At 71.2% G+C, this 47,885-nt stretch carries 55 protein-coding genes, 3 tRNA genes and 1 pseudogene; 39 read left to right on the forward strand and 20 right to left on the reverse strand.

Going from position 1 to position 47,885, the window contains the following annotated elements; all coding sequences use genetic code 11:
* The first annotated feature begins 191 nt into the window (after window positions 1-191).
* On the forward strand, window positions 192-488 hold the full coding sequence (locus ACZ46W_RS15585) for a type II toxin-antitoxin system VapB family antitoxin (protein ID WP_003999914.1): 297 nt from the start codon (window positions 192-194) through the stop codon (window positions 486-488).
* Window positions 489-638: 150 nt separating this feature from the next.
* Complete coding sequence (locus ACZ46W_RS15590) at window positions 639-1,268, forward strand: LytR C-terminal domain-containing protein (protein ID WP_468337222.1); 630 nt, start codon at window positions 639-641, stop codon at window positions 1,266-1,268.
* Between the two features lie 42 nt (window positions 1,269-1,310).
* Here the strand turns inward: ACZ46W_RS15590 and upp are convergent, their stop codons facing one another.
* Window positions 1,311-1,946, reverse strand: a complete 636-nt coding sequence (upp, locus tag ACZ46W_RS15595) for a uracil phosphoribosyltransferase (protein ID WP_351824145.1) — start codon at window positions 1,944-1,946, stop codon at window positions 1,311-1,313.
* 84 nt (window positions 1,947-2,030) lie between these two features.
* On the opposite strand from upp, the gene ACZ46W_RS15600 reads away from it, so the two are divergent.
* The 9 genes from ACZ46W_RS15600 to ACZ46W_RS15640 all read left to right on the forward strand — a co-directional run bounded on the left by ACZ46W_RS15600 (window position 2,031) and on the right by ACZ46W_RS15640 (window position 7,382).
* Window positions 2,031-2,234, forward strand: coding sequence for a hypothetical protein (locus tag ACZ46W_RS15600; protein WP_468338745.1), 204 nt, complete (start codon window positions 2,031-2,033; stop codon window positions 2,232-2,234).
* A gap of 148 nt (window positions 2,235-2,382) precedes the next feature.
* On the forward strand, window positions 2,383-2,913 hold the full coding sequence (locus ACZ46W_RS15605) for a tRNA adenosine deaminase-associated protein (RefSeq protein WP_468337226.1): 531 nt from the start codon (window positions 2,383-2,385) through the stop codon (window positions 2,911-2,913).
* An 80-nt stretch (window positions 2,914-2,993) separates the two neighbouring features.
* Window positions 2,994-3,422: a tRNA adenosine(34) deaminase TadA gene (gene tadA, locus ACZ46W_RS15610; RefSeq protein ID WP_468337229.1), complete on the forward strand. Its 429-nt coding sequence runs from the start codon at window positions 2,994-2,996 to the stop codon at window positions 3,420-3,422.
* Window positions 3,423-3,488: 66 nt separating this feature from the next.
* Window positions 3,489-3,573: transfer RNA gene (locus ACZ46W_RS15615), tRNA-Ser, on the forward strand.
* A gap of 373 nt (window positions 3,574-3,946) precedes the next feature.
* Entirely contained in the window at window positions 3,947-4,111 is a 165-nt protein-coding gene (locus ACZ46W_RS15620; RefSeq protein ID WP_198944136.1) for a hypothetical protein, read from the forward strand.
* Window positions 4,112-4,119: 8 nt separating this feature from the next.
* A complete protein-coding gene (locus ACZ46W_RS15625; RefSeq protein ID WP_468337232.1) occupies window positions 4,120-4,413 on the forward strand; it encodes a Dabb family protein in 294 nt (97 codons plus the stop codon).
* A gap of 236 nt (window positions 4,414-4,649) precedes the next feature.
* On the forward strand, window positions 4,650-5,456 hold the full coding sequence (locus ACZ46W_RS15630; protein WP_468338747.1) for an RNA polymerase sigma factor SigF: 807 nt from the start codon (window positions 4,650-4,652) through the stop codon (window positions 5,454-5,456).
* A gap of 234 nt (window positions 5,457-5,690) precedes the next feature.
* Entirely contained in the window at window positions 5,691-6,572 is an 882-nt protein-coding gene (locus ACZ46W_RS15635; RefSeq protein WP_366127899.1) for an RNA polymerase sigma factor SigF, read from the forward strand.
* 54 nt (window positions 6,573-6,626) lie between these two features.
* Window positions 6,627-7,382, forward strand: a complete 756-nt coding sequence (locus ACZ46W_RS15640) for a hypothetical protein (RefSeq protein WP_468337236.1) — start codon at window positions 6,627-6,629, stop codon at window positions 7,380-7,382.
* A 49-nt stretch (window positions 7,383-7,431) separates the two neighbouring features.
* Here the strand turns inward: ACZ46W_RS15640 and ACZ46W_RS15645 are convergent, their stop codons facing one another.
* Window positions 7,432-7,632, reverse strand: coding sequence for a hypothetical protein (locus tag ACZ46W_RS15645; RefSeq protein ID WP_468337239.1), 201 nt, complete (start codon window positions 7,630-7,632; stop codon window positions 7,432-7,434).
* Between the two features lie 147 nt (window positions 7,633-7,779).
* Here ACZ46W_RS15645 and ACZ46W_RS15650 point away from each other — a divergent pair, with 147 nt between their 5' ends.
* The 4 genes from ACZ46W_RS15650 (at window position 7,780) to ACZ46W_RS15665 (ending at window position 12,214) form a co-directional block, all read left to right on the forward strand.
* Window positions 7,780-8,232, forward strand: a complete 453-nt coding sequence (locus ACZ46W_RS15650) for a MarR family winged helix-turn-helix transcriptional regulator (RefSeq protein ID WP_366127902.1) — start codon at window positions 7,780-7,782, stop codon at window positions 8,230-8,232.
* A 74-nt stretch (window positions 8,233-8,306) separates the two neighbouring features.
* A complete protein-coding gene (locus tag ACZ46W_RS15655; RefSeq protein ID WP_468338749.1) occupies window positions 8,307-10,760 on the forward strand; it encodes an MFS transporter in 2,454 nt (817 codons plus the stop codon).
* A gap of 114 nt (window positions 10,761-10,874) precedes the next feature.
* On the forward strand, window positions 10,875-11,687 hold the full coding sequence (locus tag ACZ46W_RS15660) for a YceI family protein (RefSeq protein ID WP_468337242.1): 813 nt from the start codon (window positions 10,875-10,877) through the stop codon (window positions 11,685-11,687).
* A 50-nt stretch (window positions 11,688-11,737) separates the two neighbouring features.
* A complete protein-coding gene (locus tag ACZ46W_RS15665; RefSeq protein WP_468337245.1) occupies window positions 11,738-12,214 on the forward strand; it encodes a hypothetical protein in 477 nt (158 codons plus the stop codon).
* A 104-nt stretch (window positions 12,215-12,318) separates the two neighbouring features.
* Here ACZ46W_RS15665 and ACZ46W_RS15670 read toward each other — a convergent pair whose 3' ends face one another.
* The 3 genes from ACZ46W_RS15670 to ACZ46W_RS15680 form a co-directional block, all read right to left on the reverse strand.
* Window positions 12,319-13,065, reverse strand: a complete 747-nt coding sequence (locus ACZ46W_RS15670) for a TetR/AcrR family transcriptional regulator (RefSeq protein WP_468337248.1) — start codon at window positions 13,063-13,065, stop codon at window positions 12,319-12,321.
* Window positions 13,066-13,094: 29 nt separating this feature from the next.
* On the reverse strand, window positions 13,095-14,591 hold the full coding sequence (locus tag ACZ46W_RS15675; RefSeq protein WP_468337250.1) for an MFS transporter: 1,497 nt from the start codon (window positions 14,589-14,591) through the stop codon (window positions 13,095-13,097).
* A gap of 79 nt (window positions 14,592-14,670) precedes the next feature.
* Window positions 14,671-15,510, reverse strand: a complete 840-nt coding sequence (locus ACZ46W_RS15680; RefSeq protein ID WP_468337254.1) for a response regulator transcription factor — start codon at window positions 15,508-15,510, stop codon at window positions 14,671-14,673.
* Window positions 15,511-15,743: 233 nt separating this feature from the next.
* On the opposite strand from ACZ46W_RS15680, the gene ACZ46W_RS15685 reads away from it, so the two are divergent.
* Window positions 15,744-17,726 (forward strand): Ig-like domain repeat protein, encoded by a 1,983-nt coding sequence (locus tag ACZ46W_RS15685; protein ID WP_468337257.1) that lies wholly within the window; start codon window positions 15,744-15,746, stop codon window positions 17,724-17,726.
* 9 nt (window positions 17,727-17,735) lie between these two features.
* On the opposite strand, the gene ACZ46W_RS15690 is transcribed toward ACZ46W_RS15685, so the two are convergent.
* Window positions 17,736-18,599, reverse strand: coding sequence for a DUF2797 domain-containing protein (locus tag ACZ46W_RS15690; protein ID WP_468337260.1), 864 nt, complete (start codon window positions 18,597-18,599; stop codon window positions 17,736-17,738).
* A gap of 118 nt (window positions 18,600-18,717) precedes the next feature.
* Between ACZ46W_RS15690 and ACZ46W_RS15695 the strand changes: the two genes are divergently transcribed.
* Together ACZ46W_RS15695 and ACZ46W_RS15700 are read left to right on the forward strand one after the other, a co-directional pair.
* Window positions 18,718-19,386: an HNH endonuclease family protein gene (locus tag ACZ46W_RS15695; RefSeq protein WP_468337263.1), complete on the forward strand. Its 669-nt coding sequence runs from the start codon at window positions 18,718-18,720 to the stop codon at window positions 19,384-19,386.
* A gap of 205 nt (window positions 19,387-19,591) precedes the next feature.
* Window positions 19,592-20,125: an NUDIX hydrolase gene (locus tag ACZ46W_RS15700; RefSeq protein WP_468337266.1), complete on the forward strand. Its 534-nt coding sequence runs from the start codon at window positions 19,592-19,594 to the stop codon at window positions 20,123-20,125.
* Here the strand turns inward: ACZ46W_RS15700 and ACZ46W_RS15705 are convergent.
* Window positions 20,103-21,449 carry a hypothetical protein gene (locus tag ACZ46W_RS15705; RefSeq protein ID WP_468337270.1) on the reverse strand — a complete coding sequence of 449 codons (1,347 nt, stop codon included), beginning with the start codon at window positions 21,447-21,449 and terminating at the stop codon, window positions 20,103-20,105. The two genes, ACZ46W_RS15700 and ACZ46W_RS15705, sit on opposite strands and share 23 nt — an antisense overlap.
* A gap of 642 nt (window positions 21,450-22,091) precedes the next feature.
* Here ACZ46W_RS15705 and ACZ46W_RS15710 point away from each other — a divergent pair.
* The 5 genes and pseudogenes from ACZ46W_RS15710 to ACZ46W_RS15730 form a co-directional block, all read left to right on the forward strand.
* Window positions 22,092-22,313 (forward strand): hypothetical protein, encoded by a 222-nt coding sequence (locus ACZ46W_RS15710; protein ID WP_468337273.1) that lies wholly within the window; start codon window positions 22,092-22,094, stop codon window positions 22,311-22,313.
* Window positions 22,298-23,422 (forward strand): radical SAM protein, encoded by a 1,125-nt coding sequence (locus ACZ46W_RS15715; protein ID WP_468337277.1) that lies wholly within the window; start codon window positions 22,298-22,300, stop codon window positions 23,420-23,422. Before ACZ46W_RS15710 ends, ACZ46W_RS15715 begins: the two co-directional genes overlap by 16 nt.
* Window positions 23,419-23,583 (forward strand): hypothetical protein, encoded by a 165-nt coding sequence (locus tag ACZ46W_RS15720; RefSeq protein ID WP_187748669.1) that lies wholly within the window; start codon window positions 23,419-23,421, stop codon window positions 23,581-23,583. Before ACZ46W_RS15715 ends, ACZ46W_RS15720 begins: the two co-directional genes overlap by 4 nt.
* Window positions 23,584-23,671: 88 nt before the next feature.
* Window positions 23,672-24,538, forward strand: a complete 867-nt coding sequence (locus ACZ46W_RS15725; RefSeq protein ID WP_468337280.1) for a GNAT family N-acetyltransferase — start codon at window positions 23,672-23,674, stop codon at window positions 24,536-24,538.
* A gap of 285 nt (window positions 24,539-24,823) precedes the next feature.
* Window positions 24,824-25,255: pseudogene (locus ACZ46W_RS15730) on the forward strand (tyrosine-type recombinase/integrase); the annotation flags it as partial.
* Between the two features lie 79 nt (window positions 25,256-25,334).
* Here ACZ46W_RS15730 and ACZ46W_RS15735 read toward each other — a convergent pair.
* Together ACZ46W_RS15735 and ACZ46W_RS15740 are read right to left on the reverse strand one after the other, a co-directional pair.
* A tRNA-Arg gene (locus tag ACZ46W_RS15735) sits at window positions 25,335-25,407 on the reverse strand.
* Between the two features lie 182 nt (window positions 25,408-25,589).
* Window positions 25,590-25,680: transfer RNA gene (locus tag ACZ46W_RS15740), tRNA-Ser, on the reverse strand.
* Window positions 25,681-25,901: 221 nt separating this feature from the next.
* Here ACZ46W_RS15740 and ACZ46W_RS15745 point away from each other — a divergent pair.
* On the forward strand, window positions 25,902-26,351 hold the full coding sequence (locus ACZ46W_RS15745) for an SSI family serine proteinase inhibitor (RefSeq protein ID WP_468337283.1): 450 nt from the start codon (window positions 25,902-25,904) through the stop codon (window positions 26,349-26,351).
* Window positions 26,352-26,438: 87 nt separating this feature from the next.
* Window positions 26,439-30,143: a PAS domain-containing protein gene (locus tag ACZ46W_RS15750; protein WP_468337287.1), complete on the forward strand. Its 3,705-nt coding sequence runs from the start codon at window positions 26,439-26,441 to the stop codon at window positions 30,141-30,143.
* A 42-nt stretch (window positions 30,144-30,185) separates the two neighbouring features.
* Here ACZ46W_RS15750 and ACZ46W_RS15755 read toward each other — a convergent pair whose 3' ends face one another.
* The 6 genes from ACZ46W_RS15755 to ACZ46W_RS15780 all read right to left on the reverse strand — a co-directional run bounded on the left by ACZ46W_RS15755 (window position 30,186) and on the right by ACZ46W_RS15780 (window position 35,675).
* Window positions 30,186-31,835 carry a long-chain fatty acid--CoA ligase gene (locus ACZ46W_RS15755; protein WP_468337289.1) on the reverse strand — a complete coding sequence of 550 codons (1,650 nt, stop codon included), beginning with the start codon at window positions 31,833-31,835 and terminating at the stop codon, window positions 30,186-30,188.
* A gap of 130 nt (window positions 31,836-31,965) precedes the next feature.
* Entirely contained in the window at window positions 31,966-32,520 is a 555-nt protein-coding gene (locus ACZ46W_RS15760) for a SigE family RNA polymerase sigma factor (protein WP_468337292.1), read from the reverse strand.
* A 219-nt stretch (window positions 32,521-32,739) separates the two neighbouring features.
* The gene (locus ACZ46W_RS15765) at window positions 32,740-33,915 is read right to left on the reverse strand and encodes a lipid-transfer protein (RefSeq protein WP_468337296.1); all 1,176 of its coding nucleotides are present in this window, start codon (window positions 33,913-33,915) and stop codon (window positions 32,740-32,742) included.
* Window positions 33,912-34,307, reverse strand: coding sequence for a MaoC family dehydratase (locus ACZ46W_RS15770; protein ID WP_468337299.1), 396 nt, complete (start codon window positions 34,305-34,307; stop codon window positions 33,912-33,914). The genes ACZ46W_RS15765 and ACZ46W_RS15770 overlap by 4 nt, the downstream gene beginning before the upstream one ends.
* Window positions 34,304-35,239 carry a bifunctional MaoC family dehydratase N-terminal/OB-fold nucleic acid binding domain-containing protein gene (locus tag ACZ46W_RS15775; protein ID WP_468337302.1) on the reverse strand — a complete coding sequence of 312 codons (936 nt, stop codon included), beginning with the start codon at window positions 35,237-35,239 and terminating at the stop codon, window positions 34,304-34,306. The genes ACZ46W_RS15770 and ACZ46W_RS15775 overlap by 4 nt, the downstream gene beginning before the upstream one ends.
* Before the next feature lie 133 nt (window positions 35,240-35,372).
* Complete coding sequence (locus tag ACZ46W_RS15780; protein ID WP_468337305.1) at window positions 35,373-35,675, reverse strand: hypothetical protein; 303 nt, start codon at window positions 35,673-35,675, stop codon at window positions 35,373-35,375.
* A 355-nt stretch (window positions 35,676-36,030) separates the two neighbouring features.
* On the opposite strand from ACZ46W_RS15780, the gene ACZ46W_RS15785 reads away from it, so the two are divergent.
* The gene (locus ACZ46W_RS15785; protein WP_468337309.1) at window positions 36,031-36,900 is read left to right on the forward strand and encodes a bifunctional DNA primase/polymerase; all 870 of its coding nucleotides are present in this window, start codon (window positions 36,031-36,033) and stop codon (window positions 36,898-36,900) included.
* Here ACZ46W_RS15785 and ACZ46W_RS15790 read toward each other — a convergent pair.
* Window positions 36,860-37,492: a LysE family transporter gene (locus tag ACZ46W_RS15790; RefSeq protein ID WP_468337312.1), complete on the reverse strand. Its 633-nt coding sequence runs from the start codon at window positions 37,490-37,492 to the stop codon at window positions 36,860-36,862. The two genes, ACZ46W_RS15785 and ACZ46W_RS15790, sit on opposite strands and share 41 nt — an antisense overlap.
* A gap of 399 nt (window positions 37,493-37,891) precedes the next feature.
* Between ACZ46W_RS15790 and ACZ46W_RS15795 the strand changes: the two genes are divergently transcribed.
* Together ACZ46W_RS15795 and ACZ46W_RS15800 are read left to right on the forward strand one after the other, a co-directional pair.
* Complete coding sequence (locus ACZ46W_RS15795) at window positions 37,892-38,389, forward strand: hypothetical protein (RefSeq protein ID WP_468337315.1); 498 nt, start codon at window positions 37,892-37,894, stop codon at window positions 38,387-38,389.
* Window positions 38,386-38,691: a transcriptional regulator gene (locus ACZ46W_RS15800; protein ID WP_468337318.1), complete on the forward strand. Its 306-nt coding sequence runs from the start codon at window positions 38,386-38,388 to the stop codon at window positions 38,689-38,691. The genes ACZ46W_RS15795 and ACZ46W_RS15800 overlap by 4 nt, the downstream gene beginning before the upstream one ends.
* Before the next feature lie 22 nt (window positions 38,692-38,713).
* On the opposite strand, the gene ACZ46W_RS15805 is transcribed toward ACZ46W_RS15800, so the two are convergent.
* From ACZ46W_RS15805 to ACZ46W_RS15820, 4 genes are all read right to left on the reverse strand, one after another.
* Entirely contained in the window at window positions 38,714-39,172 is a 459-nt protein-coding gene (locus ACZ46W_RS15805; protein WP_468337321.1) for a hypothetical protein, read from the reverse strand.
* 345 nt (window positions 39,173-39,517) lie between these two features.
* Complete coding sequence (locus ACZ46W_RS15810) at window positions 39,518-39,787, reverse strand: hypothetical protein (RefSeq protein WP_468337324.1); 270 nt, start codon at window positions 39,785-39,787, stop codon at window positions 39,518-39,520.
* Window positions 39,788-40,267: 480 nt separating this feature from the next.
* Entirely contained in the window at window positions 40,268-40,867 is a 600-nt protein-coding gene (locus ACZ46W_RS15815) for a GNAT family N-acetyltransferase (RefSeq protein ID WP_468337327.1), read from the reverse strand.
* Window positions 40,860-41,627, reverse strand: coding sequence for a GntR family transcriptional regulator (locus ACZ46W_RS15820; protein ID WP_468337330.1), 768 nt, complete (start codon window positions 41,625-41,627; stop codon window positions 40,860-40,862). The genes ACZ46W_RS15815 and ACZ46W_RS15820 overlap by 8 nt, the downstream gene beginning before the upstream one ends.
* 457 nt (window positions 41,628-42,084) lie before the next feature.
* Here ACZ46W_RS15820 and ACZ46W_RS15825 point away from each other — a divergent pair, with 457 nt between their 5' ends.
* The 11 genes from ACZ46W_RS15825 to ACZ46W_RS15875 all read left to right on the forward strand — a co-directional run.
* Entirely contained in the window at window positions 42,085-42,354 is a 270-nt protein-coding gene (locus tag ACZ46W_RS15825; protein WP_468337333.1) for a DUF6284 family protein, read from the forward strand.
* Entirely contained in the window at window positions 42,351-42,800 is a 450-nt protein-coding gene (locus ACZ46W_RS15830) for a Pycsar system effector family protein (RefSeq protein WP_468337336.1), read from the forward strand. The genes ACZ46W_RS15825 and ACZ46W_RS15830 overlap by 4 nt, the downstream gene beginning before the upstream one ends.
* Window positions 42,797-43,651: a DUF2637 domain-containing protein gene (locus tag ACZ46W_RS15835; protein WP_468337338.1), complete on the forward strand. Its 855-nt coding sequence runs from the start codon at window positions 42,797-42,799 to the stop codon at window positions 43,649-43,651. Before ACZ46W_RS15830 ends, ACZ46W_RS15835 begins: the two co-directional genes overlap by 4 nt.
* Window positions 43,648-44,019: an RRQRL motif-containing zinc-binding protein gene (locus tag ACZ46W_RS15840; RefSeq protein ID WP_468337340.1), complete on the forward strand. Its 372-nt coding sequence runs from the start codon at window positions 43,648-43,650 to the stop codon at window positions 44,017-44,019. Before ACZ46W_RS15835 ends, ACZ46W_RS15840 begins: the two co-directional genes overlap by 4 nt.
* 15 nt (window positions 44,020-44,034) lie before the next feature.
* Window positions 44,035-44,403 carry a DUF6251 family protein gene (locus ACZ46W_RS15845; protein ID WP_468337342.1) on the forward strand — a complete coding sequence of 123 codons (369 nt, stop codon included), beginning with the start codon at window positions 44,035-44,037 and terminating at the stop codon, window positions 44,401-44,403.
* Window positions 44,404-44,405: 2 nt separating this feature from the next.
* Window positions 44,406-44,555: a hypothetical protein gene (locus ACZ46W_RS15850; protein WP_468337345.1), complete on the forward strand. Its 150-nt coding sequence runs from the start codon at window positions 44,406-44,408 to the stop codon at window positions 44,553-44,555.
* A 10-nt stretch (window positions 44,556-44,565) separates the two neighbouring features.
* A complete protein-coding gene (locus ACZ46W_RS15855) occupies window positions 44,566-44,757 on the forward strand; it encodes a hypothetical protein (RefSeq protein ID WP_468337348.1) in 192 nt (63 codons plus the stop codon).
* A 74-nt stretch (window positions 44,758-44,831) separates the two neighbouring features.
* Window positions 44,832-45,017, forward strand: coding sequence for a DUF6257 family protein (locus ACZ46W_RS15860; RefSeq protein ID WP_468337351.1), 186 nt, complete (start codon window positions 44,832-44,834; stop codon window positions 45,015-45,017).
* 23 nt (window positions 45,018-45,040) lie between these two features.
* On the forward strand, window positions 45,041-45,202 hold the full coding sequence (locus tag ACZ46W_RS15865; RefSeq protein ID WP_468337354.1) for a hypothetical protein: 162 nt from the start codon (window positions 45,041-45,043) through the stop codon (window positions 45,200-45,202).
* 93 nt (window positions 45,203-45,295) lie between these two features.
* Window positions 45,296-47,407: an ATP-binding protein gene (locus tag ACZ46W_RS15870; RefSeq protein ID WP_468337357.1), complete on the forward strand. Its 2,112-nt coding sequence runs from the start codon at window positions 45,296-45,298 to the stop codon at window positions 47,405-47,407.
* Window positions 47,408-47,720: 313 nt separating this feature from the next.
* A partial coding sequence (locus tag ACZ46W_RS15875) for a bifunctional DNA primase/polymerase (protein ID WP_468338751.1) occupies window positions 47,721-47,885 on the forward strand: 165 nt, incomplete at its 3' end.

Consider the following 47,885-nt stretch of genomic DNA (forward strand, 5'->3'; position numbering starts at 1 on the left):
GAAAAAAAAAGAAGGAAACGAGAAAAAAAAAAAAAAAACAACCACCCACCCCGGAACCCCCCCCCCCCCCCCCCCCCCCCCCCCGCGCCCGTCCCGGTTTGCTCGGATTCCGCCTCCCACTCGAATTTCGTCCCCCTCGGACTGGCGTCGCGTGGCTGCGCCGGGAGCCGCTCGCCCGGTAGGCTTTCCGTGTGATCTTCAAGCGCATCGGTAACGGGCGGCCGTATCCCGACCACGGCCGGGAAAGCACCCGGCAGTGGGCGGATGTCGCGCCGCGCCCGGTCCGCCTCGATCAGCTCGTGACCACCAAGGGGCAGCTCGACCTGGAGACGCTCCTCGCCGAGGACTCGACCTTCTACGGCGATCTCTTCGCGCACGTCGTGAAGTGGCAGGGCGATCTCTACCTCGAGGACGGACTGCACCGCGCCGTACGCGCGGCTCTGCAACAGCGGCAGGTCCTGCACGCCCGCGTGCTCGAACTGGACTGACTCGAACCGGACGGACGACAACCTGACTGAGCGGTCGGCGACCGTCGGCGGCACCGCCATGTCAGCCTTTCGGGCCCTTTCCCACCCGTCCGGCCCCCATGGGCTGATCGTTTAGTAGGCATAGTCACCGGGCGGCATTACGCTGCGCCCATGAGCATGCTCACTCCCCCCGGTATGGGCGGAAAGTACCGCATTACGGGTGATGCCTACCCGCGCATGCGCCGCCCCCGACGCCGGCGCCGGATCATGGTCGCGGCGCTCGCCGCAGTGGTCGCCCTCGGCCTGGGCGGCTGGGGAACGCTACAGCTCATCGATGTCTTCGGCGGGGGCGGCACCGACACCCGCGCCCGCACCGCGGCCGGGCCCGGGTGCAAGCCCCGCAAGAACCCCGTGACACCGGTCCACGTGCCCCTCAAGCCCGCCCAGATCACGGTGAACGTCTACAACGCGACCCCGCGCGCGGGCCTCGCCAAGTCGACCGCCGACGAGCTGAAGAAGCGCGGCTTCGTCATCGGCAAGGTGGGCAACGCCCCGGCCGCGTACGACAAGAAGGTCCCCGGCCCCGGGATACTGCTCGGCGCCACCGGGGCCCGCGACAACGCCTTCCCCGTCCTCCGTACGCAGCTCAAGGGTGCCGCGCTCAAGATGGACACGCGCGCCACGGCGGACGTGGACCTGATCATCGGTACGGCGTTCAAGAGCCTGACACCGCCGAAGGACGCGACCGCCGCCCTGGCCGCCCTGGCCAAGCCCGCGCCCGCGCCCTCCGGAAAGTGCTGAGCGGCCGTCCCGCGAACCGCTGATCGGCCGTCCCGCGAACCGTCAGTCGGCCGTCCCGTACATCCGGTCGCCCGCGTCGCCGAGGCCCGGGACGATGTAGCCGTGCTCGTTGAGGCGCTCGTCGACCGAGGCCGTCACGACCGTCACCGGCGTGCCCGCCAGCTCGCGCTCCATGACCTCGACGCCCTCGGGCGCCGCCAGCAGCACGACCGCCGTCACGTCGTCCGCGCCGCGCTTGATCAGCTCCTGGATCGCGGCGACCAGCGTGCCGCCGGTGGCCAGCATCGGGTCCAGGACGTACACCTGGCGCCCGGAGAGGTCCTCCGGCATCCGGGTGGCGTACGTGGACGCCTCCAGCGTCTCCTCGTTGCGGATCATGCCGAGGAAGCCCACCTCGGCGGTCGGCAGCAGCCGCACCATGCCGTCGAGCATGCCCAGGCCCGCCCGCAGGATCGGCACCACCAGCGGCTTCGGGCTCGACAGCTTCACGCCGGTCGTCCGGGTCACCGGGGTCTCGATGTCGACCTGCTCGGTGCGCACGTCCCGGGTGGCCTCGTACGCGAGCAGGGTGACCAGCTCGTCGGCGAGCCGCCGGAAGGTCGGGGAGTCGGTGCGCCTGTCGCGCAGCGTGGTGAGTTTGTGCGCCACCAGCGGGTGGTCGACGACGTGGATCCGCATGCCCTCAACAGTAGCCCGCACTGGCATCAACCCCCGCCGCGGAGGGAAGGTGGGGTGGACGGACCCAGCCTGGGGGTGGTCGCGATGCCGGAGCCGGAAGAGCCGGAGCGGGAGCGGGACGGCCGGGCGCCGGACCGCCAGGAGAGCGACGCCGAGCGCAGGCGCCGCCGCGCCCAGTTCCTGCGCGAGCTGAACGAGGCGAAAGCACTGCGCGACCGCGTCCAGCCACGCCGGGCGAGAGCCGCCAGGATGCGCCAGGCAATGCGGATGCGCACGTTCCGCTGGTGACACGGACCGGCATCGGACTCAGACTGGTGCACGACGCAAGAGCGGAACACCTCTCCTGAGGGCCTCGCATCTGCCACGATGCCGATGGGCGGGGCATTCAGGAGCGTGCCGCCCGATCGTCACACCTCTGATCAGTGGGAGAGTCACGGTGTACTTCGCCGCACTGCTCGCGCGCACCGAAGACGGGTGGGAAGCGAGCGACACAGAGCTCGACGATGTGGAGACCTTGTCGGATCTGACCGAGCTTGCCCGCGAGGCCTCGGTGGACGACGACACAGTGATCGTCTTCATCGAGCAGGAGGACGCATGGTTCGGCATCGTCCGCGTGGAGGGTGAGGACGACCCTCGGATCTACGTATCCGACGGAGCGGCCGCCGCCCGCTCCTCGTACGGGGAGATCCTCACCAAGGAACTGCTGGGCGACGACCAGGAGGACGACGGCCCCGACCTGGACGCGCTGGACCTCGACGGCACCGAGGACGGGGAGCCGGCCGAGGACGACGACGAGGAGGAATCGGCGGTGACGGCCGAGGCCGTGCCCGCGGAGCCGGTCGGCGACCGGCTGGTCCTGGCCGACCTGGGCATGTCCGAGGAGGACCTGCTGGCGCTCGACACCGACGCGCTGTCGGAGATCGCGGACGCGCTCGGCGCCGCGGAGGTGCTGGAGGCCGTCCGCTAGTGCGTCCCGCACCGACAGCACCCACACCCTCCGCCCCGGACCCCGCTCGGGACCCCGTCCGGGAGCCGTGGCGGGCGCCGATGCGCCACGCGCTGGAGGAGGCCGAGCGAGCCGCGCGGGCCGGCGACGTACCGGTCGGCGCGGTCGTCCTGTCCCCGGACGGCACGGTGCTCGCCACCGGTCACAACGAACGCGAGGCGACCGGCGATCCGACCGCGCACGCCGAGGTCCTGGCGCTGCGCCGGGCCGCCGAGGCGTACGGGGAGTGGCGGCTGACGGGGTGCACGCTGGTCGTCACCCTGGAGCCGTGCGTGATGTGCGCGGGCGCGCTCGTGCAGTCCCGGGTGGACCGGCTGGTGTTCGGGGCCGTGGACGAGAAGGCGGGCGCGGTCGGATCGCTGTGGGACCTCGTACGGGACCGGCGGCTCAACCACCGGCCCGAGGTGATCCAGGGCGTGCTGGCCGAGGAGTGCGCGGCGCTCCTCACCCGCTTCTTCCGCGACCGCTGACGCGACGTGGAGCCCCGCCGACAACGGATTTCTTCGTAGCGGCACCTTTGGGCTAAGCTCTCTCTCGGTAGCGTGTCCGAGCGGCCGAAGGAGCTCGCCTCGAAAGCGAGTGTGGCGCAAGTCACCGAGGGTTCAAATCCCTCCGCTACCGCTCTTGTGTGAAGGGCCCCGACGCATCGGCGTCGGGGCCCTTCCGCGTGTCCGTGGGAAAAGGTGGACGGAAAAAGGTGGACGGGGGGAGCGGCATCGGGGGGACAAGCCGCTCCCCCCGATGAGAACCGGACCCGCACGTCCGAGCCGCTCCGGGGGAAGCGCGCGGCACGGACCCGCCGCAGTGGGACCGGTTCGCTCACCCCGCGGGTTCCTGCCGGGCCCGCCGGGCTCACCGTCCATGCTCCGCCCCGCGCCTTCCCGGCGGGACCGGCAAAAGCCCCCGATGGGGAGGGCCTTGGTCCTTAAAGGCTCGGTTAGACTCACCCGACCGCCCACGGGATCGCAGGGGAGAGACGGGGAGCCAGGGTCAGATGGTGCAGGCCAAGAAGATCACGCTGTACGTCCTCGTCGTCTTCGTGCTCTACACGATCATCAACTCCCCACAGCGCGCCGCCGACCTCGTAGGGGTAGGGTTCGAGGGCATTTCGAGCGCCGCGCAGGGCGTCGGCGACTTCATGACCGAGCTCGTCAACTAGGAGTTCCTGTGATCCGCCACCTGGTCCTGTTCAAGCTCAACGACGGGGTGCGGCGCGACGAGCCGCGCGTCGCCGAGGGCGTGAAGGCGTTCGAGGAGCTCGGTGGGCTCATCCCGGAGCTGGAGTTCTGGGAGTGCGCCTGGAACATCACGGACCGGGACATCGCGTACGACTTCGCCATCAACTCGGCGGTCGCGGACAAGGACGCGCTGAAGCGCTACATCGAGCACCCGGCCCACCAGGCCGCCGCCGGCCAGTGGCGCGAGTTCGCCACATGGGTGATCGCCGACTACGAGTTCTGAGCCCCCGCGCCACCTCCGGCGCCTCCGGGACACGAGCCCCGCACCCCACTGGTGCGGGGCTTTTCGTGTGCGTACGTCGACAACACGACGTTATCAGGTGCTTGCACACAGTGGACATGTCTTGTGATGCTATGACCGCTTTTGACGGATGAGTTGACCGTAATTGACCGCGAGACTCGCGAGACCGACCGCGAAGGGGTGGCGTGAACGTGCCGGCCAGTACGACGCCTCAACAGGTGCCGCCCCAGAACGAATCGGAGGCCCGCACCAAGGCACAGGGGCGGGCCGCCGACACCCGAGCGCTCACCCAGGTGCTGTTCGGCCAGCTCAAGACGCTGGAGCCGGGGACCCCGGAGCACACCCGGGTGCGCGGGGCCCTCATCGAGGCGAACCTGCCGCTGGTGCGGTACGCCGCCGCCCGCTTCCGCTCCCGCAACGAGCCCATGGAGGACGTGGTCCAGGTCGGCACCATCGGGCTGATCAACGCGATCGACCGGTTCGACCCGGACCGGGGCGTGCAGTTCCCGACGTTCGCCATGCCCACCGTCGTCGGCGAGATCAAGCGGTATTTCCGCGACAACGTCCGCACCGTCCACGTACCGCGCCGGCTGCACGAGCTGTGGGTGCAGGTCAACGGCGCGACCGAGGACCTGACGACGGCTCACGGCCGATCCCCCACGACCGCCGAGATCGCCGACCGGCTGAAGATCTCCGAGGACGAGGTGCTGTCCTGCATCGAGGCGGGCCGCTCGTACCACGCGACGTCCCTGGAGGCCGCCCAGGAGGGCGACGGCATGCCGGGGCTGCTGGACCGGCTCGGCTACGAGGACCCGGCGCTGGCGGGGGTCGAACACCGCGACCTGGTGCGGCACCTGCTGGTGCAACTGCCCGAGCGGGAGCAGCGAATCCTGATGCTCCGCTATTACAGCAACCTGACCCAGTCTCAGATCAGCCAGGAACTGGGCGTCTCGCAGATGCATGTGTCAAGGCTTCTGGCGCGGAGCTTCGCCCGCCTCAGGTCCGCAAATCGAATCGATGCGTAACCTGATCGGGTAGACCCGTTCAGCCCTGGATCGAGTGGCCAAAAGGCCCCACACCCCCAGTTTCCTGCGCATACTTGCCGCATTCTTGTCGACAAGTCACTACAGCGTGTTGCCGACATGTGACATTCTGCTGGAACCGCGTTTGCCGCAGTCTCGGCGCCGGTATTCAGGTGGAGGCTGCGTTCCTCCGATGGTCGCGGCCCACGCGACCGTCCGCGACCTCAAGGGGGTGGCATGTCCGCAGAACAGGGCAGCTCGAAGGTGCTCACGCTCACGCCCGTGCCGGCGTCCGTGCCCGCGCAGAGCCAGAGCGAACCCGCACCGCTTCCCGACACGGCGCCGGAAGCCATCGACACCCGCACCCTGTCCCGCTCCCTGTTCCTGCGGCTCGCCGCCCTGGACGCCGAAGGCGCGGACGGCCCGGAGCGCACGTACGTGCGGGACACGCTCATCGAGCTGAACCTGCCGCTCGTGCGGTACGCGGCCGCCCGCTTCCGCTCGCGCAACGAGCCGATGGAGGACATCGTCCAGGTCGGCACCATCGGACTGATCAAGGCGATCGACCGGTTCGACTGCGAACGGGGCGTGGAGTTCCCGACGTTCGCGATGCCGACGGTCGTCGGTGAGATCAAGCGGTTCTTCCGCGACACCTCGTGGTCGGTGCGCGTGCCGCGCCGGCTCCAGGAGCTGCGGCTGGCGCTGACCAAGGCCAGCGACGAGCTGGCACAGAAGCTCGACCGTTCGCCGACCGTCCCCGAACTGGCCGCCGTGCTGGGCGTGTCGGAGGACGACGTCGTCGACGGCCTCGCGGTCGGCAACGCGTACACGGCGTCGTCGCTGGACTCGCCCTCCCCCGAGGACGACGGCGGCGAGGGCTCGCTGGCGGACCGGCTCGGGTACGAGGACAGCGCCCTGGAGGGCGTCGAGTACCGGGAGTCGCTCAAGCCGCTGCTGGCCAAACTCCCGCCCCGCGAGCGGCAGATCATCATGCTGCGGTTCTTCGCCAACATGACGCAGTCGCAGATCGGCGAGGAGGTCGGCATCTCGCAGATGCACGTCTCGCGACTGCTGACGCGCACGCTCGCCCAGCTCCGCGAGGGGCTCATCTCCGACTGACACCCTCACGGCACGGGGGTTCATAACTGACGGTTCGTCATCCACACTGGCGCGATGAACCGTCGACTTGGGCCAGCGGCGATGGCGGTGGCGCTCTGCCTGTGCGGGGCGCTGACCGCGTGCGGGAACGGCGCCGGGGAAGGGCGCGCCGCCACGGGAGCGGTCGGGGCGGGTGCCGGCCACCCCGGCGGCTCGGGTCCGGTCCCGCCGTCGGGCGAGGTCGTGCTCGTACCACTGGACGGCCGCGGACCATCGGGTACGGGGGCGCCGTCCGGTACGGGTACGGGGGCGCCGTCCGCGTCGCTCGCGCCGCCGGGCGCCTCCCGCACGGCCGGTCCGACCGCGCCGGGCACGACGACCGCGCCGTCCGCGCCGGGCACGACGGCCGGCCCGTCCGCCTCCGCCCCGGGCACGCCGCCCACCACGCCGCCCCGGCAGCCGCACGAGCCGCCACAGCCGCCGCCCGGCACCACCGCGCCACCCGGCACCACCGCGCCGCCCCGCCCCGCCGCCCTCGTGGTCGGCGGACCGATCCGGGCGCCCGGCGACCGGCGCTGGTGCGAGAGGGTCACCGTGGAGTTCCACAACACCGGTGGCTCACCGGTGCGTTCGGGCACCGCCACCTTCGCGACGCACGTCATCGGGGCGCTCGGCGTCGACTGGGCGACCGTCGAGACGGCTCAGCCGCTGCCCGCGCCGATCGCGGCGGGCGCGACGAAGACGGGGACGTACACGGTCTGCGTGGACGCCTGGCGGGTGCCGCTGGGCATGCACATCGAGACCCGGGACGTCACCGCCTCCTGGGAATAGAGGCCCGGAAACAACGTCCCGGAAACCGAGCCCGGGAAACAGGGGACGATCAGCCGAGCGCGAGCCAGGCGACCGCGGCGACGATCACGACGACCACGACGACGCCGGCGATCAGGCCGACCCGCGGCCCCGACTGGGCCGCCACCTGCTGCTGCCGCTGCGGCGTGCCCTCGTCGACGAAGGCGCGGAACATCTGCGTGCTGCCCGCCGGGTCGTAGTTGCCGTCGGGGCCCTGGGGGTTGTGTGCCATGGGGCAGGACCCTAGCGAACCTGGTCCGGCCACCCAACCCTCGCCTTCCTTTGCCAGGACTTTAGCCACCTTCGCCCCTTTTTAGTTTGCCTGTAGCAACCAACCTCTTCTATGGTTGCCCTAAGCAACAAGATGCTGGGGGTGCCCATGGCCGAGCGGAGTCAGTACGAAGAGCTGGCCCGGCAACTGAGCGCCATCGGTGCCGTCAAGCGCGGACTCTCGCGGCTGCTGCCCGTGGAGTGCCCGGCCGGCTCCGCCGCCGTCCTCGCCCTCCTCGACCGGTACGGCGAGATGCGCATGAGCCGCCTCGCCGAGCTGCTCGCCGTCGACATGTCGGTGACCAGCCGGCATGTGGCGCACGTCGCCGAGCGGGGCTGGATCGAACGGCAGCCCCACCCGGGCGACAGACGTTCCCGCATCCTCCGCCTCACCCCGGCGGGCAAGGCCCTGCTCGACGACCTCGGCCGTCGGTCGGCGGACCTGTTCGCCCACCACCTGAAGGACTGGTCCGACGACGAGGTCGGACAGCTCAACGCGATGCTGGCCCGGCTCCGTACCTCCTTCGGAGACTGCCGGCCCCACACCACACCACGCACGTAAGGAAGTTCATGGCTACGACCACACCAACCGGTGTGCGGGGCGGCCACGCCAAGACCCATGACAGTGGCGCGCCGATGACGCACCGGCAGATCATGGAGGCGCTCTCCGGGCTGCTGCTCGGGATGTTCGTCGCCATCCTGTCCTCGACGATCGTCTCCAACGCCCTGCCCGAGATCATCTCCGACCTCGGCGGCGGCCAGAGCGCCTACACCTGGGTCGTGACCGCCTCGCTGCTCGCGATGACGGCGACCACCCCGCTGTGGGGCAAGCTCGCGGACCTCTTCTCCAAGAAGCTGCTGGTCCAGATAGCCCTGGTCATCTACGTGCTGGGCTCGGTCGTCGCCGGCCTCTCCCAGAACGCCGGCATGCTCATCGCCTGCCGCGTCGTCCAGGGCATCGGCGTCGGCGGCCTGTCGGCCCTCGCGCAGATCGTGATGGCCGCGATGATCTCCCCGCGCGAGCGCGGCCGCTACAGCGGCTACCTGGGCGCCACCTTCGCCGTCGCCACCGTCGGCGGCCCGCTGCTCGGCGGCGTGATCACCGACACCGACTGGCTGGGCTGGCGCTGGTGCTTCTACGTGGGCGTGCCCTTCGCGGTGATCGCGCTGATCGTGCTCCAGAAGACCCTGAAGCTGCCGGTCGTCCGGCGTCAGGTGAAGGTCGACTGGTCGGGCGCGTTCTTCATCAGCGCGGCCGTCTCGCTGCTGCTGGTGTGGGTCACCTTCGCCGGTGACAAGTACGACTGGGTGTCGTGGCAGACGTACGCCATGGTCGGCGGGTCGGTCGTGCTCGGTGCGCTGTTCCTGCTCGTCGAGTCGCGGGCGAGCGACCCGATCATCCCGCTGCGGCTGTTCCGCAACCGCACCATCACGCTCGCCTCGGTCGCGTCGCTCTTCGTCGGTGTCGCGATGTTCGCGGGCACGGTCTTCTTCAGCCAGTACTTCCAGCTCGCGCGCGACAAGTCGCCGACGATGTCGGGCGTCATGACGATCCCGATGATCGGGGGCCTGTTCGTCTCGTCGACGGTCTCGGGCTGGGTCATCACCAGGACGGGCCGCTGGAAGGCGTGGCTGGTCAGCGGTGGTGTGCTGGTGACGGCGGGCCTTGGCCTGCTGGGGACGATCCGGTACGACACGGAGTACTGGCACATCGCGCTCTTCATGGCCGTCATGGGCCTGGGCCTCGGCATGATGATGCAGAACCTCGTGCTGTGCACCCAGAACCAGGTCGACCCCTCGGACCTCGGGGCCGCGTCGTCCGTCGTCACCTTCTTCCGGTCCCTGGGCGGTGCCGTCGGCGTCTCGGCGCTGGGCGCGGTCATGGCCAACCGGGTCACCCACTACGTCCAGGACGGCCTCGCCGGCCTGGGCCCGCAGGGCGCGGCGATGGGCCACGGCGGTACGGCCGGCGGCGGCATCCCCGACCTGGACGCGCTGCCCGCGCCGTTCCGCACGGTCGTGGAGACGGCGTACGGGCACGGTGTGGGGGACGTCTTCCTCTACTCGGCCCCCTTCGCCCTGCTCGCCTTCCTCGTGACGCTGTTCATCAAGGAGGTCGCGTTGAAGAGCAACGCGAAGCCGGAGCCGGAGTCCGCTGCTGAGGCACCGGTCGTCGCCGATTCCCCGGCCGCCGCGCCCGCGCACGGCACCCCCGCGCACGCCACCCCCGCCGACGGCACCCCCGCGCACGGCACGCCCGTCCACGGCACCCCCGCGCACGGCACGCCCGTCCACGGCACCCCCGCGCACGCCGCGCACGCGCACGGCACCCCTGTCCACGGCACCGTCCGCACCGCCGAGGGCGCACCGGTCGCCCGGGCCGCCGTCACGCTGATCTCCCTCGGCGGACGGCAGCTCGGCCGCGCGGTCGCACAGGCCGACGGCGGTTACGCGCTGGACGCCCCGGGCTCCGGCTCGTACGTCCTGATCGCCTCGGCCGACGGCTTCCAGCCGCAGGCCTCCACGGTCGTGGTCGGGGCGGAGCCGCTGGCGTACGACATCCTCCTGTCCGGTACGAGCGGGCTGGTCGGCTCGGTCCGGGCGGCCGAGGGCGGGGAGCCCGTCGAGGGCGCGATGGTGATCGTCACGGATGTGCGCGGCGACGTCCTCGCCACCGGCACGTCCACCCAGGACGGCACCTTCGCCTTCGCCGAGCTGGTGCCGGGCACCGTGACCGTCGCGGTGAACGCCGACGGCTACCGGCCGCTCGCCCTGCCGGTCGAGATCGGCGGCCAGGGCGTGACCCGGGTGGAGGCCCTCCTCCGATCGGGCGCCCGGCTCCGGGGCACGGTACGCGCCGGGGCGGACCACCGGGCCCTGGCGGACGCGCGGGTCACGCTCGTCGACGCGGCCGGGAACGTCGTCGCGACGGCGACCACCGGCGAGGACGGCGCGTACGCGTTCGCCGACCTCGACGCGGGCGAGTACACGGTCATCGCGACCGGCTACCCGCCGGTGGCCGGTGCCCTGACCGTGGCCGGCGGCGGAGTGGACGGCCACGACATCGAGCTCGCCCACCCCGGCGAGTAGGCGACATCAAGAACCCCCGGCCGCACGTCGAGCGGAGGCGCGGCCGGGCACCGGGGCGGCAGGCAGGGGACGGCCTGCCGCCCCTCCTCAACTCGACGAGGGAGAGATACGGGAATGGGACTTCGCGCACAGGTACGCACCCGCGACGGGTGGGCCGTCCAGCACGCCGTGGTGACCGTCACCGACATGACCGGCGCGCAGGTGCTGCGGGCGGGCGCCGACGCCGAGGGGGCGGTCGTCGCGGACGCGCCCCTCGCCCCCGGCCCGTACACGGTGATCGTGACGGCCGTCGGGTACGCCCCGGCGGCGTCCACCGCGCTGGTGACGGCGAGCGGGCGGGCCGACGTCGGCACGGTCGTGCTGGCACGGGCGGGCGGCGTCGAACTGCCGCCGCCGGGCGCCTGGACGCTGGACCCGGCGCACTCGTCAGTGGGCGCGGTCGCGCAGCACCTGGGCATCTCCAGCGTGCACGGCCGGTTCACCGACTTCGGCGGCCGGATCGAGATCGCCCCGGACCTCGCCGCCTCCCGGGTGGACGCGGTGATAGCGGCCGCGTCCATCGACACGGGCAACGCGCTGCGCGACAAGCACCTGAAGTCACCGGACTTCCTGGACGTGGACACGTACCCCGAGATCACCTACCGCGGCCACGCCCTCACCCCGGCGGGGACCGACCGCTGGACCGTGCACGGGTCCCTGTCGCTCCACGGCGTCGTCCGTGACGTCGACCTCGACCTCACGTACCTGGGCACGGGCCCGGACCCCTGGGGCGGGGTGCGCGCCGCCTTCCGCGCGACGGCGCAGTTGCGCCGGGAGGACTTCGCCATGAACTACAACCAGGTGCTCCAGGCGGGCATCTCGGCGATCGGCACGACTCTGCGGGTCGAACTGGACATCCAGGCGGTGCGGGGGGACGTGCTGCCGTAGGGCGCCGCACGGGTCTGTCCGTCACCGGCCGGGCTCCGTACGCTGCGGCCATGGAATGGACAGCACTGGTCAGCACGGCGCTGGGGGCGGTGATCGGTGTGGGGAGCACCCTGCTCGCGGACCGCTTACGTTGGAAACGCGACACCGGAGAGCGGGAAAGGGAGACGCTCCACGCCACGTACGCCCAGTTCCTGGAAGCGTTGACACAGGCCCGGGACCTGATCAGCCATGCGAGCCGGGACTTCACCGCTGCCGAAGAGCATCGGCAGTCCGTGATGACGGCTTTGCTCGACCATGGAGTGCACGTCAAGCAATACCAGTTGGAGCTTCTGGCTCCCCCGCAGGTCGTGGCGAGAGCCAGGGACGCCGCAGACAAGCTGACCGCGTACCGGGACGTGGTGGTCGAGGGCGGCAAGCGGGACGATCCTCAATGCACCGAGGCGCGGCGCGCGTTCCGCTCGTCCCGTCAGGAGCTGATGGAAGCGATGCGCGGTGCCGTGGCGCACCGGAGCGGCCACGGCCGCTGACAACGTCCCGGGCAACGTCCGGGGCGCCCGCCGGGGGACGCCGGGGCCGCGCCGCGAGGGCCGCCGGGCCGCCGGGGGGGGCGCGGGTCGCCGAGGGGCCGCACTCAGGTGTCCTGCTCCACCATCGCCTCGATGCCCGCGATCTGTATGTCCAGCGCGAACTGGAAGTCCCGCTCCCGCATCTCCGCCACCGTGTCGCCGCCACGGGCCTCCATCATCCGCTCGGCGTGCTCGAAGTCCGCCTTGTACGCGGGCTGTTCGCGGACGATGCCCATGGCGTGCTGGAAGAACTCGTCCTGGGTCATCCCGGCCTCCGCGCACCGCTGCCGGAAGTGGCCCTCGATCGTGCCGAAGCCGTAGACGAACTGGAAGACCGAGGCCATCGCGCCGGACTGGACGTGCAGGGGCAGCCCCGTGTTGGCGATCACCTGCTGGGCCGTGCGCGCGAACGCCATCGAGCGGGGGCCGATGTTGAGGAAGTGGCCGACCAGTGAGGAGGCCCACGGGTGGGCGACGAAGAGCTCGCGGTAGGACGTGGCGAGCTGCCGGAGCTGCTCGCGCCAGTCCGTGCCGGGCCCGGTGTCCGGGATCGCCAGCTCGCCCACGACCCGGTCGAGCGCCAGCTCCAGGAGGTCGTCCTTGGTGTCGACGTACCAGTAGACCGACATCGCGGTGACCTTCAGCTCGGCCGCGAGCTTGCGCATCGAGAACTTGGCGAGCCCCTCCGCGTCGAGCAGCCGCACCGCCGCTTCGGTGATCTTCTCGCGGTCGAGCCCGGACGGCTGCTCGGCCTTCCGGGCGCGGGGCGACTTGCCCTCCAGCCACACGCTCGTCCGTCGCGCCGACACCATGGGCCTTCCTCCTCGTTCCTGGCCCGATGCTATGCCCGCTGCCGTTCCGCGCGCCGCAGCAGCACCGCCGCCAGCAGACCGCCCGCCAGCACCGCCACCGCGCCGACGAGCTGGCTGGTCTCCAGGCCGGTCGCGAACGCGTCGGCGATCCGGGCCCGCTCGGCGGGCCCGTCGGCCGCCGCGAGCGCGGCGGGCAGGGAAGCGGCCGATACGGAGACGAGCGCGGCGAAGCGGGAGTTGAGCACGGCGCCGAGGACGGCGACGCCCAGCCCGTTGCCGAACTCGGCGAGCGTGCCGTTGATGCCGGCGCCCACGCCCGCCTTCTCGGGCGGGATCGCGCTCATGATGGCGTTGGCCATGGCGGGCATGGACAGCGCGACGCCCGCGCCCATGACGACGAGCCCGAGGAGCATGCCGCCGTACCCGTGCGCCCCGCCGAGGACGGCGATGGCGGCGAGGCCGGCCGCGACCAGGGCCATGCCGATGGCGATGGTCCAGGGCGTACCGAGCTTGGGCAGCAGCCGCGCGCCGACGCCGGTGAGGTTGAGCACGACGACGGTGAGGGCGAGCGGCGCGGTCCGCAGACCCGCGTCGAGCGGCCCGTACCCGAGCACGAACTGGAGGTGCTGGGTGAGCAGGAACAGCGAGCCGGTCATGCCGAAGGCGACGAGGATGGCGCCCGCGACGGCGCCGACGAAGCGCTGGTTGCGGAAGAAGTGCATGTCGAGCATGGGGTGCGGGGTGCGCAGCTCCCACAGGGCGAACAGGCCGAGGACGGCCGCACCGAGCGCGGCGGAGACGAGGACCTGGCCGGAGGTCCAGCCGTGGTCGGGCCCGGAGATGATCGCGTACACGACCGCCGTCATGCCGATGGTGGAGAGCACGGCGCCGACGAGGTCCGGCCGGTCGCCCTGCTTGTGCTTGGACTCCGGTACGAGGGCGGCGACGGCGGCGAGACCGAGGAACGCGACCGGGATGTTGATCAGGAAGATCGCGCCCCACCAGAAGTGGTCGAGTACGAACCCGCCGAGCAGCGGCCCGGCCGCGAAGCCGAGCGAGCTGACCGTGGACCACAGGGCGATGGCCTTGACCCGCTCTGCCTCGTCGAAGATCTGCACGACGACGGCGAGGGTCGTGGTCATCAGCAGCGCGCCGCCGACGCCCATGCCCGCGCGGGCGGCGATCAACTGGCCGGACGACTGGGCGAGTCCGGCGGCCAGCGAGCCGATGCCGAACAGCGCGAGGCCGGTGAGCAGCATCTTCTTGCGGCCGTAGCGGTCGGCGGCGCTGCCGGCCGTGAGCAGCAGGCCGGACTGGACGAGCGAGTACGCGTTGATCATCCACTGGATGTCGGCGGTGGAGGCGTCGAGCTCCTTGGTGAGGGAGGGGATCGCGACGCTGAGCACGGTGTTGTCGAGCAGCACGGTGAGCTGGGCGAGGCAGATCACGCCGAGGATCAGCCAGCGCTGCGGGTGGCCGCCGGTGGCGGGGGTTTTCTGCTCGCTCCCGGCGGTGGTCGCCGTCATGGGGAGGGCTCCTTGTACGGTGTACGGGACTCGGTCTCGTACACCGTACAAGCGTCTGCCATACGCTGTATAACGCTTTTTAGGACGGCGTCGCCGGCTTGATCAGGTAGCCGGCGCCCCGCCGGGTGTGGATCATCGGCGCGCGGCCCGCGTCGATCTTCTTGCGCAGGTACGAGACGTAGAGCTCCACCACGTTGGCCCGGCCGCCGAAGTCGTAACTCCAGACCCGGTCCAGGATCTGCGCCTTGCTGAGCACGCGCCGCGGATTGCGCATGAGGAACCGCAGCAGCTCGAACTCGGTGGCGGTGAGGTGGATGTACTGCCCGTCCCGCGACACCTCGTGGCTGTCCTCGTCGAGCACCAGGTCCCCCACCACCAGCAGGGAGTCACCCCGCCCCGCCGTCACGCCCGAGCGCCGGATCAGCCCGCGCAGCCGCGCCACGACCTCCTCGAGACCGAACGGCTTGGTCACGTAGTCGTCCCCACCCGCCGTCAACCCCGCGATCCGCTCCTCCACCGCGCCCCTCACCGCTCCCGTCGCCGGGCCCTCCGCCGCGCCTGCCGCCGCGCCTACCGCCCCGCCTGCCGCCGCGCCCCTCGCTCCGCCCCTCGCCGCGTCCTTCGCCGTGAGGAACAGCACCGGCACGTCCGGCAGTTCGCGCCGCAGCCCGCCGAGCACCGCCGGCCTGTCCATGCCGGGCAGCGTCACGTCCAGCACGACGGCGTCCGGCCGGAAGTCCCGCGCCGAACGCACCGCCCCGGCGCCGTCCCGGGCGCTGCGCACCTCCCACCCCTCGTACCGCAGCGCCATGGACAACAGCCCGGTGAGCGCGTCCTCGTCGTCCACGACGAGCACCCGGACGGCACTGCCGTCGGGCCTGAGCATTGCGGTGCGCCCCTGGGGCGAGGTGACGGTCATGCTCCGAGGCTGCCGCGCACACGTGAAAGATCCCTTTCCCCTCTCTGTGAATTCCCTGAGAACCGCCCTCGTCCCGGACGGCCGGGAGGCGGCGGCGTGGTTGTCGGTGACATGCCCTACGCTGCGCTGCATCGGTCGCGCGGTCGGCGCCTCAGGGGCGCGGGGGCGGCGTGCGGCCCTTCTCATGTCACCCGGCCCATCCACCGGGTTCCTTCTGGGGGGTTCACATCACTGTGCACAGGCGCAGCATCTCGGCCGCGACAGCGCTCGCGGTCCTCTTCAGCTCGGCGGCGCTGATCGCGAGCACGGCCGGTACGGCAGCGGCCGACTCCGCCAAGACGCTTCCCGTCTCCTCCGTGGGAGACCTGGTCGTGGACGGCGCACACCAGCGCGTCTTCGTCAGCGACCCGCAGCAGGGCAAGATCATCGCGACCGACTACTCGGGCACGGTACTCGCGACCGTCAGCGCGCTGCCCGGCGTGGAGGGGCTCGCCCTGAACGCCGCGTCGGACCGCCTGTACGCGGCCGTCCCGGGCAGCGACGCGATCGTGGCGCTCGATCCGACCACCGTCACCGTGACCGGGCGGTTCCCCACCGGCGCCGGTACCGACCCGCGCAGCCTCGCCGTCACCGGCGACACGGTGTGGTTCGGGTACGGACCGTCCGGCGAGGGCGACATCGGCTCCCTGGACGTGGCCGGCGCCGAGCCGGTCGTGACGCTCGACCAGGCGCAGGCGAGCGGCTGGTACAACGCCCCGCTGCTGACCGCGGCCCCGGGCTCGCCCGGCACCCTCGCGGCGGCGGACCGGGAGGGGTCGGGCGGCGCGCTGCGCGTCTACGACGTCACGTCGGGCCGCGCGGACCAGACCGCGGCGGCCGGCGCCTCCGGACGGATCGCCGACGCCGCGTTCACCCCGGACGGCAGCAGGATCATCACCGCGACGCCGGGCGGCACCCACACGGTCTGGCAGACCTCCGACCTGCCCCGGGCCGGCGCGTACGAGACCAACACGCACTACGCGAACGGTGTCGCCGTCGCCGCCGACGGTACGGTCGCGGCCGGCACGTTCTCCTGGTACGACCCGGACGTGCACGTGTTCCTGCCGGGCGGCACCAGTCCGGTGCGGCGTTACGACTTCCCCAACACCGGTACGCACAGCGGTGCCGACACCCTCGCCGAGGGGGCCCTCGCCTGGGACCCGGCGGGCAGCCACCTGTTCGCGGTGTCGAGCAACAGCGAGGGCGTCCACACGCTGCGCTCCTTCACCGACTCCACCAAGTCGGTGCCGACGGTCACGGTGACCGCCCCGGCCGGCGCGACCCGGGCGAAGCCGCTCACGGTCACGGGCAAGGTCAGCGCGACCGTCGCGCTGCCGGCCGGTACGCCGCTGACGGTGACCCGCTTCGACGTGGAGACCCCGGCGGGCAAGGCGCTGGCTCCGGTGACGACCGACGCCTCCGGCGCGTTCTCGTTCACCGACACCCCGCCGGCCGGCGGCACGGTCACCTACAAGGTCTCGTACGCGGGCAGCGCCACGCACGCCGCGGCCACCGCCTCCACGAAGGTCCAGGTCTCCCGGGCCGCGGTGTCCCTGACCCTCACCGGCAACGGCACCGTGCACGGACAGGGCGCCGACGTGAAGTTCACCGCCCGGCTCGGCACCACGTACAAGAACCGCGTCGTCGAGATCTGGACCGACCCGTACGGTGCCGACGCGCCCAAGCGGCTCCTCAAGCGCGGCACGGTCGACGCCAACGGCAACCTGTCCGTCGTCGTCGACATGACCCGCGACACGACGGTCACGGCCGTCTTCGCGGGTGACGCGCGGTACGCCCCGAAGACCGTGAAGTCCACCGCGTACGCCAAGGTGCGGATCGCGACGGCGCTCTCCGGCCACTACAGGACGGGCACGATCAGCGGTATCGGGCACCACTACTACCGCAAGTCCGCGAGCCCGGTGGTCACCACGACCATGTCGTACTACACGGGCCGCAAGCAGCGGCTGGAGCTCCAGGTGTACTACGACGGCCAGTGGTACGGCAGCACCGAGTACTTCGCGCTGAGCAGCAGCGGGGTATCGCGGGTGTCCCTCGGGGCGCCCGGCGAGGCCGGCATCCGTGCCCGGGTCCGCTCGTCGTACATCGACCCGTCGTCGGGTGACAGCGCCAACTACACGACCCACAGCGGCTGGAAGTACCTGTACTTCACCAACTGACCGCCCGGCTCAGAAGAGCCCGCCCTGTACGCCCCGGGGTACGGCGGTGACGGGAACCGTGAGGAGGTCCTCCTCCCCGGCCCCGGCCAGCCCCCAGCCCGTCATCAGGCGGGTGTCGAGCACGATCCGGCGCCCGTCCGGCACGACCAGGTGAAGGTCGGGCCCGGCGGCGGCGACCAGCGTCCCCGTGAGGCGGCCGCCGCCGACGAGCTCGCTCACCACCCCGTCCAGCCCGTCGACCATGCCGAGGCCGAAGACCCCGGCATGGTCGGCGACATCCAGCGGCAACCGCTCCAGGGTCTCCGCCCAGCCGGGCACCCCGACGGCCCGCCGGTACAGCGCCGCGACCTCCGCCGCCCGCTCCGGTTCACCCGGGAGCCCCACGCGGGCGACGCGCTTGGTGGCGTACGGGATCCGGTCGGGCACCCCCAGCGCCGTGCCGAGCACCTCCTCGGTCCGCCGCGCCGCCATCAGCGGGCCGCGCCCCAGCCAGGTGTACGCGACGGCCCCCTGCTCCCGCAGCCGCGCGTCGCCGCGCTCCTCGGCCGTGATGCCGACCTTGACCATGCCCGGGCCGAACCAGGCGAGGTACACCCGGAAGACCCGCGCGTCATCCGGAACGGTGTCCGCCGCCACGGAGTGGGCCCTCTCCAGCCGCGCGCACTGCGGGCACCGCCCCCCGGTGGCGCGCCCGCCCACGACGGCCCCCACCGGACAGGGGTTCCCCCGCGCCCCAACGCACCGCCGCTCCCCCTCCACCCGGAACCCGATCCCGCGCCCGTACGCCAAGGCACTGAGGCGCCCGCCCTCCCACACCAGCACGGGCCCGTCCCCGCCGCCCGGCCACCGCACCCCCCTGCACCGCCACACCATGCCGCCCACGTTACGGGGAATGGCGGAACGTTCCTGCGGTGAACACACGAGCCCATCCGGCCCACCCGGCGGCGCCGCCACCACTCGGACGGAACGATGAGCGGCTTTCCCTACCGGTGTGATCAAACGACTGACGCGCGCCGCCACGGCCGCCGCACTCGCCGCCCTGCCCCTGACCCTCTCGACCCCGGCCACCGCAGCCCAAGCCGCCGAGACCCTCCCCCTCGCCGAAGCGGTCGCCACCCTCCCCCTCGCCACCGAGTCCCGCGCCGGCTACCAGCGCACGAGCTTCCGCCACTGGAACGCCGGCGCCATCTCCGACGACGGCTGCAACACCCGCGCCGAAGTCCTCCTCGCCGAAGCCACCGAAGCCCCCCGCGTCATGCCCGGCTGCCAACTGATCGGCGGCCGGTGGTGGTCCTACTACGACCAGACCTGGGTCACCCCCTCCGGCCTCCTCGACATCGACCACATGGTCCCCCTCGCCGAAGCCTGGGACAGCGGCGCCTCCCAATGGACCGCCAAACGCCGCGAGGCCTACGCCAACGACCTCGGCTCCCCCACGTCCCTGGTCGCCGTCACGGCCCGCTCCAACCGCAGCAAGGCCGACCAGGACCCCTCCGAATGGCTCCCCCCGGCCCAGGAGGTCCACTGCCAGTACGCCGCCGAATGGACCGCCACCAAACTCCGCTGGTCCCTCACCCTCGACCCCACCGAACGCCAGTCCCTCACCACCCTGGCCGCCACCTGCCCCCACACCACGGTCACCTACGAGCCCGCCCCGTAGCAGTGACCGGAGATGGCCAGCGTCAGCGGCATGCCTATAGAGAGCGTCGAGGCCCTCCTGATCTCCGACTTCTACCCGCGCCAAGGTCGCCGAAGTTGTGAGTAGGTGCCGCCTCTATTGGTCAGATCGACGCTAAGTCGCCGAACTCAGATGCCCTCGAGGTTCATTCTGCGATGCTGGAGGTCGATCGAGAGGGGCCGCAGCGATGCAGTGGAAGATCCACGGGGAACGTCCGATCTACGAGAACAGTTGGGTGAACCTGTGGCTCACCGACGTCGAGACGCCGGACGGGAACCGCTGGGAGCACCACGTCGTTAAGCTCCGGCACTTGGCCGTGGCCGCCGTGGTCAACGAGCGCTGCGAGGTGCTGATGATGTGGCGGCACCGGTTCATTACGAACGCCTGGGCGTGGGAGCTACCCATGGGGTTGGTTGAAGAGGGCGAAACGCCGGGCGCGGCGGCGGCCCGCGAAGTCCTGGAGGAAACCGGCTGGCGCCCCGGTCCGATCACACCGCTGATCTACGCCGAGCCGGCCAACGGCATCACCGACTCCCAGCACCACGTCTTCCGGGCCGACGGAGCGACGTACGAGGGACCGCCAACCGAGAAGAACGAGTCGGACCGGATCGAGTGGATCCCGCTGGCCGACGTACGGGGCATGATCGACCGCCGTGAGATCGTCAGCAGTGGCTCCCTCGTCGGGCTGCTGTACGTGCTCATGGACGAGGCGATCCGCTGACCTGGCGGGGCAGTATCTCCCGGAGCCGGGCCTCGAATGCCACCGCGGCTGGTTCCCGGCGGAAGGGCTCCATCTGCTCGTAGAACTCCCGGAGGTGGCCGGCGACTCGTTGTGAGCTGACGGCCGCCGCCTCGGCCAGGGCGTCCATGGCCGTGTGGCATGCCTCATCGAGTTTGCCGCGCTGGAGCTGGGTGCGGGCGAGCCAGAAGGCGTGGAAGGCGCGGCCTCGGTGGTTCGTCTGGTGTTCTCGGCGGAGGGCATCCGCGATGAGAGGTTCGGCAAGGGCTGCTTCACCCAAGCGGCCGTGCGCGATGCCGGTGTCCACGATCAGCTTCGGTTCGTCGAAGTAGGCGACCCAGGCCGGGTCCGGATCGCCGATGCTGATCCGGCCGAACTGGGTGTGGGCTTCCGAGATCGCGGAGTGGGTCGCACTGTGGTTGCCGAGAGTGGCGTGGGCGAAGGCTTCACGCATCGCGAGCATGGCCAGTACGCGCGGTGTCGTCCCCGCGGCCGCTCGGGCCTGGTCCTGGGCGGCCGTGACGAGTGCGAGGGCGTCGCCGGGCTTGTCCTGGTAGGTGGCCTGGAGGCTCATGCAAGCGAGGACGTTGGCCATGAACTGGCGGTCGTCGATGGCCTTGGCCAGTCCGAGGGCTTCGGTGAAGTAGGCGCGTGCCTGGTTGTACTGGCGGGCGTCGAAGTAGGTCCATCCGGTGAGTCGGGCCAGCTCGGCCGCGATGCCGTGCAGGCCGTCCCGCAAAGGAGCCGGCCGCTGTTCCTTGAGGAGATCAACGACGTAGCGGAGTTGGCCGACGACCGCCGGCCGTAAGGTCTCGCCACCGTGCTCGTCGTCCCGGCGCCAGTAGTCCGCGATCGACGAGTGCAGCGCGTCCAGCGTCGACGGGCTGAGGTCCCGCTCGGCCGCCAGGGCGAGGATGCTGTCGACGTCCGCGCCTGGTAGTCCGGCGGCCAGCGGTTCGACGGCTGCGGTCGGCGCCTCGGCCGGTTCGCGGGGCATGACCGTCAGGCTGGGTGGTGTCTCCCAGGAGCGTCGGGCAAGGCCGAGCATGTGTCCGGGGATGCGCAGCCCGTCCGAGATCCGTTCGATCACGTCCATGTGCAGCAACTGTCGTTGCCCTGCGATCACCTCGCCCACGCGGCTCGGGGTCAGGTCGCAGCGGCGCGCGATCATCGACGGATAAATGCCTGCTCGTGCTTTGACCAGATGAAAGATGCGGCCGAAGTCTCTGGCCTGGCATGCCTCGATCATCACCAGGTCTGTGAGCAGGCTGACCGGGAGTTCCTTCGAGCGAAATGGCTCGGGCATCGGGCACGCTCCGGCATGAGGACTACGGATCGCTGCGCTTTGGTCAACCGAGGGTGATGTTACCCAAGTTGGGTAATCCGCTTGGCCTTTCTGGCCGGTCTCGCAGATCGCGATGCTCCTCTCCATGGCGAACGGACAGGACAACGTACGAATGACGTTGCGGGTCTCCCGCGACTCCGGCCGGACGTGGGGGCCTCTCAGGGAGGTACGTGTGGGCGAGAACCCGGTGGTCCCGGAGAACCCTGGCCGCTTCCCGCCGTGCGTATGCCCCCGGTGCTCGAAGCGGGAACCGAACACCACCGCGTCCTTCCGGATGGTGTCGTGATGCGGTGCGCGCACTGGCGTCGAGTGCCCTTCGGCCTGGCGCGGGAAGCGCGGGAGAAGTCGACCGCCCCGTACATCGACAGGGCGGTGCAGTGCCAACTATCCGCACACGACGAGGGCGAGCACTTCGGTCTCCTTGCCGACGCCGGCACGTACGGGACCGCGCTGTGGCTCCGCTGGTATGAGGCGGGCGAGGCACGACTCGTCGTACTTCCGGACTGCTCGGTGGCCGCCCCGGGGCCCGACGGCGAGGGCTGTTGCTTTCTTCACCGACCACACCAAGCAGCACACCTGGGAAGACGCCCTGGAGGAGGTCTCGTGCACCAGCTGACCGTGAGCCCGCACAAGCCCCGGCGTCCTCGCTCGCCTCGCAACGAGAGCTGCGGGGACTGCGGCGGCAGTGGCACCAACTCGTCCGGCAAGACCTGCGGCACCTGCAACGGCCTTGGCGAGACCCACTGCCGCGCCGACCGCCAGGAGCCCCGCGCGCTGTCCCGCTCCGTGATCCGGAAGGAGGGCCACCGATGGCCCACGCTCTGATCGCCTCCCCGTTCCTCGACGGACACCTGCTCCTCAGCCCCGGAGCGAGGGCCGGGGCACGGCTTCCCGCCGACGACTACGAGCAGATCCGTCAGGCCGTCGCCGACGGTCGGAGGTTGCCCGCCTGGGCGGTGCAGACGGCCGCCGACGTGTGGGGCCTGGACCTGATCGGCCGGCCCGCGCGGGGCACAGTGCTGGTGCGTGAGCCGTCCCCGTACGGCTACTGCCGCGCCTCCTGGGAGATCAACCTCGGCTGCAACTTCGGCTGCAAGCACTGCTACCTCGGCGAGCGGCCCTTCTCCGGCCTCGGCTGGAAGGACAAGGTGCGGCTGCTCGACATCATGCGCGAGGCCGGTGTCCTCTGGCTCCAGATCACCGGTGGCGAGCCCACCATGGATCCCCACTTCCAGGGCGCCTATCGGTACGCCTGGCAGGCCGGGATGATGCTCACCATCTCCACCAACGGCTCGCTGCTCTGGCGGCCGGACCTCCTCAAGCTCTTCCGCGACTGCCCGCCGTACCGGCTGGTGGTCAGTATGTACGGGGCGAGCGAGGAGTCCTTCGACACGCTCACCCAACGCCGCGGGGCGTGGAAGGCGTTCCGGCGCGGCATGGACGCCGCCCGCGAAGCGGGCCTGCCGCTGCGTATCAACGTCGTGGTGACCGAGGACAACGCCGACGAGGCCGACGAGATGGCTGCCCTCGCCGAGGAGTGGAACGTCGAGAACCACGCGTACACGAACATGACGCCCACGATCTACGGCGGCGGAGAGCCGCTGCTCGCCCAGTCAGCCGCACACCTGCGCCAGCGCAAGCCGTTCGCCGGCTGCAACGCGGGACACACCTTCTTCCATGCCGACCCGCACGCCAAGGTCTCGATCTGCAAGGTCGGGCGCGACGACCAGATCGACCTCATGGCCGAAGGCATCGACGGCCTCACCCGGCTCGGCGCTATCGCCGACCGCCTCATGCTTCGCACCGGTGGGTGCGAGGGCTGCGCCCTGTCCGGCACCTGCCGGGTCTGCCGCCCCCTGGCCAAGCACTACCAGGAGGCCAAGGCGCCACTGCACAGCTACTGCCAGCACGGAGACAAGGAGAACGCCTCATGACCCCGCCCGTACCGGTGACCATCCTGTCCGGCCCGCCGGCCTCGGCCCGCCGCGCGGCCCCGCCCGTCGCAACCGCGTCGATCACCGCCGTCCAGGACCTCGACGTGATCGTGGAGAGCGCGGAGTGCTCCTGCGACGCCGGCGACGACAACCCCCACTGACCCACCTGATCTGGTCAACTCCGTTCAGGCCCCGGCGTACTCGCGTCGGGGCCTGAGCCCTGCCCGTCCCGCCACTAGGGTGCCGCTCATGTTCTTCCGCTGGGACTGGCTCCGGCCCCAACTGACCGCGCCGATCGTGCCGACCCTCGGTCCCGTCCACCCCGACGCCCTGACCATCGGCATCTTCGAGGACACCCTTCGAACGGCCGACACCGGGGAGTTCCTTCCATACGACAAGGACCGGCGCTGGGGTGGTGAGAAGGACGAGAAAGTCCTACGCGAAGTTGTGGTCCATCAGCCCGAGCACACCCTCGTCCCCACCCTGACCCGGCGCGGACGCGGCACGGTGAAGGTCTTCGCCTTCGGGCTCCGTGACAGCGTCGTGGAGGAGGCCGCCGGACTGGCAACCAAGCTCGCCTCCACGCACGACGTGGCGGGCGCCCGGGTCGTACGCCCTCTCGGTCCCGAGACCGCACACCCGCGCGGCACCCGCATCCAGATGAAGGACTTCACCACCGGCCCCTGCCCCGCCCCGGAGGGCCCGGTCCGGCCCGTCACCGACTGGCCGGCCGCCGTGCAGGAGACCTTCGCCCCATTCGCCGAGGCCATGGCCGCCGACGGCCTGGCCTTCCTCCACGCCCAGATGCAGGCCGGCCGACACGGCCCGGTTCTCACCGCCGCAATCGAGGACCGCATCGTGGGCGCGATCGGCCCCATGGAGATTCAGCCAGACGCCATTGGACGCCCACAGCTCATGCCCCAGTACTTCGCCGTCCTGCCCGAAGCCCGAGGACAGGGCCTAGGCCGCGTCCTGTGGCGGGCAGCCATGCACTGGGGCCAGTCCCACGGCGCCACCTATCAACTCCTCCAGACCGAGATCGGCGGCCCCTCCGACCGGCTGTGCCAGGCCGAAGGACTCGCCTCCCTCGGCTTCACCTACGCCACGTCCGCATAGCTCCGGACCGCGCCACCTTCTCTGGTCGGCTGACCCGTGCCGTTGGCGACCTCAGCCACAGAAAGTCAGCCACGGCGGCGGGTGCGCCGAACAAGCACCCGCCACGTGTGTCTCCAGCAACCACCCACCGGCCCCGGCCACGTTTCCCCAGTGCGTCACAGCCTCGGCCACGTTGCAGCCTGAGCGCTGCCACCAACCTCGCCGGATGGGTGGGCGGGAGGCCGATCGCCGGGTCACGCCTGGTTGACCTCCACAGTGGCCGGTGCTGACTTGGCAAGCGTCCCGCAGATCCTCCACCGCGAGACCAAGGCCGAGGACTCGGACGACTTCCTGCCGCTGCCCCCGCTGTGCCTGAAAGCCCTCCGCATGCGCCGCGCTCAGCAGCTCGGCGACCGGAAGGCGGCCGGGGAGCTCTGGCAGGACACTCGCGGGCTGATCTTCACCACGAAGTACGGCACCCCGATCGAGCCGGGGAACCTCACCCGGATGTTCGGCCTGCGTGCTCGCCGTGCCAGCCTTCGGGTCATCCCGCTCCGGAACACCCGGCACACGGTCGCGGCCCTGCTCGTCGTCCTCGGAGTCCACCCGAAGGTGGCACAGCGCATCCTGCGGCACTCCCAGATCTCGATGACCATGGAGGTGTACGCGGAGGCGAGCGACACGGACGTACGCAATGCGATCGGCAAGCTGTCCGACGCGATGGGCGGCACCGGCTGACACCCGGTTGCTGTACTTCGCGGCTGTACGTACCGGCAACGCGAGAGGCCCCGGATCTCTCCGGGGCCTCTCACCTGTGTGCACTCGGCAGGATTCGAACCTGCAACCTTCTGATCCGTAGTCAGATGCTCTATCCGTTAAGCTACGAGTGCTTGTGCTTCCCGGGCTTTTCTGCCCGGTCGGCGTTGCGGGAACAACATTACATGACCTGCGCCGTCACGCGAAATCCGTTACCCGCACCCCCTCTGACCTGGGCAAATACCCCTGGGCAAGATCCGGGACCCCCGGAACGGCCGAAGCCCCGGCCGTGGGGCCGGGGCTTCGGGTGGTGCGGCGGAGGCGGAGGGATTTGAACCCTCGATGGGCTTTAAGACCCAAACCGCATTAGCAGTGCGGCGCCATAGACCGGACTAGGCGACGCCTCCAGTGCGCGCACTCGCGCAGGCGCGAGTGGTGCGTGCAGATGATGACACAGCCCAAGGGGGTGTCACCAATCGATCCCCACGGTACTAGGCGGGCGGGGCGCAGGGCAAAGGCGTTCCGCGGGGGTGGCGGCGGTCGGCTTGCGCAACGCGCGGGGGGCTGGAGCGTTAGTGGGGTGAGGGATGCCGGGCATCCCGACGGATCCGTACCCCCAGGAGTTCGTATGCTGCGCCGCCTCGTCCTCACCTCCGCCGCGTCCCTCGCCGCGCTCGGTGCCGCCGCGCCCGCCGCCGTCGCGGGCGGGAGCGGGCCCCTGCCGTTGCCGCTGCTGGCCGGGACCGACTCGCTGACCATCACCGTGAAGAACTCGGGCAACCCGATGGCGGACGGCACCTTCGAGCTGAAGTGCGGTCTGCGGACCGCCGAGGGGAACCACCCGAAGGTGCAGGACGCGTGCAACCGGCTCGACGAGCTGGCCCAGGAGGGCAGGGACCCCTTCGCGCCCGTGGCCAAGGGCCAGATGTGCACCCAGCAGCACGGCGGGGACGCCACCGCGCACGTCACCGGGACCTGGCAGGGCCAGGACGTGGACGCCCACTTCAAGCGGACCGACGGCTGCGAGATCGCCAGGTGGGACGCCCTGAAGCCGGTGCTGCCGATGGCCCGGTCGTAGAGGAACCCGCACACAACCGCCGTCGGGCCCACATCACCTGCCTTTAGACTCCCTCCAGTGACAGGCCGAGTGGGAGGAAGCGTCGTCGTGAGCAGCAGGCCATCCCGAGGCGCTGCTCGCCTCGCAGCCATACTCGACGCGCTGCCGGACGGGCTCGTACTCGTCAACTGCAACGGCACGGTCGTCAACGCCAACACCATCGCCCTTGAGATGTTCGAGGCGCCCGGTACGGCGCTGGTCGGGCGCGGGCTGCTCGATCTGCTGCCCGCGTTCGACTCCCGGCTGATCCCCGGCTCGATGCGCCGGCCCGAGGCCGCCGACGAGCGCGGCCGGACCAAGCCGGCCCGGATGATCGCGCGGCGCACGGACGGCAGCGAGTTCCCGGTCGAGGTGACCAGCGCGAGCCTGGAGGACGGGCGCGAGGCGTACGACTCGTACGGCAGTACCTATACGGGTGACGAGCTGCTGATGCTCGTGGTGCGCGACCTGTCCGGGACGATCGACACCGAGGCCGAGCTGGCCCGCTCCCAGCGGCAGACCGAGATGATCCTGCGCGCCGCCTCCGAGGGCGTCGTGGGCACGGACACCGACGGGCGGATCGTGCTCGTCAACCCGGCCGCCGCCCAGATACTGGGCTGGCGGGCCAGCGACCTGGGCGGCAAGGAACTGCACGGGCTGATGCTGCACTCCCGGGCGGACGGGGAGCCGTTCCCGTTCGAGGAGTCGCCACTGGCCGACACCCTGCGGTCCGGGCGCAAGCACCGGGTGCGCGGACAGGTGGTCTGGGCCAAGGACGGTTCCCCGGTGCCGGTCGACCTGACGACCGCGCCGGTACGGGACGGGGAGCAGTTGGTCGGTGCGGTGATGACGTTCACCGACCGGCGCCCCTACGAGGAGCAGGAGACCCGGCACACGGCCGAGGTCGCCGAGCTGACCGAGCGGCACACGGCCGAGGTCACGGAGCTCACCGAGCGGCACGCCACCGAGATGGCCGACCTCAGCGAGCGGCTCTCCGTCGAGATCGAGCAGCGCGAGGAGCGGTACGCGGCGCTGGCGGCACGGCACGCCCAGTTGACGGCCGTGCTGGGCGACTCGCTGCGCGGGCCGCTGGAGGAGCTGCGCCGCGAGCTGGGCACGCTGGCCGCCGACCCGGCCGGTCAGCTCTGGCCCGAGGCGAACCAGGTGCTGCACCATCTGGCCGCCGGCTACGCCCGGATGACGACGCTCGTCGACAACGTGCTGGGCTACCAGCGGCTCGACGTCGGTGAGGAGTCGCTGACGAAGACGAAGGTGCTGCTCGACGCGGTCGTCGCGGCCGGTGTCGAGGGCGCGGTGGAACTCATCGGCCCCGGGCGGGTCCAGTTCGCCGTGCACGCCCCGCCGATAGAGGCGGAGGTCGACGGCGTACGGATCTCGACGGCGCTCGCGCACCTGATCGCGGACGTGGCCGGGGTCGACTCCACCGGGAAGACCCGGCCGGTGCCGGGCGGCGGGTACGTCGACTCGACGATCGTCGTCGCGGCGGCGCAGCGCGGCGACGTCGTACGGATCGAGGTGCGCGGGCCGTACGCCGGTGGCGACCCGGTGCACGAGCCGATCGTGCGCGGGATCGTCCGGGCGCACGCCGGTGTGCTCCAGACGCACGAGGTGCCGGGGATGCCCGGCAGCGCCTATGTGCTGGAGGTACCGCTGGGCGAGGGCGCCGGGACGGTGAAGCCGGTGGCGGAAACGCCGGTGGCTGCCGAGGCTGCGGGGGCCGCTGGGGCTCAGGTGGCTTTGGGGGCTCAGGGGGCTGCGGCGACTTCGGTGGCCGCAGGGGCTCCCGGGGCTCCGGGGACTTCAGGTGCGGTCGTGCCCGCGCAGGCGTCCGGGGACGCCTCCGGGGGCGGCACTTCCGGCGGCGGGACGTCCGGTGGCGGGCGGCGACGGGCGCGGCGCGCTTCGACCGACGCCTTCCTGGGCAGCCCCGTGCAGGCCGAGGACCCGGTGGCCGCCAAGCCGACCGGGCGGCGTCGCGGGCGGCCGAGTCCGGCGGAGGCGGGCGTGGCCGGAGTGCCGGCCGAAGGGGCGGTCGTGACGGCCGCCGAGAGCGCGCAGGGCCGGGCGGCGCTCGGTGAGACGGTGCCGCCGCAGGGCGTGCCCGCGGACGCGGTGCCGGTTCCGGCTGCCGGGCGGCGGGCGCGGCGCGGCGGCGAGGGTGCCATGCCGGCGCTCCCGGCGGCCGCGGCCCCTGCTCCGGCTCCCACTCCCACCCCTGCTCCCGCTCCCGCCGCCGAGCCGGCCGGGCGGCGGGCCCGCCGGGCGCTCGGGGCGGCCCAGGACCGGACGGCACCGGCGCCCACGCCCGCTCAGGCGCCCGAGGGCGGTGCCCGTACCGCGTTCGCGCTCCCGCCCGCCGAGGCGGACCGGCGCCCCGAGGAGCGCCCCCACGACGAGGGCCGCCACGACGCGGTAGGTACCGAGCCGGGCGCCGACCACACGCCGCCGCAACCGCACCCGGTGCAGCCGCACTCGCCGCAACCGCACCCAGTGCAGCCGGCTCCGGCGCCCGTCCCGGCGCCCGCTCCCACGGGGCGTCGGCGGGCCGCGCAGGAGACGACCACCGGGACCGGCAGCGGCACCGGTTCCGTACCGCTCCCGCCGGAGGTACCGTCGGGCGACGCCGGGGCCTCCAACGGCCAGGGGCGGTCGTTCAGCGTGCGCACCCTGGGCCAGGGCGTGCCGTTCGCCCAGCAGGTCGCCCAGCAGCAGTCCTCGGGCTCCGGGCGCCGCCGCAAGCTGGCCACGCCCCCGGCGGAGGGTGAGCGGCCGGCCGCCGTGCCCGAGCAGGGCGCCCGGCCGCATCCGCAGCCCCCGGCCCAGCCGCAGCCACAGCCCCAGCCCGCGACACCGGCCCCGGGGACGCCCACGCCACCGCCGCAGCGGCTGTCCGCCCCCGCCGAGGGGCGGGCGTACGAAATAGGAGCACCGGACGAGGACGCGGCCGAGGGCCCGGAGCCGCTGGACGGGCCGGGGGGCGCCGTGGAGGTGGCCAACGAGCCGCCGCCGCTGCCCGTCGACGACGAGCTGCCGCCGGAGCCGCTGGACAACCCGCGCCGGCTGCTGGTGTGGCCCGCCCCGGACGTCTCCACGCAGGCGGCGCTCAGCGAGCGCGGCTACCGGCCCGTCATCGTGCACTCCCGCGAGGAGGTGGACGCCCAGATCGCCGCGTTCCCGGCGGCCCTGTTCGTCGACCCGCTGACCGGGCCGATCACGCGCACGGCTCTCCAGTCGCTGCGCCAGGCGGCGGTGGCGGCCGAGGTGCCGGTGCTGCTGGCGGCGGGGCTGGGCCAGGCGACCCGGGAGGCGGCGTACGGCGCCGATCCGGCCGTACTGCTCAAGGCGCTGGCCCCTCGCGACAGTGAGCAGCACCCGTCGAGGGTCCTGCTCATCGAGGAGCAGGAGGAGATCGCGCTCGCGCTGACGGCGACGCTGGAGCGGCGCGGGATGCAGGTGGCGCGGGCGGCCACGGACAGCGAGGCGGTCACGCTGGCCGCGCAGATGCGGCCGAACCTGGTGGTGATGGACCTGATGCAGGTGCGCCGCCGCCGGGCCGGGATCATCGACTGGCTGCGGGCGAACGGGCAGCTCAACCGGACGCCGCTGGTCGTCTACACCTCGGCGAGCCTCCAGCAGGCGGAGCTGCCGAAGCTGTCGTCGGGCGAGACGGTGCTGTTCCTGGCGGAGCGGTCGACGAGCGCCGAGGTGCAGTCGCGGATCGTGGACCTGCTGGCGAAGATCGGTACGAACTGACGCGGGAGGGGCGCCCCGGGGAGGGCGCCCCTTGTCACGTCGTCACAGGCGCGTGACGTCCAGCTCGCCGTTCGCGTACTGCTTGCGGATCACCTTCTTGTCGAACTTCCCCACGCTCGTCTTGGGCACCGCCGGCACGATCGCCCAGCGCTCGGGGAGCTGCCACTTGGCGATCGACTCGCCGAGGAAGGCGCGCAGCGCCTCGTAGTCCACCGTGGCGCCCTCCTTGAGGACCACCGTCGCCAGGGGCCGTTCGCCCCACTTGTCGTCCGGGACGGCGACGACCGCCGCCTCCGCGACCTCGGGGTGGGCCATGAGGGCGTTTTCGAGCTCCACCGAGGAGATCCACTCGCCACCCGACTTGATGACGTCCTTCGCCCGGTCGGTCAGGGTGAGGTATCCGTCCGGGCTGATCACTCCGACGTCGCCGGTCTTCAGCCAGCCGTCCGCCGTGAACTTGTCCTCGGGCCGCAGCGGTTCACCGGCGGCGCCGCCGTAGTAGGCGCCCGCGATCCATGGGCCGCGGACCTCCAGCTCGCCCGCCGACTCGCCGTCCCACGGCAGGACGTCGCCGCCGGGCCCGGCGAGGCGGGCCTCGACACCGGCGGGGAAGCGGCCCTGGGTGATGCGGTACGGCCACTCCTCCTCCGCCGTGAGACCGGCGGGCGGGTTGGACATGGTGCCGAGCGGCGACGTCTCCGTCATGCCCCAGGCGTGGCAGAGGCGGACGCCGAGCTTGTCGTACGCCTCCATCAGGGACGGCGGGCAGGCGGCGCCGCCGATGGTGACGGTGGCCATCGAGGAGAGGTCGCGGGGGTTGGCGGTGACCTCGGCGAGGAGGCCCTGCCAGATGGTGGGGACGGCCGCCGCGTGCGTGGGCTTCTCGCGCTCGATCATCTCGGCGAGCGGGGCGGGCTGGAGGAAGCGGTCCGGCATCAGCATGTTGACGCCGGTCATGAAGGTGGCGTGGGGCAGGCCCCAGGCGTTCACATGGAACTGGGGCACGACCACCAGGGTCGTGTCCTTGTCCGTCAGCCCCATCGACTGGGCCATGTTCACCTGCATGGAGTGCAGGTAGATGGACCGGTGGGAGTAGACCACGCCCTTGGGGTCGCCGGTGGTGCCGGAGGTGTAGCACATGGCGGCGGCGGAGCGTTCGTCCAGCTCGGGCCAGTCGTAGGTGGTGGGGCGGCCGGCGATGAGCTCCTCGTACTCGTGGACGGCGGGCGCGGCGCCGTCGAGGAGCGAGCGGTCACCGGGGCCGGAGACCACGATGTGCTCGATGGTCGGCAGGTGCGGGAGCAGCGGGGCGAGGAGCGGGAGGAGGCTGCCGTTGACGAGGACGACCCGGTCGGCGGCGTGGTTGACGATCCAGATGAGCTGCTCGGGGGGCAGCCGGAGGTTGAGGGTGTGGAGGACGGCTCCCATGGAGGGGATCGCCAGGTACGCCTCGACGTGCTCGGCGTTGTTCCACATGAGGGTGGCGACCCGGTCGTCACCGGTGACGCCGAGTCCGTCGCGCAGGGCGTTCGCGAGCTGGGTGGCGCGTGCGCCGGCCTCCGCGAAGCTGCGGCGGTGCGGGGCGTCGGCGTCGCCGGTCCACGTGGTGATCTGCGATGTCCCGTGAATCGTCATCCCGTGGTGGAGGATGCGGGTCACAGTCAGTGGTACGTCCTGCATGGTGCTCAGCACGGCGTCCTCCCGTGGGCGCGCGGGTTTCGACCCGGGGGTGCCCCCCGGACCCCCTGACAGATGGGTGTGCCGATTCTGCGCACATACCGCGCGGTATGTCACTACCCGGGAGTAGATCGGGACGGGGCGATCACCGTACGGGGGAAAGCTCCGGGTCCTCGCGGAGCTTGCCGAGCGCCCGGGAGACGGCGCTCTTGACCGTGCCGACGGAGACCCCGAGGACCTCCGCCGTCTGGGCCTCGCTGAGGTCCTCGTAGTACCGGAGCACCACCATGGCCCGCTGGCGGTCGGGCAGCTTCATCACCGCGCGCCACATCGCGTCGCGCAGCACCTGCTGCTCGGCCGGGTCCGGTTCGGGCAGCCCGATGGGTTCGGGCAGTTCGTCGCACGCGAACTCGTCGACCCGGCGCTTGCGCCACTGCGAGGTGCGGGTGTTCAGCAGCGCGCGGCGCACGTAGCCGTCGAGCGCGCGGTGGTCCTCGATGCGCCCCCAGGCGACGTACGTCTTGGCGAGGGCGGTCTGGAGCAGGTCCTCGGCGTCGCACGGGTTGGCGGTCAGCGACCGGGCGGTGCGCAGCAGCACCGGACCCCGGGTCCGTACGTACGACGAGAACGACGGGTAGGAGGCGTGTCCGGTGGCGGCGGTGGAGGCCCCGGTGCAGACGGTGCCGGCGGTCGCGGTCATAGGTACACGCTATGAGCGGGTGCGGCCCATGGGGATCGCCCACAGGTGCCGAACCCGGGTCCGCCTCAGGTTGTAGGGCCGCCGCCGGCCGGACCTCCTGTGGGTGGAGGTGCGGGGCGTGGGGGTCAGGGGTCGAGGTCGGGGGCCGGGGTCGGGGACCGGCGTCACGGGCCCGGGGCCCGCGCGGCGCGGGTGAGGGACCGGGGTCAGGGACCGGCGTCAGGGACCGGCGTCCGGGGCGGTCAGGATCAGGGCGGAGGTGGGTACGCCGGTACCGGCGGTCACCAGGGCCGTGGCCGCGTCGGGGACCTGGTTCACGGAGGTACCGCGCAGTTGGCGGACGGCTTCCGCGATGCCGTTCATGCCGTGCAGGTACGCCTCGCCGAGCTGACCGCCGTGGGTGTTGAGGGGAAGGGCGTCGGCGGCGACGTAGTCGGCGGCCTCGCCGCGGGCGCAGAACCCGAACTCCTCGAGCTGCATCAGCACGAAGGGCGTGAAGTGGTCGTAGAGGATGCCGACGTCGATGTCGGCGGGGCGGAGGCCCGAGGTGCGCCAGAGCTGGCGGGCGACGACGCCCGTCTCGGGCAGGCCGGTGAGGTCGTGGCGGTAGAAGCCGGTCATCGCCTCCTGCGCCCGCCCGGCTCCTTGCGCGGCGGCGGCGACCACGGCGGGCGGGTGGCGCAGGTCGCGGGCGCGCTCGGCGGTGGTGACGACGAGTGCCTGGCCGCCGTCGGTCTCCTGGCAGCAGTCGAGGAGCCGCAGGGGCTCGGCGATCCAGCGTGAGGCGGCGTGGTCGGCGAGGGTGATGGGCCGGCCGTAGAAGTACGCGGCGGGGTTCGTGGCCGCGTGGCGGCGGGCGGTGACGGCGACGTGGCCGAAGGCGTCGGGGGTCAGGCCGTACGTGTGCAGGTAGCGCTGGGCGGCCATCGCGACCCAGGAGGCCGGAGTGAGCAGCCCGAACGGGAGCTGCCAGCCGAGCGCGGCGCCTTCGGCGGAGGGCTCGCGGTGCTGGACGCCGGCGCCGAAGCGGCGGCCGGAGCGTTCGTTGAAGGCGCGGTAGCAGACGACGACCTCCGCGACGCCCGTGGCGACGGCGAGGGCGGCCTGCTGGACGGTGGCGCAGGCGGCGCCGCCGCCGTAATGGACGCGGGAGAAGAAGGACAGCTCACCGATGCCGGCCGCCTGGGCGAGGGTGATCTCGGGGCTGGTGTCCATGGTGAAGGTGACCAGGCCGTCGACGTCGGCGGTGGTGAGCCCGGCGTCGTCGAGGGCGGCGTGCACGGCCTCGACGGCGAGCTTCAGCTCACTGCGCCCGGACTCCTTGGAGAACTCGGTCGCGCCGATCCCGACCACGGCCGCCCGTCCGCCGAGCGTGTCGGCCCCGCGTACGCTCACGGTCCCTCCACCCCCGTGACCGTCACCGTGCCGGTGACGTGGTTGCCCAGCCGGTTCGCGCCGACGATCCGGACGGTGACCGTGCCGGATCCGTCGTCCACGTCGGTCACCGTGCCGGTCAGCGTCATCGTGTCGCCGGGGTGGTTGGGCGCGCCGAGCCGGATGGCGACCTTGCGGAGGCGGGCCCGGGGGCCGAAGTGGTCGGTGACGTACCGGCCGACGAGGCCGTTCGTCGTCAGGATGTTCATGAAGATGTCGGGGGAGCCCTTCTCCTTGGCGAGCTCCGCGTCGTGGTGCACGTCCTGGTAGTCGCGGGAGGCGATGGCGCCCGCGACGATCAGGGTGCGGGTGATCGGGATGCGCAGCGGCGGCAGTTCGTCCCCGGGCCTCATCCGGCTCCTCCCTCCCCCACTCCTCGGAAGACCGGCAGTTCCAGGTCCTCGTCGACGCGCTGGAACTCCAGCCGGACCGGCATGCCGATGCGCACCTTGTCGTACGGGACGCCGATGACGTTGCTGATCACGCGGACGCCCTCGGCCAGCTCGATGAGCCCGACCGCGTAGGGAGGGTCGAAGGCCGGGAAGGGCGGGTGGTGCATGACGACGTACGAGTACACCGTCCCCTCGCCGCTCGCCGCGACCGTGTCCCACGCGCCCGACCCGCACGCGTTGCAGCCCGGCAGCCAGGGGAAGCGGAGCGTGCCGCAGCCGGTGCACCGCTGGATCAGCAGCCGGTGCGCGGCGACGCCGTCCCAGAACCCGGCGTTGTCCCGGTTGATCACGGGCCGGGGCCGCCGGTGCTTCCGGCGGGGCCCGGCGGGCGCGTACTTGAGGATCCGGAAGCGGTGCGTACCCACGAGCCGGCCCTCCACCCGTACGTCCGTCCGCGTGGTGACGAAGTGCCCGGTCCCCAGCTTGGTGGTCTTGCGCCCGGACACGGACTCGATCACCGCGTCGAAGGTGACGGCGTCGCCGGGGCGCAGGTCGCGGACGTACTCCTGCTCGCAGTCGGTCGCGACCACCGCGGTGCAGCCCGCGCCGTCGAGGAGCGCGAGCAGCTCGTCGTACGCGTCCGAGCGGCCGGTGCGGCCCGTGTGCCCGGACAGGCCGCCCATGGTCCACACCTGGAGCATGGTGGGCGGGGCGATGGCGTCGGGCCCGGTGTACGCGGGGTTGGTGTCGCCCATCGCCTCGCACCAGTGCCTGATCATGGGCGCGTTGACGGGGTCCTTGCCGGCGCCGGCGGTGGTGGCGGGCCGTCCTTCGTATGCCTTCAGCCGTTCGTCGTCGTCCAGGCCGTCCGTCTGGTCCAGCTCGTCGGTCACAGTTTCTGACTGTCCGTCAGATATCTGCCGGCTGTCAAGACGGCGGGGACGACGAACGGCCTGTACGCCGGTAGTGGAGTACCGCCGCACAGGCCGCCGTTCACCTCGTCCCCATGACCCCCTGCGGGCCGGCCTACCAGAGGTTGGTGAAGGTCACCGTGGGGGTGGTCTGACCCACGGCCGTGAAGCCGGGGCCGTTCGCGCTCGTGGTGTTGCTCTGGTTGGAGCCGCCGCCGTTGGCGACCTGCTGACCGGTCGTGGAGTTGCCCGCGTTCTGACCGCCGACACCGCTGCCGCTGATCGAGGCGGCGGACGCGTTCGATCCGTCGCTCGCGATGCCACCGGTGTCAGCGTGGGCCACACCCCCGAAGAGCCCGACGGCGAGGGGCAGGGCGGCGACAGCGGCGATGACGCGAGCGGTACGGATGCTTGCCATGTAAGTCCTCCAAGAACCACGTGCGGAAGTACGGCTGGTTCCCAGGCAGTTGGCCGACCGTCCTGGGCGAGTTCTCGACGTCGCGGTTCAAGAGTTGCCCACCGAATCCCCGGCGAACCAGCCCGGAGCACCCATTTCCCCCGCAAGCGTGAGGACAAGTCGATAAACATCCTCAGCTCGCCCAAAACCGCAGCTCAGGGCGCGGCAGGCGGCTGGAGGGCCGCACGAGGCCGCCGCACCCAAGAGGAGAATCGTTCCGGCGCATTTTCAGCCAATCTTTCCGCCCTCCCGCCTCTCCCCCTTCCCCCTCCCCCACCCTCTTCCCTTATTCGAACGGGAGTACGAGCATGGAGTCATGGCCGCTACAGACCGGCGCTCCGCCACCCTGGCCCTGGCCCACGCCCTGTCCGCCGCCGAGCGGGGTCTGCCCGTCATCCCGCTGTCGCCGACCAAGCTCCCCGCCCTGCCGTCCCCGCACCGCGGCACCCCCGGGCCGGCTCCCTGCCGAGGCGAGTGCGGCCTGCCCGGGCACGGCGTCCACGACGCGACGGCCGACCCCGCCGCCGTACGCGCCCTGTTCGCCCTCGCGCCCTGGGCGACCGGCTACGGCATCGCCTGCGGGCGCCCGCCGCACCACCTGATCGGCGTCGACCTCGACACCGCGCCGGCCGTACTCCAACGCCTCGCCCTGGAGCGCGGGTTCACCGTTCCCGCCACGGTCACCGTCCTCACGCCCAGCGGCGGGCGCCACCTGTGGCTGACCGGTCCGCCCGACGTGGCCGTCCCGAACTCGGCCGGGCGCCTCGCCCCCGGCATCGACATCCGGGGCGCCGGCGGCTACCTGGTCGGCCCCGGCTCGGTCACCGCCCGCGGCGCCTACCGCCTGGCCCCCGGGACGGCGGCCCTGCCCCCGGCGCCCTGCCCGCCGGCCCTCCTCCGCCTCCTGACGCCCCCGCCGCCGGCGCACGCCCGCCCGAGGCGCGCCGAACCGCACGGCGAGGGCCTGGTCCGCTTCGTGCTCGCCGCCCGCGAGGGGCAGCGCAACACCCGGCTGTTCTGGGCGGCTTGCCGGGCGTACGAGAACGGCATCGGCGACGACCTCGCGGACGCACTCACCGACGCCGCCGTACGCACCGGCCTCACCGCCCACGAGGCGCGCGCCACCATCGCCTCGGCGGCCCGCCTCACGGTGCCGAGAGAAGCAGGTGGCCGGCGAGCGCGGTGATCAGGGCGCTGGACAGCAGGGCGGTGACGAGCCGCCCACGGCCGCCCGTGAGCACTTTGCCGAGCAGCGCGCCGCCGCAGGCCAGCAGCAACTGCCAGCTCGCGGACGCGAGGAAGGCGGCGAGCACGAAGACGGCCTGCGCCGGCCCGCCCGCGTCACCGGCGCCACGGCTGCCGATCACCAGCGCCGCGAAGTAGATCACGGTCATGGGGTTCAGCAGGGTGATCCCGAGGAGTCCCAGGTACGCCCGCAAGGCCCCGACCGGCGCCTCGTCGTCCCGCGCCGCCGTCTGCCGCCGCCGGTACTGCCGTACGGCCACCACGCCACCGCGCGCGGCCAGCGCCACCAGCACCACGGCCGACGCCCACCGCAGCGGCACCATGACCGGTTCGAGGACCGGCCCGAGCGCGGATCCGCCCAGGGCGGCGACCAGCGCGTACAGTCCGTCGGCGGTCGCAACGCCGAGCGCGGCGCACGCCCCGACCTTCAGCGACGTCCGGGCGGTGAGCGCCACGAGATACGCCCCGACGGCCCCCACCGGTATGGCGATCCCATACCCGGCGAGCGCCCCCGCGACCAGCGCGGCGATCACGGGCGCACGGAAGCCGGCTCCCGCCACGGCCGCCCGCACTGCTGTCGCCCGCGCACCGGACGTGCGGCGGCGGACGGCGACGGGCGGTGGCTACGAGGGGTCATGCCCCGATGCTGGCGCCGCCCCGGCCGCCCCGGCAACGCATTTACCCGCTAGGCGTTGTCCAGCACGCTGCCGACGAAACTCGCCACCCGGTGCCTCACCTTGTGCCAGCGGTTGCAGTACTGCTGCGGAAACCAGCGACGGTTCTGACGCAGTGGCCGGTGGCACGACTTGCACAGCACGGTCCGGCCCTGACTCGCGAAATCCCCCATGCCGCGACTCTAGCGACCGATGCCACTTTCCATCACGGAAAACCTTCACTTGCCACAACGGAAACTCACCTCTACAGTTTCCAATATGGAAACCAACGGGGACGTCATCCGCCCGACCGCACAGCAGGCCCTCGCCGCGCTGGCCGAGACCGAGCAGGTCCGGGCCTCCACCACCGCCTTGTCCGCCACCCCGTGGCCGACCTGGTTCGCCACCGCGCTCACGCTCTACACGGCCGCCATACCGCCGCTGTACGGGGGCATGCTGGCCGATCCGGAATGGCTGCTGCCACGCGCCACCTGGGGCACCGTCCTCATCGTGATGACAGCGGCGTACATGACGCTGTACGCGTTCGCGGCCTCCAACTGGCGCAAGAAGACGGGCGTGGCCCTCCGTTTCGATGTCCTCCCCAAGCGCGTCACCCTGCCTCTCGCGACCGGCCTTCCCGTCCTGCTGCTCGGCTCGGCCTTCGTCTTCCGCGCCACCGGCGAGCCGCTGTGGCTGTTCGCCGCCTCCACCATCGGCGCGGCGGTGTCGGTCGCCTTCCACCTCGTCTTCGTCCGCCTGCACCGGAAGGCCTCATGAGCGACTCCGCCCCCGACCCCATGGCGGGCTTCGACACCACCATCCACGCCCCGAACCGGCTGCGCATCTGCGCACTCCTCGACACCGCCGGCGAGGCCGAGTTCGCCACGGTCCAACGCCAACTCGACGTCTCCGCCTCGGTCCTGAGCAAACACGTCACCGTCCTGGTGGACGCCGGCTACGTCGAACAGCGCAAGGCGGTACGCGACACCCGCCAACGCGTCTGGCTCCGCCTCACCGCCCCCGGCCGCGACGCCTACCACGCCCACCTCGCGGCCCTCCGCGCCATCGTCGGGCCCTAGCGCTCAGGACCTCCGGAGCCCTTCAACGACGGACCAAGCGCCCGATCGTCTCCACCAGATGGTCAGCAGCGTCCCGAGTCCGATGGGAACGCAGGGCAAGGTCGTCCTCGTCCGAGGCGTAGTGGAGGGTAAAGGTCGCGTCGGCGAATTCGTCGAGCCGCTCGCGCGCCTCGCGGTCATCGGTGAGCAGCTTCACTTCAGCCAGCGCTGCTATGACCTCCGAGCGGGCCTCCAGCGCGGCATCCTCGGCTTCCCTCGCCGCATCCCCGGCATCTCGAACTTCCCACCTGGCGTACTGCAGACGGCGGAAGACGGTCTCCGCCGCGACCAGTCGAGCCGTGGCATGACGCAGTTCGCGTCTGGTCTCCGCGCTCGTGGCCTGGGTGTGCAACCTGACGGCCGTGCGGGACTGCAGGGTATGCGACACGACCGCACCGAGCAGCGTGCCGACCACAGCGATGACCCCCACCCAGAGCTCCATGGCACTGCTTTCTCATGAACCGGCCCTCTGGCGGTACCCCTGCGTCGCGCATTGTCTGGATACCGGTCACATCTCGGCGGACACGCGAAAGGGGCGCCCACGACCGGGACGCCCCTTCTGGCCTGCGCGTGCGCCGGCCTGCTGCGGTGGGTGTGGGATTTGAACCCACGGTGACTCGCGCCACGACGGTTTTCAAGAGCGCTGCGCTCATAGCATCCACAGCGGCTTGACCAGCACTTGAACGCTGCACGGCCATCTAGGGGTATGGCGCCGGCCCACACATGGCCCATGGCCGCACCAGCGGTCCGGGTGGAGGCCCTTCAGACGCCCCCACCCGGACTGCCGTCAGCCGTCAACGTTGGGCGCAACCACCGACCCTTCACGCGGCTGCGGAAGGTACGACACGGCCATCTGCACAACAACCAGAACGATGACCGCAACGACCAGATAGGTCGCCTGGCGCAGAACACCAGTCAGGGTGTCGCCGTTGATCACGCAGGCCAGCAGAACTGCAGCCATGATCATTAGTTTCTTGCGGCTGTCGGTCCCGCGTGCGAGAGTTTGGAGCAGGTGGGTGTCGAATATCGACAGTTCGCCGAAACCGGGGATGGACATGCTTCCTCCTTGGTTAACAGGAGGGCGCGCCCGAGGCCTCTTCCCAAAGGTGGGCGCGCCCTTCGGTGTTGACATCTCCAACCGTATGGCACGCCCCCGACACGACCGCCCGCCTCGACGGATGTGACGCGGACGTACGTGAGGTAGACGTTGCTGGACTTCCTTGGCCAGGGGCCGATCACTCTGGATGGCCTGACCTGCGGCAATAAGCCCCTATAGCACATGCCACCGACAATCGTGGAGCAGAATCGTCCCGTAAACCCGGTGCCACATGGAGATTCGCGCTATATGTCCGCTTTTTTCTGTGATGCAAGTCACCAAAATTCTTTGACTGTGGTGGCGCCATCCAGGTTGCCTACCGCTTCCGCCGTGCGGCAGCGCTGTCGCACTTGTATCCGCGCGCTAGCCAGAGGCGTGGAAGGCAGCGCCCTGCGGTGACTGCGGTGTGTGCCGCCATTTGTTGTACGCCAACCGGGCGCTCTAAACCTCGGACGACGTGCCCCACTCTGGGTTCCCGTTCTCGTCGAGCTGGGGCACATCCAGCGCCAGGTATCGAGGACCGCCGCCCTTGATGCTCCCTGCCGGCCGCTGGTACAGGGCGCCTGAATTACGGTGCGGGAGATCAACGGTTCTGATGTGCTCGAACCCCTGAGATTCGTAATAGCGTCCCAGCTTGGAATTTGTCTTCCAGGCGTCGACCCGAAGCCATTTCTTGCCGAGTTTCGCCGCTCTCTCCGAGGCCCAATCGAGCAATGCCGTACCCAACCCGGAGACCTTAGCCGTGGGCCGCACGATGATGCGGTGCGCGTAAAGCGCGCTGCCCGGCGTATCGCCCGGCAACCAGAATTCAGGATCGGCGAGGCCGTCTACCGTGATGGTGCCCAAATAATCGTTACCTCTGCGTGCCACATAGGCGTGCAGAAGGTCGATGTCGTGGGCTATCTTTTCCTTATTTGGCGGGTACTGCCACTGATCGACTCCTTGCGACTTGAGCCATCCGGCGGCTTCGTCCCACATGGATGCGATTACTTCCGCTTCGCTGGGGCTTGCAGGCCGGATGGTGACACGGTCGTCATGCATTCGGGGCACCCGCTCCCAGCTCGTAGCGAAGCACGTTGCGGTCTGTCGGCATCGCCGTGATCGTGACACGCACGGGCCCCGAGTCGGTCAACCCGACGCGTGTCCTGACCAGCAGCGGGATACCGGCTTCGACGGCCATTTCCTCAGCTTGCTTGGGGTTGGGCATTAGTGCTGTGACGTCGTCGATGTAGTGCGTCTGCCTGTATCCCAGAGAGGCCATGTAGGCGATGACGCCCTCCGCGATATCGGCGGGTTCCGCGATCGGTGTGTTCTTCACCAGGTCGTGCGGGTAATACGAATCCTCCGTTGACCATGGCTGCTCGTCGACGAAGCGTAGTCGACGACGCACCAGTACGAGATCGCCTGGTTCAATTTCGAGGCGACGGGCCACGTTAGAGTCTGCCTTCTCGATGCTTACCGAGATCTTTTGACTCGGTGTCCGCCCCTGTTCGCGTATGTCCTGGACCCAGGCATCAACGCCCGCAGTCAGGCGTCGATTGTGGTTCTCTGAGCGGGAAGAGTTGTAAACCAAAACGTCCTGCCGATGGACCATGTACGCGCGCCCTTGGCTCGCGAATACCAGTCCTTCTGCAACGAGTCGTTGCAGTCCCAGACGCACGGTGTTTCGGGAAGCGTCATAAATCTCCATGAGCTTCCGTTCGCTGGGCAGCTTGCTGCCGGGCGGGTACTCCCCGCTCTCGATCTTCGCTCGGAGGCTGGCAGCCAACTGCATGTACAGGGGGTCTGAGCGCGTCGCCATGCCCTCATGATGCCCCACTGGGTCCACTGGTTGGTACGAGTCGCACCGAAGTGCTTGACGGGTCGCGCCACAGGGGTGCAGCATCATGTTCAGCAACTGGTTGGTACCAGCAAGACCAGAGGTGCCAATCTCGTGCTGCATAACGCCCGGAGGGCTCCGCTTATGCGGGTCGGCTCTAAGGAAGCGCCGGTTCTTTGACAACTGAATGGGGATGACGCCGCCTCTCCTCGGCCAAGTAGGCGGCCACGCGGAGTCCGCGTGATGTACAGCGCGACCCGACCACTCCGCAGCACTGAGTCGCTGCGGCCGGTTGCCTCCCCCGCCCGTCCGGCCCCTGTGGGCCGTACGGGCGGGGTGAGGGGAGCCGGAGGTTCCGTCTTCAACGGCACGCACCCCCGGAGCTGCAACTCCGGGGGTGCTGGTTGAGCCGTTTCACCTGCTAGGGAGACCACGACTCATGAAGACCATCGCTGCACTTCAGGCGGTTGTTACCGCCCCCATGTTCGACGGTGAGCCGTCAGACGCGGAGCTGGACGCGATCGAGCAAGAGATTCCGCTGATCCTGGCTGAGGTTGAGCTGCTGGACGCGCAGATCATGACCCTGGACCGGCCTGTCAGTGAGCTGGACGAGCGGCGTATCCGCCGGGCCTGCCGCAAGGTGCTCGCCGCCCGCCGGGACCTGACCAACAAGGCCGCCACGATGCCCCTGCCGGGGGTGGGGGCATGAGCCACACCGACACGACACTGGCCGCCGCGCACGCGGAGGTCAAGGCAGAGCTTGCCCGTACGGATACGAAGGCATCGCTGCTGCTGGCGTTCACCGGCGCCGCGCTCGCCGGCGTCTGGACGATCGCCAGCCACACCCGCCTGCCCATGGCCGCCCTCGCGGTCGGCGGTCTGGGCGTCGCCGTACTGCTGGTCGTGGTGGGCGTGCTGTTGCGGGCGGTCCGGCCGAACCTCGGGGGTGGGGCCGGCTTCCCGCTGTGGGCCACGCTCACCCCGGACGAGATCACAGCCCACCTGAGCGAGAACGGGAGGGCCGCCGATATCGCGGGCCTGTCCCGGATCGCGGTGGCCAAGTTCACCCGCCTCCAGCGCGCCATCGATCTCACCTACGCCGCCGGCGCACTGCTGGTCCTCGCCGCCCTGATCGCACTGGGCGGTGCGGCGTGAACCGGGGCGGCAAGATCCTGCTTGTCCTCGCCCTGGTCGCCGTGGTCGGCATGGCGTTTCGGGTGTCGTGGAACGCGCTGCGGGACGTGGCCCGGGCGGTCGGTGCCGACAGCACCGCCGCCACGCTCTACCCGTTCGTGGTCGACGGCCTGATGGCCCTCGCCCTGGTCGCCACCCTGGTCCTGACCGACCGGGCCGATAAGCGGTTCGCGCTGCGGGTGCTGGCCGCCTACACGATCGCCTCGCTGGTCCTGAACTACGTGCACGGTCTGGTGCCGGAGCTGCACGGTCGGTCGGTCGACTGGGGTCGACTGGCCGACTGGGACCCGGCGAACTGGCTGCTGGTGCTGCTGGCGACGTCGCTTCCGGTCGGGTCGATCTACTTCGGCTCGGACCTGGTGGCCAAGGTCCTCCACCATCGACCGACTCCCACCGCAGATGCGGAGAAATCGGATCAGATCGATGTGAATCGGTCGGTGCCTGACCTGGTGGAGTCGGCCCCGGAGCCGCCCGCCCCGGTGGTGGAGCTGCCGGTCATCGAGTCGGTAGCGGTCGACATGCCGCAGACGACCGGCGAGCCTGCCGAGTCCACCTCGGTCGGGGCGGTGGCTGCGGAGTCGGCCCGACCGGTCCGGGCGATCGGTCGGGTGCCGGACGCGGCCCGCAGTGCCCGACCGACCCGGACCGCCGAGGAGCTGCTGAGCGAGGCCCGGTCGGCTACGGCCGACTGGCCCGACACCGATCTGACGGCCGAGCGCATCCGTAAGGCCGTACGCACGTCGGCGGAGAAGGCCCGGACGCTGCGGGACACGCTGCGCGCGGAGCGCACCGCCGGCGGTGAGGCGGCATGACGCTCGCCGACTGCTACGACCCGACCGGCGAACGGTTCGGCATCCCCACCTTCCCCTGGCGCCTGGCACCGGACGGCTACGCCACCCGGCGTCAGCTCCGCGCCCGGGGCCTTCGGCCCGGCGGCCAAGACGTGGCTGCTCAGATGCTGCGTCCTCGCCGCCGGCGCGAACCGCTGACCGCCTACCTCTACCGCGTCGATCAGGCCAAGCCCGTGCGGCCGATGACGGCCCGCAAGTGGGGTGCGCTTGCCCTCGCGATGCTGGCCCGCCGCACCTGCCCGCAGTGCCGACGCGATGCCGGTTACGTCATTCCGCCCTCGCTCGGCATGTGCGCTCCCTGCGCCTTTCCCGAACAGGCCGCTGCCTGATCCAAGGAGTCCTCTATGGAATCGCTGCCCGAGCTGCCGCCTGTGGTGCAGCTCCCGGATGGCCGCTACGTCTACGCAGATGCGGCCAGCATCGTCCCCGCCCAGCAGCCCGGCCCGCAGATCGTGCACCAGCACATCCACCAGGCCGCACCGGACCGTACGGTGCAGCGCATCGCGCTCGGCTCCGGGGTCGGCGCCGGCGCAGTGGCGGCCGGCGTGTACTTCGGCCCGCTGCTCGTCGGCGTGCTGACCGCCATCGCCGCGAACCTGGCGCTGCTCGCTTTCCTGGCCGTCGCTCTGACCTGGGGCGTGGCCACGGTGGTGAAGTCGATCGGTGGGTCGGATGGGAAGGCCGCTGCCAAGACTTTGAGGCGGAGGCGGTAGCGATGGGCCGCTGGATCGTCGGCTACCCGCCCGACACACCACAGCTCGGCCCCGAAGAGCCGGATGAGCGTGACTGGTGCCCCGAGTGCGGCTACTTCTGGCGCTCCTGCGTGTGCGCCGACCTCGTAATCCTGCACCCTTCCGAACTCTGAAGGAGTCCCTATGCCGTTCAAGGCTGGTGACAAGGTGCGGATCGTCTCGTGCGAGGACGATCCTCGCGCGGTAGGCAAGACCGGCCGGATCGTCGACGAGGTACCGCCCGGCCCGCTCACGGCGGGCCGGTGGACGGTGCACCGGATCAGTCCGCTGATCGGCCCCGTCCTGTGCCACACGCACGAGCTGCGGCCCGCCTGACGGCTGCCTGCCCACCCTGGCCACCCCGGGGCGGGTGGGGAGCCGGACAGACCGGCCCCGGAAAGGCACCCCCTATGGGCAAGCACGACCCGGAACCCAAGCTCACCGCCGCCGAGAAGGCCAAGGTCACCTACCTGGTCGCGCGTATGTGCAAGCGCGGTCTGGCCGGTGACGACGTCCACCAGGCCGACCTGGAGCGCAAGGTCGAGCGCGTCATCGAGACCGCCCGCAAGCGCGAAGCGAAGAACCGCAGCAAGTAACCCGACCCGAAGGGACCCCTGCCATGAACAACATCTTCGGCACCAAGCACCGGATCAGCATCGACGGCGTCTACGGCAACTACACCGGCTGGCGCTGCTCCTGCGGCGTCCGGGGCCGCGCCTACGGCGGCGCCTACGAGGCCAAGCGGCGCGGCGAGGAGCACGTGCGCAAGCACCGCGCCTGACTACACCCCGGGGGCGGCCATCCCGGCCAAGGAATCGGGCCGCCCCCGGGCCCATCCCCGTCCAGCACCAAGGCCAGACAGGAGAAGACCAGCATGACGGACAACGTCGTCCCCCTGTTCAAAACCCCGCCCCCATCGGCGGAAACCAGGGAGGACACCGCCGCCGCCTCCGTGCCCGACACACCCCCGGTGCGGGTGTGGAAGCGCACCGGCCGCGCTATGGCCGACGCGGCGACGCACGAGCGGACGAAGGCCGCCGGCCGGTTCGCGTTCCGCCACACGTCCTACGTGGTCGGCGGCACGCGGATCGTGGCTCGGCGGGCGTGGGACGGCCGTACCGGTGCCCGCTATGAACGGATGCTGCGGGCCGCCGAGGCCGCCGGGAACTACGAGGCGGCCGGCGACTGGGAGGAGCGGTTGCACCGCTTCCGCGCGGATAGGCACAAGCGCCGCATGGACCTGCTCGCCGCCCCCGAACGGCTGGTCAAAGGGGTGGCCGTGGGAACCGCGGGCGGGATAGGGCTGCTGATCGCCATCGGTATCGCCCTGGCGGTGGCGAACGAGGACGTCACCGACGTGATCACCCCGCTCATGGCGCTGGTGGAGCTGATCCGGCTGCTGGTCGTGATCGTGCAGGTGGTGTGGGGACCGCTCCTCGCCCTCGGCCCCTGGCTCGCCCTCGTCGGGTTGTGGGCGGTCGGCCGCCACAGGAACGCCGCCCCGAACTGGGCGCTCCCGGCCGGCAAGCGCGGCGACGATGCCGGTGCCCCGATCACGCCGTCGATCGTGGTCACCGCGCTGCGTGATCTCGGCATTGCGCCGCTGCGCAACGCCATCAAGGAGATGGGCGACGCTGGTGCGGCGATGCTCGGGCCGATCCGGATCGCCGGATGCGGCGTGGAGGTGGACGTCACCCTGCCTTCCGGTGTCTCCACCGACCAGGTCCAGGGCCGTCGGCGCAAGCTCGCGGAGAACCTCAACCGGCACGAGCACGAGGTGTTCATCACCATCCCCCAGGCCGCCCGCACCGTCCGGCTGTGGATCGCCGACTCCGGCGCCCTGGACGAGCCGATCGGCCCCTCCCCGCTCGTCACCGACCCCGACCTGCGCGCCAACTACAAGACCGGCCGCGCCCCGTGGGGCCAGGACCTGCGCGGGGACGCTGCCGCACTGAGCCTGTATCAGCGGCACATGCTGGTCACGGGCCTGTCCAACCAGGGCAAGACCGCCGCCGTCCGGGCACTGGCCCTGTGGCTGGCGCTCGACCCCACGGTCGAGTTCCGCGTAGCGGACCTCAAGGGCGCCGGCGACTGGGCGATGTTCGACGGGCTGGCCACGGTGCTGATCCAGGGCCCGACCGACGAGCACGTCATCCAGGCCACCGAGATGGTCGAGTCCGGCGTGAGCGAGATGGAACGGCGCCTGACCGCGCCGCCCGGTACTGCCTTCCCGCCGCTGATCCTCCTGGTGGACGAGGCTCAGGTGGCGTTCATGTGCCCGGCCGTGGACGAGGAGAAGCGGCCCTATGGCGGGTCCAAGGCCACGTCCCGGTACTTCATGGCCGCCCGGAAGATCCACAACCAGGGCCGCGCGGTGAACGTGCTGCTGTGGCAGGGCACCCAGGACCCCACCGACCAGAACCTGCCCAAGCTCGTCCGCGAGGGCGCCCACACGCGTGCCTCGCTCGCGCTGGGCACCGAATCCCAGGCCCGGATGGCGCTGGGGGACAAGGCCGTCGACGGCGGCGCCGCCCCGCACCTGCTGCGGCCCGGCCTGGACAAGGGAACCCTCGTCGTCGCCTCCGACGGCATCGAGATCCCCGCCGGCCAGGCATCGATCACGGTGCGCACGCACTACATCGACACCGACCAGGCCACCGAAATCGCCAACCGGGCCAAGGCCCTGCGCGACGGCGTCACCACTGTCCACGTCATCGACACCGGCGACCCGGTCGACCCGCTCGCCGACATCGCCGCTGTCGTCGGCGACGCGCCGCGCCTGCTGACCCAGGACGTGCTGAAGCGGCTGACCGCGCTGAACGCTGAGGCCTACGGCGGCTGGTCGTTCGTCGACCTCAAGCGCGTCCTGGACGGCACCGGAGCCGAGCCGTACAAGTCCGACGGCCGCATGGTCGTCGGCCGCGACCGCATCACCCGAGCCCTCACCAACCGGGGCGACGAGGATTCCGCTTCCGCCGCCCAGTGACAGGGAGCCGCGCCCAGCCGGGCCAGGGAGGCAGGGAGAACTCCCTCACCCCCTCCCTGACCCGCATCCCTGGCTCTGACCAGGAAAAACAACACGCCAGGGAGGCAGGGAGTCGCCCCGAAGCCGGGTCGGGAACGGCCCTAGAACGTGCCTTCGGGGCGCCCCCTCCTGCCTCCCTCCAAGCGACCGGCAAGAGCCCTGATCCGCTTCCGCATACCGCCGTTCCACCAACACTGAAGGCGGCCCCTTGCACTCGCCAAAGTCCGGGGCCGCCCTCGTCTCCCAGCACTCAACAGAACTGGAGACCTCCAGCATGGCCTACGACCCCCGCTCCGCGCTGCTGCGCGCAGCGCTGGACGCCGCCGAACGCGGCTGGCGCGTCTTTCCCCTCCGCCCCGGTAGCAAGCGCCCCGCCCTGCACAGCGAGGAACGCTGCCCCCGCACCGGACAGTGCGCCGGCGGCCACAGCAAGTGGGAG

It is taken from the genome of Streptomyces sp. NPDC031064 (genome assembly GCF_055570965.1).

What these genes read in the sequence shown, in the direction of transcription:
- ACZ46W_RS15590 (WP_468337222.1), top strand. Translation starts at nt 639, where the DNA reads ATGAGCATGCTCACTCCCCCCGGTATGGGCGGAAAGTACCGCATTACG.
- upp (WP_351824145.1), bottom strand. Translation starts at nt 1,946, where the DNA reads ATGCGGATCCACGTCGTCGACCACCCGCTGGTGGCGCACAAACTCACC.
- ACZ46W_RS15600 (WP_468338745.1), top strand. Translation starts at nt 2,031, where the DNA reads ATGCCGGAGCCGGAAGAGCCGGAGCGGGAGCGGGACGGCCGGGCGCCG.
- tadA (WP_468337229.1), top strand. Translation starts at nt 2,994, where the DNA reads ATGCGCCACGCGCTGGAGGAGGCCGAGCGAGCCGCGCGGGCCGGCGAC.
- ACZ46W_RS15620 (WP_198944136.1), top strand. Translation starts at nt 3,947, where the DNA reads ATGGTGCAGGCCAAGAAGATCACGCTGTACGTCCTCGTCGTCTTCGTG.
- ACZ46W_RS15635 (WP_366127899.1), top strand. Translation starts at nt 5,691, where the DNA reads ATGTCCGCAGAACAGGGCAGCTCGAAGGTGCTCACGCTCACGCCCGTG.
- ACZ46W_RS15640 (WP_468337236.1), top strand. Translation starts at nt 6,627, where the DNA reads ATGAACCGTCGACTTGGGCCAGCGGCGATGGCGGTGGCGCTCTGCCTG.
- ACZ46W_RS15645 (WP_468337239.1), bottom strand. Translation starts at nt 7,632, where the DNA reads ATGGCACACAACCCCCAGGGCCCCGACGGCAACTACGACCCGGCGGGC.
- ACZ46W_RS15650 (WP_366127902.1), top strand. Translation starts at nt 7,780, where the DNA reads ATGGCCGAGCGGAGTCAGTACGAAGAGCTGGCCCGGCAACTGAGCGCC.
- ACZ46W_RS15655 (WP_468338749.1), top strand. Translation starts at nt 8,307, where the DNA reads ATGACGCACCGGCAGATCATGGAGGCGCTCTCCGGGCTGCTGCTCGGG.
- ACZ46W_RS15660 (WP_468337242.1), top strand. Translation starts at nt 10,875, where the DNA reads ATGGGACTTCGCGCACAGGTACGCACCCGCGACGGGTGGGCCGTCCAG.
- ACZ46W_RS15665 (WP_468337245.1), top strand. Translation starts at nt 11,738, where the DNA reads ATGGAATGGACAGCACTGGTCAGCACGGCGCTGGGGGCGGTGATCGGT.
- ACZ46W_RS15670 (WP_468337248.1), bottom strand. Translation starts at nt 13,065, where the DNA reads ATGGTGTCGGCGCGACGGACGAGCGTGTGGCTGGAGGGCAAGTCGCCC.
- ACZ46W_RS15675 (WP_468337250.1), bottom strand. Translation starts at nt 14,591, where the DNA reads ATGACGGCGACCACCGCCGGGAGCGAGCAGAAAACCCCCGCCACCGGC.
- ACZ46W_RS15680 (WP_468337254.1), bottom strand. Translation starts at nt 15,510, where the DNA reads ATGACCGTCACCTCGCCCCAGGGGCGCACCGCAATGCTCAGGCCCGAC.
- ACZ46W_RS15690 (WP_468337260.1), bottom strand. Translation starts at nt 18,599, where the DNA reads ATGGTGTGGCGGTGCAGGGGGGTGCGGTGGCCGGGCGGCGGGGACGGG.
- ACZ46W_RS15700 (WP_468337266.1), top strand. Translation starts at nt 19,592, where the DNA reads ATGCAGTGGAAGATCCACGGGGAACGTCCGATCTACGAGAACAGTTGG.
- ACZ46W_RS15705 (WP_468337270.1), bottom strand. Translation starts at nt 21,449, where the DNA reads ATGCCCGAGCCATTTCGCTCGAAGGAACTCCCGGTCAGCCTGCTCACA.
- ACZ46W_RS15715 (WP_468337277.1), top strand. Translation starts at nt 22,298, where the DNA reads ATGGCCCACGCTCTGATCGCCTCCCCGTTCCTCGACGGACACCTGCTC.
- ACZ46W_RS15720 (WP_187748669.1), top strand. Translation starts at nt 23,419, where the DNA reads ATGACCCCGCCCGTACCGGTGACCATCCTGTCCGGCCCGCCGGCCTCG.
- ACZ46W_RS15725 (WP_468337280.1), top strand. Translation starts at nt 23,672, where the DNA reads ATGTTCTTCCGCTGGGACTGGCTCCGGCCCCAACTGACCGCGCCGATC.
- ACZ46W_RS15745 (WP_468337283.1), top strand. Translation starts at nt 25,902, where the DNA reads ATGCTGCGCCGCCTCGTCCTCACCTCCGCCGCGTCCCTCGCCGCGCTC.
- ACZ46W_RS15760 (WP_468337292.1), bottom strand. Translation starts at nt 32,520, where the DNA reads ATGACCGCGACCGCCGGCACCGTCTGCACCGGGGCCTCCACCGCCGCC.
- ACZ46W_RS15770 (WP_468337299.1), bottom strand. Translation starts at nt 34,307, where the DNA reads ATGAGGCCCGGGGACGAACTGCCGCCGCTGCGCATCCCGATCACCCGC.
- ACZ46W_RS15780 (WP_468337305.1), bottom strand. Translation starts at nt 35,675, where the DNA reads ATGGCAAGCATCCGTACCGCTCGCGTCATCGCCGCTGTCGCCGCCCTG.
- ACZ46W_RS15785 (WP_468337309.1), top strand. Translation starts at nt 36,031, where the DNA reads ATGGCCGCTACAGACCGGCGCTCCGCCACCCTGGCCCTGGCCCACGCC.
- ACZ46W_RS15795 (WP_468337315.1), top strand. Translation starts at nt 37,892, where the DNA reads ATGGAAACCAACGGGGACGTCATCCGCCCGACCGCACAGCAGGCCCTC.
- ACZ46W_RS15800 (WP_468337318.1), top strand. Translation starts at nt 38,386, where the DNA reads ATGAGCGACTCCGCCCCCGACCCCATGGCGGGCTTCGACACCACCATC.
- ACZ46W_RS15805 (WP_468337321.1), bottom strand. Translation starts at nt 39,172, where the DNA reads ATGGAGCTCTGGGTGGGGGTCATCGCTGTGGTCGGCACGCTGCTCGGT.
- ACZ46W_RS15810 (WP_468337324.1), bottom strand. Translation starts at nt 39,787, where the DNA reads ATGTCCATCCCCGGTTTCGGCGAACTGTCGATATTCGACACCCACCTG.
- ACZ46W_RS15815 (WP_468337327.1), bottom strand. Translation starts at nt 40,867, where the DNA reads ATGCATGACGACCGTGTCACCATCCGGCCTGCAAGCCCCAGCGAAGCG.
- ACZ46W_RS15820 (WP_468337330.1), bottom strand. Translation starts at nt 41,627, where the DNA reads ATGGCGACGCGCTCAGACCCCCTGTACATGCAGTTGGCTGCCAGCCTC.
- ACZ46W_RS15825 (WP_468337333.1), top strand. Translation starts at nt 42,085, where the DNA reads ATGAAGACCATCGCTGCACTTCAGGCGGTTGTTACCGCCCCCATGTTC.
- ACZ46W_RS15830 (WP_468337336.1), top strand. Translation starts at nt 42,351, where the DNA reads ATGAGCCACACCGACACGACACTGGCCGCCGCGCACGCGGAGGTCAAG.
- ACZ46W_RS15840 (WP_468337340.1), top strand. Translation starts at nt 43,648, where the DNA reads ATGACGCTCGCCGACTGCTACGACCCGACCGGCGAACGGTTCGGCATC.
- ACZ46W_RS15845 (WP_468337342.1), top strand. Translation starts at nt 44,035, where the DNA reads ATGGAATCGCTGCCCGAGCTGCCGCCTGTGGTGCAGCTCCCGGATGGC.
- ACZ46W_RS15850 (WP_468337345.1), top strand. Translation starts at nt 44,406, where the DNA reads ATGGGCCGCTGGATCGTCGGCTACCCGCCCGACACACCACAGCTCGGC.
- ACZ46W_RS15855 (WP_468337348.1), top strand. Translation starts at nt 44,566, where the DNA reads ATGCCGTTCAAGGCTGGTGACAAGGTGCGGATCGTCTCGTGCGAGGAC.
- ACZ46W_RS15860 (WP_468337351.1), top strand. Translation starts at nt 44,832, where the DNA reads ATGGGCAAGCACGACCCGGAACCCAAGCTCACCGCCGCCGAGAAGGCC.
- ACZ46W_RS15865 (WP_468337354.1), top strand. Translation starts at nt 45,041, where the DNA reads ATGAACAACATCTTCGGCACCAAGCACCGGATCAGCATCGACGGCGTC.
- ACZ46W_RS15870 (WP_468337357.1), top strand. Translation starts at nt 45,296, where the DNA reads ATGACGGACAACGTCGTCCCCCTGTTCAAAACCCCGCCCCCATCGGCG.